This window comes from Chitinophagales bacterium, from assembly GCA_019694975.1.
GTDB lineage: Bacteria > Bacteroidota > Bacteroidia > Chitinophagales > UBA10324 > JACCZZ01.
In genome coordinates this window covers 288358-346028 of the sequence record JAIBAY010000004.1, presented here as the reverse complement: position 1 = coordinate 346028, position 57671 = coordinate 288358, and the positions used below count along the sequence as shown (strand labels likewise).

General features: G+C 46.3%; 46 protein-coding genes and 2 tRNA genes (2 of these 48 only partly in view). 30 read left to right on the top strand and 18 right to left on the bottom strand.

Annotated features, from left to right (window positions below):
- Nucleotides 1–1854, top strand: the 3' portion of a protein-coding gene (locus K1X61_10070; protein MBX7108981.1) for a methylmalonyl-CoA mutase family protein. It extends 1533 nt beyond the left edge of the window; the window shows 1854 of its 3387 coding nt (coding positions 1534–3387); the start codon falls outside the window, past its left edge; it ends in the stop codon at nucleotides 1852–1854.
- A gap of 8 nt (nucleotides 1855–1862) precedes the next feature.
- Here K1X61_10070 and K1X61_10065 read toward each other — a convergent pair whose 3' ends face one another.
- Nucleotides 1863–2834, bottom strand: a complete 972-nt coding sequence (locus K1X61_10065; protein MBX7108980.1) for a hypothetical protein — start codon at nucleotides 2832–2834, stop codon at nucleotides 1863–1865.
- Between the two features lie 146 nt (nucleotides 2835–2980).
- On the bottom strand, nucleotides 2981–4636 hold the full coding sequence (gene glgP / locus K1X61_10060; protein ID MBX7108979.1) for an alpha-glucan family phosphorylase: 1656 nt from the start codon (nucleotides 4634–4636) through the stop codon (nucleotides 2981–2983).
- Between the two features lie 312 nt (nucleotides 4637–4948).
- Here glgP and K1X61_10055 point away from each other — a divergent pair, with 312 nt between their 5' ends.
- Entirely contained in the window at nucleotides 4949–5884 is a 936-nt protein-coding gene (locus tag K1X61_10055) for a T9SS type A sorting domain-containing protein (protein ID MBX7108978.1), read from the top strand.
- Nucleotides 5885–5911: 27 nt separating this feature from the next.
- Here the strand turns inward: K1X61_10055 and K1X61_10050 are convergent, their stop codons facing one another.
- A complete protein-coding gene (locus K1X61_10050) occupies nucleotides 5912–6514 on the bottom strand; it encodes a hydrolase (protein MBX7108977.1) in 603 nt (200 codons plus the stop codon).
- A 135-nt stretch (nucleotides 6515–6649) separates the two neighbouring features.
- Between K1X61_10050 and K1X61_10045 the strand changes: the two genes are divergently transcribed.
- The 16 genes from K1X61_10045 (at nucleotide 6650) to K1X61_09970 (ending at nucleotide 30196) form a co-directional block, all read left to right on the top strand.
- Complete coding sequence (locus K1X61_10045) at nucleotides 6650–7849, top strand: amidohydrolase family protein (protein MBX7108976.1); 1200 nt, start codon at nucleotides 6650–6652, stop codon at nucleotides 7847–7849.
- Between the two features lie 272 nt (nucleotides 7850–8121).
- On the top strand, nucleotides 8122–8781 hold the full coding sequence (locus K1X61_10040) for a TetR/AcrR family transcriptional regulator (GenBank protein MBX7108975.1): 660 nt from the start codon (nucleotides 8122–8124) through the stop codon (nucleotides 8779–8781).
- Nucleotides 8778–10136, top strand: coding sequence for a TolC family protein (locus K1X61_10035; protein MBX7108974.1), 1359 nt, complete (start codon nucleotides 8778–8780; stop codon nucleotides 10134–10136). The genes K1X61_10040 and K1X61_10035 overlap by 4 nt, the downstream gene beginning before the upstream one ends.
- A 61-nt stretch (nucleotides 10137–10197) precedes the next feature.
- Nucleotides 10198–11316: an efflux RND transporter periplasmic adaptor subunit gene (locus tag K1X61_10030; GenBank protein ID MBX7108973.1), complete on the top strand. Its 1119-nt coding sequence runs from the start codon at nucleotides 10198–10200 to the stop codon at nucleotides 11314–11316.
- Nucleotides 11317–11387: 71 nt separating this feature from the next.
- On the top strand, nucleotides 11388–14819 hold the full coding sequence (locus tag K1X61_10025; protein MBX7108972.1) for an efflux RND transporter permease subunit: 3432 nt from the start codon (nucleotides 11388–11390) through the stop codon (nucleotides 14817–14819).
- Between the two features lie 291 nt (nucleotides 14820–15110).
- On the top strand, nucleotides 15111–18860 hold the full coding sequence (locus tag K1X61_10020; protein ID MBX7108971.1) for a T9SS type A sorting domain-containing protein: 3750 nt from the start codon (nucleotides 15111–15113) through the stop codon (nucleotides 18858–18860).
- Between the two features lie 338 nt (nucleotides 18861–19198).
- On the top strand, nucleotides 19199–19405 hold the full coding sequence (locus tag K1X61_10015) for a hypothetical protein (protein ID MBX7108970.1): 207 nt from the start codon (nucleotides 19199–19201) through the stop codon (nucleotides 19403–19405).
- Entirely contained in the window at nucleotides 19402–19830 is a 429-nt protein-coding gene (locus K1X61_10010) for a hypothetical protein (protein ID MBX7108969.1), read from the top strand. The genes K1X61_10015 and K1X61_10010 overlap by 4 nt, the downstream gene beginning before the upstream one ends.
- 141 nt (nucleotides 19831–19971) lie before the next feature.
- Nucleotides 19972–21006: a ferric reductase-like transmembrane domain-containing protein gene (locus K1X61_10005; protein MBX7108968.1), complete on the top strand. Its 1035-nt coding sequence runs from the start codon at nucleotides 19972–19974 to the stop codon at nucleotides 21004–21006.
- A gap of 34 nt (nucleotides 21007–21040) precedes the next feature.
- Complete coding sequence (locus K1X61_10000) at nucleotides 21041–21871, top strand: hypothetical protein (GenBank protein MBX7108967.1); 831 nt, start codon at nucleotides 21041–21043, stop codon at nucleotides 21869–21871.
- Nucleotides 21872–21972: 101 nt separating this feature from the next.
- Entirely contained in the window at nucleotides 21973–23118 is a 1146-nt protein-coding gene (locus tag K1X61_09995; protein ID MBX7108966.1) for an NAD(P)H-dependent oxidoreductase, read from the top strand.
- 11 nt (nucleotides 23119–23129) lie between these two features.
- Nucleotides 23130–23456: a nucleotide pyrophosphohydrolase gene (locus K1X61_09990; GenBank protein MBX7108965.1), complete on the top strand. Its 327-nt coding sequence runs from the start codon at nucleotides 23130–23132 to the stop codon at nucleotides 23454–23456.
- Nucleotides 23457–23713: 257 nt separating this feature from the next.
- Complete coding sequence (secA, locus tag K1X61_09985; GenBank protein MBX7108964.1) at nucleotides 23714–27049, top strand: preprotein translocase subunit SecA; 3336 nt, start codon at nucleotides 23714–23716, stop codon at nucleotides 27047–27049.
- 4 nt (nucleotides 27050–27053) lie between these two features.
- Nucleotides 27054–27710 carry a deoxyribose-phosphate aldolase gene (gene deoC / locus K1X61_09980; GenBank protein ID MBX7108963.1) on the top strand — a complete coding sequence of 219 codons (657 nt, stop codon included), beginning with the start codon at nucleotides 27054–27056 and terminating at the stop codon, nucleotides 27708–27710.
- Nucleotides 27711–28274: 564 nt separating this feature from the next.
- The gene (locus K1X61_09975; protein ID MBX7108962.1) at nucleotides 28275–28679 is read left to right on the top strand and encodes an SPOR domain-containing protein; all 405 of its coding nucleotides are present in this window, start codon (nucleotides 28275–28277) and stop codon (nucleotides 28677–28679) included.
- Between the two features lie 326 nt (nucleotides 28680–29005).
- Nucleotides 29006–30196: an amidohydrolase gene (locus tag K1X61_09970; GenBank protein ID MBX7108961.1), complete on the top strand. Its 1191-nt coding sequence runs from the start codon at nucleotides 29006–29008 to the stop codon at nucleotides 30194–30196.
- Between the two features lie 215 nt (nucleotides 30197–30411).
- Here the strand turns inward: K1X61_09970 and K1X61_09965 are convergent, their stop codons facing one another.
- Nucleotides 30412–32172, bottom strand: a complete 1761-nt coding sequence (locus K1X61_09965; protein MBX7108960.1) for an SLC13 family permease — start codon at nucleotides 32170–32172, stop codon at nucleotides 30412–30414.
- A 467-nt stretch (nucleotides 32173–32639) separates the two neighbouring features.
- On the opposite strand from K1X61_09965, the gene cysC reads away from it, so the two are divergent.
- Nucleotides 32640–33248 (top strand): adenylyl-sulfate kinase, encoded by a 609-nt coding sequence (gene cysC, locus K1X61_09960; GenBank protein MBX7108959.1) that lies wholly within the window; start codon nucleotides 32640–32642, stop codon nucleotides 33246–33248.
- A gap of 35 nt (nucleotides 33249–33283) precedes the next feature.
- Nucleotides 33284–34450, top strand: coding sequence for a sulfate adenylyltransferase (sat, locus tag K1X61_09955; protein MBX7108958.1), 1167 nt, complete (start codon nucleotides 33284–33286; stop codon nucleotides 34448–34450).
- A 304-nt stretch (nucleotides 34451–34754) separates the two neighbouring features.
- Here the strand turns inward: sat and corA are convergent, their stop codons facing one another.
- The 3 genes from corA to K1X61_09940 all read right to left on the bottom strand — a co-directional run bounded on the left by corA (nucleotide 34755) and on the right by K1X61_09940 (nucleotide 36685).
- A complete protein-coding gene (corA, locus tag K1X61_09950) occupies nucleotides 34755–35753 on the bottom strand; it encodes a magnesium/cobalt transporter CorA (protein ID MBX7108957.1) in 999 nt (332 codons plus the stop codon).
- 143 nt (nucleotides 35754–35896) lie between these two features.
- Entirely contained in the window at nucleotides 35897–36172 is a 276-nt protein-coding gene (locus K1X61_09945) for a hypothetical protein (GenBank protein MBX7108956.1), read from the bottom strand.
- A 72-nt stretch (nucleotides 36173–36244) separates the two neighbouring features.
- Complete coding sequence (locus K1X61_09940) at nucleotides 36245–36685, bottom strand: metal ABC transporter substrate-binding protein (GenBank protein ID MBX7108955.1); 441 nt, start codon at nucleotides 36683–36685, stop codon at nucleotides 36245–36247.
- A 370-nt stretch (nucleotides 36686–37055) separates the two neighbouring features.
- Here K1X61_09940 and K1X61_09935 point away from each other — a divergent pair, with 370 nt between their 5' ends.
- From K1X61_09935 to hutU, 4 genes are all read left to right on the top strand, one after another.
- Complete coding sequence (locus K1X61_09935; GenBank protein ID MBX7108954.1) at nucleotides 37056–38462, top strand: MBL fold metallo-hydrolase; 1407 nt, start codon at nucleotides 37056–37058, stop codon at nucleotides 38460–38462.
- 412 nt (nucleotides 38463–38874) lie between these two features.
- A complete protein-coding gene (locus tag K1X61_09930) occupies nucleotides 38875–39999 on the top strand; it encodes a hypothetical protein (GenBank protein MBX7108953.1) in 1125 nt (374 codons plus the stop codon).
- Nucleotides 40000–40114: 115 nt separating this feature from the next.
- On the top strand, nucleotides 40115–40636 hold the full coding sequence (locus tag K1X61_09925) for a histidine phosphatase family protein (protein ID MBX7108952.1): 522 nt from the start codon (nucleotides 40115–40117) through the stop codon (nucleotides 40634–40636).
- 91 nt (nucleotides 40637–40727) lie between these two features.
- Complete coding sequence (gene hutU, locus K1X61_09920) at nucleotides 40728–42407, top strand: urocanate hydratase (protein MBX7108951.1); 1680 nt, start codon at nucleotides 40728–40730, stop codon at nucleotides 42405–42407.
- Between the two features lie 198 nt (nucleotides 42408–42605).
- Here hutU and K1X61_09915 read toward each other — a convergent pair whose 3' ends face one another.
- The 3 genes from K1X61_09915 to K1X61_09905 form a co-directional block, all read right to left on the bottom strand.
- Complete coding sequence (locus tag K1X61_09915) at nucleotides 42606–42854, bottom strand: hypothetical protein (GenBank protein ID MBX7108950.1); 249 nt, start codon at nucleotides 42852–42854, stop codon at nucleotides 42606–42608.
- An 80-nt stretch (nucleotides 42855–42934) separates the two neighbouring features.
- Nucleotides 42935–43153 (bottom strand): addiction module protein, encoded by a 219-nt coding sequence (locus tag K1X61_09910; GenBank protein ID MBX7108949.1) that lies wholly within the window; start codon nucleotides 43151–43153, stop codon nucleotides 42935–42937.
- Between the two features lie 129 nt (nucleotides 43154–43282).
- Nucleotides 43283–44149 carry a hypothetical protein gene (locus K1X61_09905; GenBank protein ID MBX7108948.1) on the bottom strand — a complete coding sequence of 289 codons (867 nt, stop codon included), beginning with the start codon at nucleotides 44147–44149 and terminating at the stop codon, nucleotides 43283–43285.
- Nucleotides 44150–44333: 184 nt separating this feature from the next.
- On the opposite strand from K1X61_09905, the gene K1X61_09900 reads away from it, so the two are divergent.
- Complete coding sequence (locus K1X61_09900; GenBank protein ID MBX7108947.1) at nucleotides 44334–45251, top strand: SDR family oxidoreductase; 918 nt, start codon at nucleotides 44334–44336, stop codon at nucleotides 45249–45251.
- A 120-nt stretch (nucleotides 45252–45371) separates the two neighbouring features.
- On the opposite strand, the gene rny is transcribed toward K1X61_09900, so the two are convergent.
- The 4 genes from rny to pheT form a co-directional block, all read right to left on the bottom strand.
- Entirely contained in the window at nucleotides 45372–46946 is a 1575-nt protein-coding gene (gene rny, locus K1X61_09895; GenBank protein MBX7108946.1) for a ribonuclease Y, read from the bottom strand.
- Between the two features lie 264 nt (nucleotides 46947–47210).
- Entirely contained in the window at nucleotides 47211–47507 is a 297-nt protein-coding gene (locus tag K1X61_09890; protein MBX7108945.1) for a cell division protein ZapA, read from the bottom strand.
- Between the two features lie 34 nt (nucleotides 47508–47541).
- Nucleotides 47542–47838, bottom strand: coding sequence for a hypothetical protein (locus K1X61_09885; GenBank protein ID MBX7108944.1), 297 nt, complete (start codon nucleotides 47836–47838; stop codon nucleotides 47542–47544).
- 1 nt (nucleotide 47839) lies between these two features.
- Nucleotides 47840–50290, bottom strand: a complete 2451-nt coding sequence (gene pheT / locus K1X61_09880; protein ID MBX7108943.1) for a phenylalanine--tRNA ligase subunit beta — start codon at nucleotides 50288–50290, stop codon at nucleotides 47840–47842.
- Nucleotides 50291–50412: 122 nt separating this feature from the next.
- Between pheT and K1X61_09875 the strand changes: the two genes are divergently transcribed.
- The 5 genes from K1X61_09875 to K1X61_09855 all read left to right on the top strand — a co-directional run bounded on the left by K1X61_09875 (nucleotide 50413) and on the right by K1X61_09855 (nucleotide 52305).
- The gene (locus K1X61_09875) at nucleotides 50413–50826 is read left to right on the top strand and encodes a DUF2721 domain-containing protein (protein MBX7108942.1); all 414 of its coding nucleotides are present in this window, start codon (nucleotides 50413–50415) and stop codon (nucleotides 50824–50826) included.
- 48 nt (nucleotides 50827–50874) lie between these two features.
- A tRNA-Ser gene (locus K1X61_09870) sits at nucleotides 50875–50963 on the top strand.
- A 109-nt stretch (nucleotides 50964–51072) separates the two neighbouring features.
- A tRNA-Pro gene (locus tag K1X61_09865) sits at nucleotides 51073–51145 on the top strand.
- Between the two features lie 411 nt (nucleotides 51146–51556).
- Nucleotides 51557–51799 carry a MoaD/ThiS family protein gene (locus K1X61_09860; protein MBX7108941.1) on the top strand — a complete coding sequence of 81 codons (243 nt, stop codon included), beginning with the start codon at nucleotides 51557–51559 and terminating at the stop codon, nucleotides 51797–51799.
- A gap of 89 nt (nucleotides 51800–51888) precedes the next feature.
- On the top strand, nucleotides 51889–52305 hold the full coding sequence (locus K1X61_09855) for a molybdenum cofactor biosynthesis protein MoaE (protein ID MBX7108940.1): 417 nt from the start codon (nucleotides 51889–51891) through the stop codon (nucleotides 52303–52305).
- Nucleotides 52306–52317: 12 nt separating this feature from the next.
- Here the strand turns inward: K1X61_09855 and moaA are convergent, their stop codons facing one another.
- The 4 genes from moaA to K1X61_09835 form a co-directional block, all read right to left on the bottom strand.
- On the bottom strand, nucleotides 52318–53307 hold the full coding sequence (gene moaA, locus K1X61_09850; GenBank protein ID MBX7108939.1) for a GTP 3',8-cyclase MoaA: 990 nt from the start codon (nucleotides 53305–53307) through the stop codon (nucleotides 52318–52320).
- A 403-nt stretch (nucleotides 53308–53710) separates the two neighbouring features.
- Nucleotides 53711–55144 (bottom strand): chromosomal replication initiator protein DnaA, encoded by a 1434-nt coding sequence (gene dnaA / locus K1X61_09845; GenBank protein MBX7108938.1) that lies wholly within the window; start codon nucleotides 55142–55144, stop codon nucleotides 53711–53713.
- Nucleotides 55145–55620: 476 nt separating this feature from the next.
- The gene (locus K1X61_09840) at nucleotides 55621–57204 is read right to left on the bottom strand and encodes a methylmalonyl-CoA mutase (protein ID MBX7108937.1); all 1584 of its coding nucleotides are present in this window, start codon (nucleotides 57202–57204) and stop codon (nucleotides 55621–55623) included.
- A 131-nt stretch (nucleotides 57205–57335) separates the two neighbouring features.
- Nucleotides 57336–57671, bottom strand: partial view of a hypothetical protein gene (locus K1X61_09835; protein ID MBX7108936.1) — the 3' portion only. Its footprint extends 195 nt past the window's final position; the window shows 336 of its 531 coding nt (coding positions 196–531); its start codon lies off the right edge, out of view; the stop codon is at nucleotides 57336–57338.

The following is a 57671-nucleotide window of genomic DNA, read 5'->3' as shown; positions in this document are numbered from 1 at the left end:
AAAAACTACCGTGATGAATTTTATGTCTATAAAGTGCGCGGCAAAGACATCAAGGTAAAAACACACACCGAATCTCTTTCGCACACGCAAATTTCAAAAGTGGCGACGCCGAAATTTGAAGCCTGGGGAGAAATTCTGAAATGGGCTTTGAAAGAAAACTTCCCCGGGGAATTTCCATATACCGCCGGCATCTATCCTTTCAAACGCGAAGGCGAAGATCCGACTCGCATGTTTGCCGGTGAAGGCGGGCCGGAGCGCACCAACAAACGATTCCATTATGTTTCATTAGGCCTTCCCGCCAAAAGATTGTCCACGGCATTTGATTCGGTTACGCTCTACGGACAGGATCCTGAATACCGCCCGGATATCTATGGCAAAATCGGCAACAGCGGCGTTTCCATCTGCTGCCTCGATGATGCGAAGAAATTATACAGCGGTTTCAACCTTGCTGATCCCAAGACATCCGTGTCGATGACCATCAATGGCCCTGCTGCCATCATCACCGGCTTTTTTATGAACGCTGCCATCGATCAGCAATGTGAGTTGTACATTAAAGAACATGGGCTGACGGAAATGGTGAATGAAAAGATCGCGGAGATTTATAAACGGAAAGGAACAAAGCGTCCGGCTTACCAGGGCGCGTTGCCGGAAGGAAATAATGGCCTGGGACTGCTGCTGCTGGGTGTTACCGGCGACCAGGTATTGGAAGCAGACGTTTACAAAAAGATAAAGGAAAACACCCTCCACCAGGTTCGCGGAACGGTGCAGGCCGACATCCTGAAAGAAGACCAGGCACAGAACACCTGCATCTTCTCCACGGAGTTTTCATTGCGGCTGATGGGAGATGTGCAGGATTATTTCATCAAACATAAGGTGCGTAATTTCTACAGTGTTTCCATTTCAGGTTATCATATCGCAGAAGCGGGCGCTAATCCCATCACGCAACTGGCCTTTACGCTGGCCAACGGATTTACGTACGTGGAATATTATTTAAGTCGTGGTATGCACATCGACGACTTCGCACCTAACCTCTCCTTCTTCTTTTCCAATGGCATTGATCCTGAATATGCAGTAATTGGCAGAGTAGCCAGAAGAATATGGGCCAAAGCCATGAAGCTGAAGTATGGTGCGAATGAACGATCACAGATGCTGAAGTACCACATTCAAACCAGCGGCCGTTCATTGCATGCACAGGAAATTGATTTCAATGATATCCGCACCACGCTGCAGGCACTGTATGCTATTTATGACAATTGCAATTCGCTGCACACCAATGCTTATGATGAAGCGATTACCACGCCCACGGAAGGAAGCGTTCGCAGAGCCATGGCCATTCAGTTAATCATCAACCGTGAATTAGGATTAGCGAAAAATGAAAATCCGATGCAGGGATCTTTTATCACGGAAGAACTTACGGATCTTGTGGAAGAGGCAGTGCTTACCGAATTCGATCGTATCACGGAACGTGGTGGCGTGTTAGGCGCCATGGAAACCATGTATCAGCGCGGAAAAATTCAGGAAGAAAGCATGTACTATGAAACATTAAAACACAATGGCGAATATCCGATCATTGGGGTGAATACCTTCTTAAGCTCAAAAGGATCGCCAACCATTGTGCCTTCAGAAGTGATACGTGCCACCACGGAAGAAAAAGAATACCAGATCAGCATGCTGGCTGAACTGCACAGAACGCATAGCGATATTGCCGCTGAGTTGCTTTCAAAGTTGCAGTCCACCGCCATTCAGAATAAGAACATGTTTGAATCGCTGATGGAAGTAACCAAATACTGTTCGCTGGGACAGATTACGAATGCATTGTTTGAGGTGGGCGGGCAGTACCGGAGAAATATGTAAGACTGCAACTATTGACAATCCTGCGGCAGTCCCAACTCCTCCCGCATCGCACGGTCTGCATTGTTGTGATGCTTCCAGTAATCACTCATCATCGTTTTGTTCAGTGTTGCAGTGGTCGTCAGCAGTTTTCCGTCAAATCCCGGAAATGTTTCTTCCCAAGCGGTAATCCTGAAAGGAAAAACTTTTTCAAAATGAATATGTAACGTGTGTTGCTGCGTGGTGTATTCAATCGTGTAAATATTTTCGGTTCCGCCCTGCTGCAACGACAGCTTCGCTGTTTGCACTTCCAATGGAATATGCGTCATCCGTGTATATAAACTTCCCGGCAACAAACGATGCTCGCCTTCCGGTAGCTTTTCAGGTGCAATCCTGATAAGGTTCCACAACTCATCTTCCGGAATTCCATCTTCCAGGCTCATGGCTTTATCGCCTTCCTCTTCAAAATAAGAATACGATGCGACATGATATTTCTTCCCCTGTTTATTCATCTGCATATAGGTGATGCCGCACCATTCCTGCACACTCGCAGTCACTTTTACCGCATCAGGATAATTATGCAGGTCAACCGGTGAAAAGACAGACAGCATCATCGAATACGGATAAATACCCGTGTTGAATTTCTTAACCAGGTTAAGTTTCATCACCGGCAGGCGGTCAACTCCGGCCGCTTCCAGGCGATCCAGTTTTACTTGCTTTGAAGCGGAAAAGTCTTCTGTCACAAAAATGGTGATGGCATTGCCTTCATGTATCTCGCCGTAACGTGCCTGCTTCAGGTTGTAAGAACAGATTTCCGCCTTGCCACCGTACCAGTAATTCTTAAATGCATCCGTTAATACAAACGGCTCCTTCATGGTGGCAGGCACTTCATTTTTACCGCTTTCATTTTGCCTTGCACCGGCATCATCGCTGCAACTGTTTAATGTTGTGATGATGCTGAAAAAGTTGAGGGACACGAAAAGCAGAAACGTTGATCTGTACATAGCAACCGGTTTACTGAAGAGGAAAATCACTGCCTGAAAAGCGTTCAAATATACAAAGCAAAGGCCGTACTGCTGTGTTCTGCGGTACGGCCTTCGGGAAACAATATTCAATGTAAGCAGTGCCTGCGCTTTAGATGAGGAAAGCCCTACCCGTTATACAATTCATCGTAGTATTCATCGGCCATCCTGTTGGATTCAAACATGGGAAACACGCTGTGCATACTTTCCTTCATCATCTTGATCCATGCCGAAGGCTTTTTGTAGTACATCGGTATGATACGGTGTTCGAGTATTTCGTACAGATGTTCCATGTCCTGCATATCCTGTATGTGCACCGCAGCCTGCTGATCAGCCCATGGAATGATGAATGAATTTTCCTTGGTAGCATATTCCGGTATCCATCCGTCATCTGTTGAGAAGTTGATGGCGCCGTTCATGGCCGCCGTCATGCCGGAAGTTCCCGACGCCTCACGCGGAACACGCGGTGTATTCAGCCAGATGTCGGCACCTGCTTTCAGCTCGCGCGATAACCGCAGCTCATACCCGACCAGCACAGCCATGTTTTTATATTTTTTAGAAAGATGCACGAGGCTGTTGAACGTGGAGATGGCTCCGTAATCGGTAGGATAAGGTTTGCCCGCCCAGATAATCTGTACAGGCTGATCGGTGCGTGTCATCAGCTTATCAAACCTGTCAATGTCCTGCGTGATGAGATCGGGCCGCTTATAGCCCGCAAATCGTCTTGCCCATACAATGGTCAGTATATCCTGATCGAATATTTTTCCCGTCTGATCCGCTACGGTTTCAAACAACTTCGACTTCAGATATTTCTTCCGGTTCACGAGGTATTTGTAACGGTGCTTGCTCATGAAATCATACATCGTTGCGTCCACCCAATAGTGGCTGTTCTGCGAATTGGTGATGGCTATGATGGGGCAAACACCTTCATACTTCGACCACATGCCGCGGGATACTTTTCCGTGCAGCTGTGAAACACCATTGGCAAGCCGCGCAAAACGCAGCGCGCATAGAGAATGATCGAAAACGTCTCCTGTTGTTTTCGAAAGGGTCCGCGCTTCTTCCAGTGACAAGCCGCAGAAATATCCCAGCTTATGAAGGAGATAGATATCATGCTTCTCATTGCCCGCTTCTTCCGGCGTATGCGTGGTAAACACGAGGCGCTTTTTAACTTCATCGAGACTCTTGTATTTCTGGTAGAGGTAGAAAGCGGAAGAAAACCCATGTGCTTCATTGAGATGCACCACTTCAGCATTAAAGCTCAGGTAATCGAGCAGCTTGGCACCGCCAATACCCAACAGGATGAACTGCGCTATTTTAGCTGCAGTGTCCGGATCATACAAGTGATGACTGATGGATTGCGCCAGGTAATCATTCTCCGGTATATCCGTGGTCAGGAAAAACATTGGCACCGTATTAAAATAATGTGGCGCAAGATATTTGGCGGTTACCCAAACCGGGTGACTGTTGATTTCTATCGTGAAGCGTATGCCGGTATCTTCAAGAAAGGAGTAGTTCTTTTCCAGAAAGAGCGCATCCATCGACTGATCCTGTTTGCGGATCTGATCGTAGTAACCGTACTTCCAGAGAATGCCGATGCCAATCATGTTTTGCTGCAGCTCATAAGCACTTTTCATGTGTGATCCGGAAAGAAAACCCAAACCGCCCGAGTAGATTTTCAGGGCCTGGTCAACGGCGAACTCCATACTGAAGTAGGCCACACGCTTGCTGTATTTTTTGTTGTAGGTATATGGATGCTTGTATTTTGTTTCAAAGAGATTCATGTCTGTTTTTTTGATGAAGAATGAAGCAACGCTTTTTGCAAAGCGGGCGCTAAAATATCAGAAGAATTTGGTTTCTCCACGCCAACTGTAAGAATGACCTGCGAAAGCAACAGGAGAAATATGATGGAAATCAGGTTTGACTGCACACCAACTTATTTAATGTAAAAATTTTGCTGCGCGGAACAGGTGGCATCAATTTGCATGAAGCAACAAACCGCTTCATGATGTTCCCCTGAAAATGACAACCGCCTGACACAGGAATTAAAGCAGATTAACATACTTTACAGTATCTTTAGGAATCAATTCCGATGTATGAAAAAAATCCTGTGCACCATCGCATTGTTTTTATTTCCCGGCTTATCCTTTTCGCAGCCAGGCTTCTCATTTCCGCATACCGATGCCATCTGGGGACAGTTTAACGGAGTATATTATGGCACCCCTTTTGGCATCGATTATTACACAGGTGCAAGCTTCTCCTATGCTGCAAACGGCGATTCGCTGCTGAATGGTTTTACCTACATTAAGCTGTACAGCGCCGATGCCACTGGCAGCATCAATAATCTACCGCCAAGATTGATCCGTGAAGAAGGTGATAAGGTTTATTACTACCTCGCGGATATGGAAAGCGATACGTTGTTATATGATTTCTCACTTCAGCCCGGACAGACTGCACAGGTTTATTCCGACTACCCTGTCAATATGCTTTCGGTGGACAGTGTTGGGGAAATAATGATAGCCAGTCAGATCAGAAAGTGTATTTATTTCAGCGAACCTTCAGGTTATAGCGTGTTTGCCCAGGCAAACTACTTTGAAGATAACCATACTCCTGTAACCTGGATTGAAGGTATCGGGAGCAACGATGGCTTATTTTCACCCGGCGGTGGATGGAACATTGTGGATGGTATTGGTTTTCTCACCTGTTTTAAAGAACATGACACGCTGAAATATGGCATCGATTGCAACCTCGTATATACCGGCATCACGTCTCGGGAAAAAAACAATTCGTTTGCCGTTTATCCGAATCCTGCCACTGAGCGAATTTTCATAGAATGGAATATTGCTTCATCCATAGAAACAGAGCTGACGTTGTATTCTTCGGCAGGGGAGAAAGTACTGAGCCGGCATATCAGTGCAAACGGCAGCATGCAGCACATACTTGATCTGAGCGCATTTCCGAATGGACTTTACCTGCTACAGGTTACATCAGCCGATTCAATTTTATGTGCGAAACTTCAATTGGCCAGATAACAGGAAATTGAAATCACATAATGCTGATTACTTTACTGACGGCTGATGCACGATAATAAATGCAATCAAATCATCCAGGCTTATGCCTGCACGCACGGCCGCATCTGTAATGTCTTCCCGCGATACATTGGCGGCAAAACTTTTTTCCTTCAATCGCTTCTTAACACCTTTCAGTTCCATGGCTTCATATCCGTTGGGGCGCATCAGCGAATAGGCATGTATAAGTCCTGATAATTCATCAAACGCATACAGCATCTTATCCATTTTCGTTTCCGGCTCCACCCCAAAATATTTCGGGCCGTGCGAAGCGATGGCATGAATGATTGCAGGATCTGTCTTCCTGTGTTCCAGCTCTTCAATAATGCGGCGGCAGTGCTCATCAGGCCATTGGTCCCAGTCAGCATCGTGCAGCAAGCCGGCCGTTTCCCATGCCCATTGTTCCGCTTCATCCAGGTTTTCACGCTCAGCGGCCCACATCTTCATCAAGAATGCCACCTGCTGCATGTGCAGCTTAAGCCGGTCATTTTTTACCCATGCATTCAGTATTTCATTCGCCTCTTCGCGCGTAATGTTGCGCCCTTTATCTGCAGGATTTCCGAAAACTGTTCTTCCCAGCGAAAGTGTAGCCATAAAATAATGTATTGCAGCGTTGAAGTTAATAAGCTTCTGCATAATGAGGCACGCGAAAAATCGTCAGACATGTTTCTTTAAACCGATCGTTTGCAGATTTAAATAATCACTGCCGCTCAACGATTATTTTTGCACGTGCGAAAATTTTCTGCAAACCTCGTGCTCCCTGTTTCGGCTCCACCCATCATCAATGGCGTGGTGGTGACAGGCGATGACGGCACCATCCTTCACGTGGGCGAACGGGATGCATTCGATCTTTCCTCTATTGAAATAGCGGAAGGAATCATCTGCCCCGGATTTATCAATGCACATTGCCATGTCGAGCTCTCTTATATGCAAGACAAAATCGCGGCGGGAAGAGGCATTGCGCAATTTATTATCGACCTGATTGATTACCGCAACAGTTTCCCGGTTGAGCATGCAAATGACTTCGAAGCGCTGATATCATCAGCCGGCGAACTTGCGATGACGGAAATGCTTGCAAACGGCATTGTGGGTGTAGGCGATATATCCAACGACAGCTACACTTTTATCAGTAAAGCAAACAGCCCCTTACGCTTTCATACTTTTATCGAATGCTTCGGATTTTATCCTGAAAAGGCAGAAAAGTATTTCGAGTATTCGCTCAGTCTCTTTCATAAAGCAATGGCGCTGCACCTTGCAGCATCAGTTACGCCGCATGCACCCTACAGTGTGCCGCCGGAGCTGTTTCAAAAAATATTTTCTTTCCGCCACAATCATCCGCCACTCTTCAGCTATCATAACCAGGAATCTGATGCGGAGGCATCCTTCTTCAAAAACGGCACCGGCGGTTTCGAACAGGTGCTTCAGCATTTCAATATTCCGTCCACTGTATTTTTTCCTACCGGGAAAAACAGCCTGCAATCTGTAATAGATTACTTTCCGCAAGACCATAAAGTATTATTCGTGCATAATACAACGGCTGATGCAAATGACGTGGCAACGATTGCCGGTCAGCTGCCGGGCGCTTACTTTTGCTTCTGCCCGAATGCCAATCTTTATATTGAAAAACGGCTGCCGCACTTTCCGCTTTTTGCCGGCTACCCTGATCGCATTTGTATCGGAACAGACAGCTATGCATCGAATCATCAGCTCTCCATCCTCGAAGAAATCAAGACGATGCAAAAATATGATCCGTCATTAAGCACCGCCGAACTGATCAGGTGGAGCACACTCAATGGCGCAAGGTTTTTCGGCTGGGATCAGCAGCTGGGAAGTATTGAACCGGGAAAGAAACCCGGCCTGAACCTGCTGAGTCATGTCACGGCAGGATATAACCTTACCGAAAACACTGCCATCAATAAATTAATATAGCGGGCAAACATTTGCACCTCCTGCATTGTTATTCAGCCATTTGCAGACAACCCGGAACGCTTTCGATGTTTCTGCCCGTCTGTTTTTGCAGGGTTTTTTCAGTTTTTCACCTTCAAAATGAAACACCCGGAAAAATATTTTTTTTAAACAATATCTGCATTCCTGATTCGTCGACGGGATCGTGCCATTGGTCAACCAATTGTTCATAGCCATCTAAATTATAATGGAAACTTCGGAGATTAAAAATGTTTCCATAGTTTTGCCACCGATTTATGAGCCACCCCAGCAAAGACAGTCAGAGTAAGACCCGCGAACGCATTTTGCTGGCCGCGCAGGAGCTGTTTTACAGTTATGGTATCCGCAGCATCACCATGGATGACATTGCGCGGCATCTTTCCATTTCCAAGAAAACGATTTACCATTTCTTCAGCGACAAGCATGAGATTGTGCAGATGCTTTGCCGGCTTGACTGCGACCACAATGAGTCGCGGATGCAAAACATTGCAGAACATGCAGCCGATGCCATTGATGAAGTGCTGCAGTCAATGGATTTCCTCAGCGATATGTTATCGAAGATGAATCCGAATCTCATCTACGACCTGCAGAAATATCACCCCGAAAGCTGGAAAGAGTTCAATGCCTTCCGTGAGCGGCACTTACTGGGAACAGTGGAAGCCAATCTGAAAAAAGGCATCAAACAAGGGTTGTACCGTTCCGACATCAATATCAAGATCATTGCAAGACTCCGGGTGGAAGAAGTGCAGATGGGCCTGAACCCTGCATTGTTTTCACCTTCCAAATTTAATCTTCATGATGTGCAGCTCGCTTTGCTCGAGCACTTCCTTTTTGGCATTCTTACCATGCAGGGCATCAGGCTGCTGGCAAAATATAAAGCAGGAAAAAAATTAAAAAAACAAAAAGTAGTAGCATGAAAAAACTGTTTATTCCGGTATTGATCCTCGCGGGATTGGCCTTTAACGCCGGCGCACAAACCCAGTCAACTGACACCCTCCGGATGTCGTTGCGACAGGCGGTTGATTATGCATTAACGACGCAAACCAATGTAAAGAACGCAATGCTGGACGCCGAAATTTCGCGACGCCAGTCACAGGAATACACCGGTATCGCCTTGCCGCAGATCAACGGAACTTTCGACTTTGCGGATTATATTAAGCTGCCTACTTCGCTTATTCCCGCCGAATTTTTTGGAGGTGAACCCGGCACTTACCAACCTATTCAGTTTGGTACGCAATACAATGGAACAGCCAGCCTAAATGCTTCGCAGCTGGTGTTTGACGGGCGCTATTTTCTCGGGCTGAAAGCCACGAGGGCACTTGCCGAACTGAGTTCTAAAAATGTTGACCGTACCACAATTGAAACAACGGAAAGCGTGATGAAAGCTTACCTGACTGCATTGATAACAAAAGAACGGCTCTCACAACTGGAGGCCAACGCGGCAAGCCTTAAAAAAACGCTCGACAATACGAAAGCACTTTATCAAAGCGGCTTCGTTGAAAAGGTGGATGTAGACCGCATTACCGTTGGCTATAATAACCTGTTAACCGATAAAGATAAAGTTGAGAAGTTCAGCCAGGTCAGCATTAACCTCCTCAAGTTTCAGATGGGTATGGATGTGAATCAGATACTTCTCCTTTCCGATACACTTTATGAAGCAGATTTTGAAACAATACTGCAGAACACTGCAGCGGCCAATATCAATAACCGCGTTGAATACCAGATTCTCCAAACATCCTATTCCCTGGCCGAGATGAACATGAAACGCTATAAGGTGGGTTATCTTCCCAGCCTGTATGCTGTCGGCGGTTACAGTTACCAGGCACAGGTGAATGAATTTGACCTTATTCCTTCCAGCAAATGGTACAACACCGCATATGTCGGCTTCACCTTCAGCCTTCCCATCTTCGATGGTTTACAGAAAGCAAGACAGATTCAGCAGGGTAAACTTGAAATGATGAAAAGAGAAAACAACCTTAACAACTTTCAGAATGTAATGAAACTGGAAGTGTCTACATCAAAGTCGAACCTGGAGAATGCCATTGCCGCATTAGATGTGCAGCGCAGCAACCAGGAACTGGCAGGAGAAATTGTATCCATTTCGCGCAAAAAATTTGAATTGGGCGTTGGCAGCAGTTTGGAAGTGACGGATGCTGAAACTTCCTATAAAGATGCGCAGGCAAGCTACCTCTCCGCCTTATACGATGCATGGACAGCGAGAATTGAACTCGAGAAGGCATTAGGCACACTCGTAAGCAATTACGGAAAATAAGCACTTAAACGGATGACCCTTAACTAATTCAACCCTCATTTTTAAATTTCTTATACCCAATATGAAAAACCTGTTAATACTAATTGCTGTTGCCATCACCATCGTCTCGTTCAACTCCTGCTCTGACGGTGATAAAAAAGCAAAACTCGAAAACCTGAAGAACCAACATGCGGAAATTGAAAAGCAGATTAAAGAGCTGGAAGCTGAACTGCTGAAGGAATCAGGTCAGAAGCCGCTTGAAAAAGCAGTGCTCGTGGCGGTTACGGAAGCCGTTCAGCAACCTTTTTCGCATTATATTGAATTGCAGGGTAAAGTAGATGCCGAAGATAATGTGAACGTGACGCCGCAGATGCCGGGCACCATCCAGAATGTTTATGTGACAGCCGGACAACAGGTCACAAAAGGACAAGTACTTGCCGCACTCGATGCAGCAACCATCACGGCACAGATGGATGCGCTGAAGAAAAACCTGGAACTGGCCACTATTCTGTATGAAAAGCAGAAATCATTGTGGGAACAGAATATCGGCACCGAAGTGCAATACCTGACGGCAAAAAACCAGATGGAATCACTCGGCAAACAAATGGATGCCATGAAGGAACAATACCAGCTGACCAAACTGGTTTCTCCCATCAATGGCATCGTTGATAACGTCGATATCAAAGTGGGGCAGATAGCATCGCCGGGTTATGCAGGTATAAGGGTGGTGAATTTCAGTAACCTGAAGGTAAAAGGTGAAGTATCTGAGTCTTACGCTGCACAGATTCACCAGGGAGATAAAGTGAAGATCGCATTTCCTGACCTGAATATGGAAATTGATTCGAAGGTGAGCTACGCTTCTAAAGTGATCAATCCGCAATCGCGGACATTCACCGTGGAATCAAAACTTTCAGGAAAAGACACCTTCAGGCCCAATATGATTGCCCTGATGAAAATCCTGGATTATGAAAAACCGGCAGCATTTGTCGTACCGGTTAATCTCATTCAAAAATCAAAAGAAAGCGATTTTGTATATGTGGCGGCTGAAGAAAACGGGCGGAAAACCGCGAAACGCCAATCCGTTACCGTAGGGAATATTTACAACGGCCAGGCTGAAATCATCGCCGGCCTTCAGGCAGGCGATAAAGTAATCACCACAGGATACCAGGACATTGTTACCGGACAGGTAATACAATATTGATAACGATTGCCATTATCATGGTAAGCGTATCGCTCACAAAAGATTTTTAGCATCCCTTTAACGGATAAACGATGAAAGACAATTTAAAAGAATTTAAGCCCAGCAGCTGGGCCATTGATAACCGCACCACGATTTTTATTATCGTGCTGATCCTCACTTTTATGGGTATCAGGGCTTACAATAATCTGCCGAAGGAACTGTTTCCCGATGTAACTATGCCGACGATCTATGTCTCCACCATCTATCCGGGATCGGCGCCAACAGATATTGAAAACCTGATTACCAAGCCGCTGGAGAAAGAAATAGGCGCTATCAATGGCGTGAATAAGATCACCAGCAGTTCCGTGCAGGATTTCTCCTCCATACAGGTGGAATTCGTTTCAGGAACGGATCTCGCTGATGCGAATCAGAAGGTTAAGGATGCTGTGGACAAGGCTAAAAACAACCTGCCCAATGATCTTGATCCCACCTGGGGGCCCAATGTGGCAAAGGTGGAATTTTCACAGATTCCGATTATGCAGGTGAATGTCAGCGGCGACTATGATCTCGCCACGCTGAATAAGTACGCCGAGCTGTTGCAGGATAAGATTGAAACCTATCCGGAAATCAACAGGGTGGATATCATTGGCGCTCCGGAAAGGGAAATACAGATCAACGTGGACATGTACAAGATGCAGGCAGCGCAGCTTTCCATGTTTGACATCTATTCCGCCATTAGCAGCGAAAACCGGATTGTTTCCGGCGGCACTATTAAACTGGGTGATGTTCGCAGAAGTATCAGCGTAAGCGGCGAATTCAAAAATGTTGCACAAATAGAAAACCTCACCGTCAACAATAAAAAGAATGAACCCATCTACCTGAAAAGCATCGCCGAAATCAAAGACAGCTTCAAGGAACAGGAAAGCTTTGCGCGGCTCGACAATAAAAAAGTAATTACCCTGAATGTAATCAAAAAAAGCGGCGCCAACCTGATTGAAGCCTCCGATCATATTCATGAACTGGTGGATGAGGTGAAGGGCAAAGATGTTCCGACTGATATAGGATTAACCATAACCGGCGACACGTCCACCACCACGCGTACGCAGGTGGCCGACCTGATCAACACCATCATTATCGGTTTCATTCTCGTTACGCTTGTGCTGATGTTTTTTATGGGAGCCACAGATGCCATGTTTGTAGGATTGTCTGTTCCGCTTTCTATGTTTATCGCCTTCCTGGTTTTGAGCGCCATGGGCATGACCATGAACGTGATCGTGCTGTTCGGTTTCCTGCTGGGCCTTGGTATTGTGGTGGATGATGCAATTGTGGTGATTGAAAATACACACCGCATATTCGGCAATGGAAAGGTGCCCATAAAACTGGCGGCTAAAAATGCAGCCGGTGAAGTATTTGCGCCGGTACTGTCAGGGACCATGACCACGCTGGCGCCATTCTTTCCTTTACTGTTCTGGCCCGGTGTCATAGGTTCTTTCATGCATTCCCTGCCTGTTACGCTCATCCTCACGCTTACTGCATCGTTGCTGGTGGCCTACCTCATCAACCCTGTTTTTGCTTCTGCATTTATGCGGCCGCAGAAAGAAGGCGTGCGGCCCGACAGGAAAAGACAAATATTATGGTCCGGTATCATAGCACTGATGGGTTTCGTTATGGCCCTGGCCGGTGCAAAATTGCTCGGCAATGTGTTAATCGCATTAGTTATGGTTTTCTGGCTCTACCAACTGGTGCTGGTGCATTGGGTACGTGCTTTTCAAAAAAGAGGATGGCCGTCATTTCAGGCGCGTTATGCAAATTTCCTGCGCTGGACTTTGAAGCATCCCGTGATCTTATTCTCGGGTATCTTCGCCACGCTCCTGCTCGCTATCGCATTGCTTTTCATCAGCAAACCGGGGCTCGAGCAATTCCCGACCGGTGATCCTAATTTCCTGTATGCCTATGTCGTAATGCCTGCAGGCACTGATCAGGCCACCACTGATTCTGTTACAAAACTGGTGGAAAAGAAAATTTATAAAGTGCTGGGGGAAAATAATCCAATTGTAAAATCCGTGATCTCCAATGTGTCTATAGGTGCCAGTGAAGATCCGTTTGATCAAAGCGTAAGCACGAACAAGGGAAAGGTTTCCGTAGCGTTTATTGAGCCGGCCGACCGCAGAAACCGAAAGTCAGAGATCTATGCTGAAAAATTCCGTGAAGCATTGAAAGGTATTCCCGGCGCTCAGATAACTGTGGGCGCAGAACAAAACGGCCCGCCTCAAGGTAAGCCGATTAACATAGAAATTTCCGGTGACGACTTCAACAAGTTACTGGCAACCACCAATGGCATTAAACGGTACCTCGACTCACTGAACATACCGGGCATCGAAGAGTTGAAAACCGATCTGCAGGCCAATAAGCCGGAGATTACGATTGACCTCGACAGGGAAAGGATGAACCGCGAAGGCATCTCCACGCAAACCGTAGGTTTTGAAATACGCAATGCGATTTATGGTTGGGAAGCGAGTAAGTATAAGGAAGGCAATGATGATTATCCGATCGTAATACGCTATGACGAATCGCAACGCAAGAGCATCGATCAGCTCAAAGACCTGATCATTACGTTTATTGATCAGACCAATGGCCAGGTGCGACAGGTGCCACTGAGTGCTTTTGCTACTATTAAGTATTCCAGCACCTATACCGGCATTAAACGCATCGATCAGAAAAGGGTGGTAACACTCGGTTCAAATCTGTTGACGGGCTATGAAAGCCAGCAACCGGTCATCATGGCGAAAGTGACGGATGCATTGGAAAGTTACCCGCTGCCGGATGATGTTAGCATTGGATACACCGGTGCTAGCCAGGATATGGAAGAAACCATCAATTTTATGGGAATAGCCTGGATCATCTCCTTATTCCTGATCGTCATCATTCTCGTAGCGCAGTTTAATTCAGTTTCTAAACCGGCCATCATCTTTGCCGAAGTATTCTTCAGTATTATCGGCGTATTGCTCGGCTATGGTATTACCGGTATGAATTTCTCCGCAGTAATGACCGGTGTTGGCGTGGTTGCACTGCTGGGTATCGTTGTACGAAACGGAATCCTGCTCGTGGAATTTACCGATCTGCTGATTGAACAAGGCGTCGAATTAAAAGAAGCAGTGGTAGAGGCTGCCAAAATCCGGATGACACCGGTTGTGCTTACGGCCACTGCAACCATACTTGGGATGATTCCACTCGCAATAGGTCTGAATATTAACTTCTACGGCCTGTTTACTGAATTCAAACCCGATATCTGGCTGGGTGGCGAAAATGTAGTCTTCTGGGGACCGCTCGCCTGGACTATCGTCTTCGGTTTAAGTTACGCTACTTTTATCACGCTGCTGGTTGTACCGGTAATGTACCTGCTTAATGAACGCTTTAAAGCATGGGTTTTCTCCATGCTGAATATCCGTAAACAAAGCAAGAAAGTGAGCCACGCAAAGCAACCCATGCATGCTGTGCTTGATGGCGATCTGCATTCGCACTAATACATAATTGCATAAAATAAGGGAGGTTATTCCGGTCGGGATAACCTCTTTTTTTTGCCAGCACGCTGTAACTATTATTGTACTTCCAAAATCGCCGGCATAACGCTCTCATATGGCTGCTCTTCATCATCAGTCAACCGGAATTGCCGTCCCGTAAGATGCTAAGGAGGAGCAGGTTGGGGCTACGGTTGTTTTTTAGTTCCGGAATGGAGCACGTATATTTGCCACCCGCTTTGGTTTTTGAACATAAAATGTATAGCTGCCCTGTTTTGAAATAATACAGAACAATGCATGAAAACAAAAGCGGGCAGGCCTGTTAGATTCACATCGCTTTACCCCGACAATATCAATGTTTTGAAAAAGTTATACCTGATATCACTGATTATTCTTTTCTCCTCTACTGTATTCTCGCAGTGGGTGCCGCAGTCAACCGGCATCAACAACAACCTACGGGGTGTTTTTGTGCTGAATGAAACCACAGGTTTTGCGGTCGGTGAAGCATTCCCGCCTGGATTTGCGCCTATCCTGAAAACAACCGATGGCGGCGCTCACTGGGTTATGAAATCATCCGGCACCGCTTACCCTTTGCGTGATATCGCTTTCAACAATAATGTAAAAGGATTTGCCTGTGGATTATATGGCACCCTGTTGAAATCAACAGATGCCGGCGATACATGGGGAACAGTGGATATCAATACCGATGCAGGATTCAGGGCCATAGATTTCCCCACCAAAGAAGTTGGATATGTGGCAGGTGAAGCCGGTGTGTTTTTAAAGACGATTAACGTTGGCGTTAGCTGGGATTCTTTAAATGCCGGCGTTTCGCAGGACCTGCTCGATATTGAATTCCTGAACAACGATACTGGCTATGCTACCGGCAGTAATGGCTTTTCAAATGGTATCATTATCCGGACGCACGATGGCGGCGCAAGCTGGCAGACAGTTTATACATGCCCGCAGGCTATTCCCGCAATTGCTGTTACTGACGACAATACCATTTTTGCGGGCGGCGGAACGACACCTAATGGCGGCCATGAATTTATTATCCGCTCACTGGATGGAGGCAATACCTGGGAAGAAGTGTTCACCGGATCTTCCGGGCATTCCATCAGGCGCGGCACCTTCACCACTCCGATAGCAGGATGGTTTGTAGATGATGCAGGCGCTGTGATCAGAACAAAAAACGGCGGAAATACGTGGTCGGTGAGCAATGTAAGCACCATGGGACTGAATGGCGTTTTTTTTACGGCAAGTGACACCGGTTATGCTGTAGGTGCGCAGGGATCAATCTATAAATTTGTTCCCTGTTCGGAACCTTTAGTCCCGCTGGGTGAGATAACCGGCGCCTCAACCCTTTGCTTTGGCACAACCAATACCTATTCTGTAGCGCCTGTTAGTGGTGCCAATACTTATCAATGGCAGGTTCCTTCGGATGCTTCCATCATCTACAGTCAGGGTGATACCTTAATAGCTGTAACTTTTAGCAGCACATCCGGTAATGTAACAGTGATAGCCGGCGCAGACTGCGATACATCGATTGCTTCACTGGAGGTTAATGTTGTACCGCCATTGGCGGCCAGCAGTGCTATTACCGGTGCCGCTGATTTCTGTTATGGTGATACAGTTATGTATTCGGTTTCTTCAATACAGAATGCTTTGAGTTATGAATGGTCAGTGCCGTCTGATGCCCAGGTGATTACACAAACAGATACAATGATTATGGTCGCCATGGGTTCCACCTCCGGCATGGTGGCCATGAAAGCCGCTGATAATTGCGATACCATTTTAATTTCATTACCTGTTTTTGCCCACACTTCACTTCCTCCTATCAATTTGATAACAGGAGATACTGCAGTTTGCCTCAACGGGTTGTCATCGTACCAGGTACCTGCAGTAGCTGATGCAATATCATATGACTGGACCATTCCATCCGGTGCATCTATTGTCTTCTCAGCTGGAGATACTATGATTGTTGTACAGTTTGATTCCACTTCTGGCAACGTGGCCGTAACTGCAAACGGATATTGTGATTCTGTTTCTGCCATATTACCGGTAAATGTTGTTGGACAATACATTACACTTGACACGCTTGCCGGACCGGCAACAGCCTGCCAGGGACAACCTGTAACCTATGGTATCGCACCCGTTCCGGATGCAATCAGTTATGACTGGTCAGTGCCGGATGATGCAACTATTTTGTCGGGACAGGGCGACACATCCATCATTGTGTCGTTTGGCGCCTCTTCCGGCACTGTAAGCATTACAGCAGGCAAATCAGATTGTGATGCAGCAATCGCATCGCTCTTTGTAAATGTAACGCCATCACTGCAGGATCCGGAAGATGTGATCGGTGTTACCTCCCTCTGCAGCGGTGATTCCGCAGAGTTTATCGTCTCCTCTGTCACAGGTGCCGATTCCTACTCATGGCAACTGCCGGAAGGATGCTCCATCATTGCCAATATCGGCGATACGCTCATTGCTGTCATCTTCGGCGACTCTTCAGGTTATGTAACTTTTTCCGCGTCATCAGTTTGTGAGACAGTAACTTCTTCATTGTATGTTACTGTTCATCCCGGTGTTCCTCCAATCAAACCTATTATTGGTGATACCATCGTTTGCACCGGTGATACGGCAACCTATAACATCGCTTCAGTGGATGGAGTTGACTATTCATGGACGGTTCCGTTCGATGCAACGATCATTGCATCAGAAGGCGATACATCCATCACCGTTAAGTTCGGCACTTCCTCCGATGGCATACTGGTAATTGCCGGCAGCGCCTGCGCCTTGCAGGATACCTTGCTGCCAGTGCAGGTAGTTGCCTTTACAAGTTTGCCGGCAATTAACGGAGATACCCTCGTTTGCGGTGGCGATACCGCCACCTACACCATACCGGCAATGGAAGGCTTACATTATTCCTGGATCGTTCCGGATGATGCCACGATCATTTCCTCACAGGGCGATACGTTAATTACAGTCGAATTCGGCAATGCATCCGGTTCCATAACCGTTATCGGAGAAAGCGCCTGTACAGCACAGGATACGAGCCTTGACATTATTGTTCATTCGTTTCCACCCGTTCACCCCATCGAAGGTGATACCGTTGTCTGTATTGGGGCAAGTGCAACATACTCCATCGCATCTGCAGAAGGAGTGGAATATGTATGGACCGTTCCATCCGGTGCGCAGATTGTTTCCTCGCAGGGGGATACATCCATTACCGTGCAGTTTGGTGACACCGGCGGAGAGATCAAGGTAACGGCCATCAATACGTGCAGCACACAGGATACTACCCTCACCGTCATCGTAGTGTCCGATCTTCCGATACAACCCATTAACGGCCCGGCAATAATTTGCACCGGCGATACAGCAACATACAGCATCGGCGCCGTGGCAGGCTTTAATCACACCTGGACTGTACCTGCTGACGCTGTGATCATTTCTTCATCAGGCGATACATCTATTACCGTAATATTTGGAAGCACTTCAGATGTTGTCTCCGTTACTTCAACCGGCGCCTGCATCACACAAGACACCAGCCTGTCAGTTACCGTGGTGGAATATCCTCCCGTACCCATCATTTCCTTTGTCGACAACAACCTTGTCTCCAGTGCACCGGCCGGCAACCAATGGTACTTTTTTGGATCAGTAATACCCGGTGCAACAGGGCAGACCTATACACCAATACAGAACGGAACGTATAGCGTAATCGTCACCTATCCGCCCGGCTGTGCCACCGAATCAGATACTTTTGAAGTAATCTCCGTCAGTGCTGTCATACCTTCAATATTGAACACTGCTGTTATCTCCCCAAATCCGTTTGAATCTTTCACGACGCTGAGCCTCATCAATAATTACCACCTGCACAACTGTTCCTTGGTGATACAGGATATACAGGGAAAAATCGTGGCAACAATGGATCACCTGTCAGGCAGTTCCGTCAGGATCTTCCGCGATGCATTGCCCGAAGGAATTTATTATTTCCGGTTGACCGATGAGCAACAAATGCTGATCACGACAGGCAAGCTGATCATTCAATAATTCTATTTGCTGTCAAAGACATCGCTTCTTAGCGGTTATATTGCTTTGTTTAACGAATAAGTATGCCGCGTTGTATTTCGCTTATTGACGCAACCTTCCGGGCAAACAGCATGATTGCTTTTGGGATACAGCTGGCTTTTCCGCATTTTGTATTGTTAAAAAGTTAAGCAGCTTCTATTTCACTTGCCTGCCTGTGTCAGGTTTTCCGGTTTCAATGCACGAGAATTATAAATCAACCTGGCAGCTCCAAATCGCAGCCATCGCATGATTTTGTAAATGATGCATCCGCTTTGTATTGTTTGTTAAGATTATTGCTAATTTTCACATCATCAAAAGTTATGATGCAGGTTCTTATGATAATCGTGGCATTCTACCTGGCAGCCGGACTAATAATCGCCCTGTTGTTTGTATTCAGCTGGGTGGAACAATTAGATGAACAGGCTAAAGGTGCACCACTCAGTTTTCGGCTCTTATTGATTCCTGCCAGCACCATGCTGTGGCCTTATTTGCTGATGCGACACCTTAATAAAAAGCAATCATCATGATTGCACCACTCAGGAAAAGACATTTCCGCATCTGGCTGGTGATAGGTGCCATATTACCTTTCCTCACCATCAGTGCCTATCTGATGGCACCACAATTTCCCCGTGATGATTTTTATGAACAGCGCCTCACTTTTCCTGAATTGCTCCGGTCGCAGGTGAGTGAACGGTATGTATTCAATATCAAAAAAAATTATGCCGGCGGCACTATGCTGGAGATAGTGCATATTTCAAAATACAATCCTGCATCCGAACTGGTCACCATCAGTTACCATGTAAATTATGGAAAGGAGACTATGCGCAAGACCCTCGGAATGATGGGTGGTCAGACCACCTACCTGTTCAACCTGAAGGAAATCGTTCCGCCTTTCACCGTCACAGTTACCGATACGCTTAATCATGCATTATTGGCTGAAATTGATTTTTGATGACTACGATTCAGGATAATACGCTTTCAAATAGTGGTGAATATTCGCTCAGCTATTTTATTATCAGATCATTCATCCGCCCGCGATTTTGCACTTTACAATTCAGCGATAATCATTCAAAAAAAACTGTAAAGCGAAGCCATGAGTGAATCTTATAAAAGCATTTTATGGAACCGGCAAAAACGAATCTATGATGCCGTACTATGGAGTTTTATTGCATTATACTTCATACTGTTCATCACATTCAATTATAATTTTTTTCCTGCCATCACGGTTGAAACTGTCATCATCCGCGCTACCGGCACCCTCGCCCTGCTTTTACTGCATATCATCTTATCAATCGGACCGCTCGCAAGAATCGATAAGCGTTTCCTCATCCTGCTTTATAACAGACGACATTTAGGCGTATCCATGTTCCTGATCGCCCTCGTACATGGCATTTTCAGTTTGCTGCAATTTCATTCGCTTGGTAATGTAAATCCATTTATTTCCCTGTTTACCTCCAATACGCATTATGGTTCGTTCATCAACTTTCCATTCCAGGTGCTGGGATTTCTCGCCCTGCTGATACTGATGCTGATGGCAGCCACCAGTCACGATTTCTGGTTAAAGAATCTGTCGCCCCGCATCTGGAAATCATTACACATGATGGTATACGTTGCTTATGCCTTACTGTTGATGCATGTGATGCTTGGCGTGATGCAACTGGAGCAGAATTTCAACTTTCTTTTATTGCTGTTGTTTGGCATGTGCTGGCTTACCGGCCTGCATTTTTTCGCAGGTTATGCCGAAATTAGGAAAGACGCACAAACGCCATCGCATTCAGACGGAGATTACCTTTTCGCCTGCCACATAAACGAAATACCTGAATCGCGTGCCAGAATAATAAGCGCCAATGGCGAACGAATTGCCGTATTTAAATACGACGGAAAACTTTCCGCCATATCCAATGTCTGTAAACATCAGATGGGCCCTTTGGGCGAAGGAAGAATCGTGGATGGTTGCATCACCTGTCCATGGCATGGCTATCAGTATCAGCCCCAGGATGGCTGCTCTCCTCCGCCATTTAAAGAAAAAGTGGCTACATATGATGTGAAACTCGTGGATGGTAATGTCTATGTCAACCCGCAGGCACATCCTGAAGGCACTTATGTTGAACCGGTGATAATTACATAGCAGATGGATCTGACACTCCTCAAACCTGACACATATGCTTTTTAAAAAGCCTCCTGAACCCGAAGAGTTTTACATTGGCTATCATGCACGATCGCCTGTTGAATACAAAAAATTCATCCGGCTGGTAATTTTTGCATTACTCGTTGTCATGTACTTTACCATCTCTTTCACTGTCACCAATCAGCGCGGCTTTTCCGCAGGTATTTATCAAAAAGATAAATTAACGGAATTACAGGGCGTGCTGGTCGCTGATCCGTTTCCGGCTATCAGGACTTTTTATGGAAAAGACCTGTATGGCAATCCCACCGTCAAGACGATTCCGCTGGTGAATTATGGAAAGTTTGGCGCCGATCCTATTATACAAAATGTAGCTGCCGGCAATAATGGCCAACTGGCTGATCTCTGGGTTAAACTGCGGGGCAAACTGATTTACCGCAAAGGTGTTGCTTTGCTTGAACTGGCTGAAAAAGAAAAATCCATATTGCAGGTTCGACAGGCGACAAAGCAAGAACGCAATGATGTTTCAGCACCTGTTATTACGGTCATGGATTCAGTCACTTTGCAAGGTCAGATTATTGATCCCAAATGTTATTTCGGCGTCATGAAACCCGGCGAAGGCAAACCGCATAGCGATTGCGCCATCCGCTGCATTGCCGGTGGCATTCAGCCAATGCTGATGATCCGGAACAGAAAAGGCGAAGAAAGCTTTTTCATCCTGCGCGACACAGCCGGGCGTGCTTTAAATAACGAGATCCTTTCTTTCGTGGGATTCCCCGTACTGGTGAAGGGTAACCTTACCAAAGTGGATGACTGGTGGGTTTTACACTCAGATCCATCCACACAAATCGCTTTGCTGCATCAATAGATTATGGCTTCCTTTTCCCGACAATTAGTGGAAGGAAAAAGTAACTTCACCTGATTCATTTTAATAGTTGTTTTGCCAATAACTTCGCTTAACTGACTGCCATGAATTATATCGATGTTTTGTCTCTTGCCGATCTTCCGCCGGAATCTCAAAAAGTTGTTTCCATCGGAGTTACCAAAATTGCCTTGTTTCATTTCGATGGAAAAATAACCGCCATGGCCAGTGCCTGCCTGCACAAAGGCGGCCCGCTTGCATTGGGCAAGGTGGAAAAAAAATACGACGGCCTGTATGTCACTTGTCCCTGGCATGGCTGGGAATACAATATCAAAACAGGCGGTGCACCTCCGGGATATCATGATCAGCAGGCAGTGTATGAGGTAAAAATTGAGCAGGACAGAATTTATCTCAGTGAGCACCCTGTGATAAAAGCGAAGCATGCCGAACATCCTGAACAAAAACTGCTGGAAGACCTGGAGAAGCTGCACTATCAGACAACGCCGGATTCCTGTAACGTGCTGGCCATTTCCACCACCAATCTGAACAATGGTATTCCACGCTATTCAACCTCTGAAGCAGCGCTGGAAAAAGCATTGCATTATGCGGCTGAAGAGTATGGGGCCGCGGTGAAGATGATAAGGCTGCGCGACCTGGAGTTCCGGCATTGCGAAGGATACTATTCTCAGCATCAGAATGCCTGCACCTGGCCCTGCTCAATTTCTGAAATGCACGTCAAGGACGGAATGAATGAGGTATACCGCGCCATGATCTTATGGGCCGATGTGGTGCTGATTGGCACTCCTATCCGCTGGGGAAGCGCTTCTTCCCTCTATTATAAAATGGTGGAAAGGCTCAACTGTGTGCAAAATCAGATCACCTTGAAGAACAGGGTGCTCATTAAAGACAAAGTGGCTTCGCTGATTATTACCGGCGGTCAGGATAATATACAGGCTGTTGCCGCGCAGATGATGGTCTTTCTCACTGATATCGGATTCATGTTCCCTCCTTTCAGCTTCGTTGGCTGGAGCCGGGGTTGGACTGCGGAAGATATGGACCGTAACATTCAGCTGTTTGCGAAATCGAAATACATCGACCGCACCGTGAAAGAAATGATTGATAACAGCATCCGGCTTTCGAGGCAGGTGAAACATGAGCCCACGCAAAACATGCAAGCACCGCTGCCGCGCATCAGCGAATCCCCTTCGGCAATGGAGCAGGCCATGAAAAACACTACCGGTTTTCCTTCATAAAAAATTTTGTCATGCTCCTTTCCGATGCACAGCAACAGGTTGATCAATGGATTAAATCAACCGGTGTACGTTACTTCAATGAACTCACCAATATGGCCATGCTTACCGAAGAGGTAGGCGAGGTGGCACGCATCATGGCAAGGCAATACGGTGAACAATCATTTAAGTCCTCCGACATGGAAAAAGACCTTGCCGATGAATTGGCTGATGTCCTTTTTGTCCTGATTTGTATTGCCAATCAAACCGGCATAAATCTCACCGAAGCCTTTCAGAAAAACCTGGCAAAAAAATCAACCCGTGATGAGCACCGGCACAGGGAAAATGAGAAATTAAAATAAAACCAACGTTAGTTCCTGCCAACTTGTCTAAGTCGGCGGTTCGGAATATATTTTGTCAAGCCTCTGTTTCATTTTTGATTCCGCTTCGTCGGATTTTTTAAAGTAACTTTGTCCTCCTTTTTTATCGCTTGCTGATTCTTTCGTGATTCCTGCAAAAAAGGTTTGTTTCAGATTTATTTTAACTGCTGAAACCAATACTTCGCAAGTACTGCAATTGATGGTCAGGCGTGACGGGTTGACATTAAATTAGAATTATCATGTTTGGCTTCATTACGAAATTATTAGGTGGCAATAAGTCGGATAAAGACGTCCGTGCTATTGAACCCATTGTTGAACAGATTAAAGAAGAGTATGCAAAACTGGAATCGCTTTCCCATGATGCATTACGCAGTAAAACCAATGCCTTCCGGGAACGCATCCGTGCGCACATTGCTGAAATCGACGGAGAGATCAATGCGCTGAAAGAAAAAGCAGAGACCGACGAGGTTTCCTTTGATGAGAAAGAAGAGCTCTACAAGCAGATTGACGGGCTGGAAAAAGACCGTGATCAGAAGCTGGAAGATATACTCAATGAAATTCTGCCGGAAGCATTCGCGGTGATGAAAGAAACCGCGCGCCGTTTTACCGAAAATACGACCATTACGGTTACCGCCACCGATCTCGACCGTGAACTGGCAGCCAAAAAAGATTTTATTACGATAGCCGATGATAAGGCGGTTTACAGCAATACCTGGCTCGTTCGCGGATTGCCTGTTACCTGGAAAATGGTGCATTACGATGTACAGCTTATCGGCGGTATTGTGCTGCACCAGGGAAAAATATCGGAGATGGCAACCGGCGAAGGAAAAACGCTGGTATCTACGCTGCCCTCTTATCTGAATGCGCTCAGCGGGCTCGGGGTTCATCTTGTTACGGTGAACGATTATCTCTCCCGCCGCGACTGCGAATGGAATGGCCCGCTGTTCCAGTTTTTGGGAATAACCGTTGATTGTATTGATAACTATCCGCCCCACTCGGAGGATCGCCGCGCAGCATACAATTGCGATATCACCTACGGCACCAACAACGAATTCGGTTTCGATTACCTCCGCGATAACATGTCGCGTGCGAAAGAAGAACTTGTGCAACGCAAACTGCATTATGCAATGGTGGATGAGGTGGATTCTGTTTTGATTGATGATGCACGTACGCCGCTGATCATTTCCGGTCCTATACCAAAAGGTGAAGACCAGCAATTTCAGCAGATGAAGCCGCGCATACTCAAGCTCGTGGAGTCGCAGAAGCGCGCGGTGAACCAGTTTCTGAATGATGCAAAAAAAATGATTGAGGCCGGCAAGGCCGGACCTACTGAAGGCGGCCTCGCCTTGCTGCGGGCACACCGCGGACTGCCAAAATATGGCAACCTCATCCGCTATATGAGCGAAGAAGGCATCAAGGCCATCATGCTGAAATCGGAGAGCTACCACTTGTCCGACAATCAGAAGGAGATGCCCAAAGCGGATGCGGAATTGTTTTTCACGATAGATGAGAAAAATAACCAGGTAGATCTTACCGAGAAAGGCATTGAATTATTGACGGAAGCGGGAGAAGACAAAAGCTTTTTTGTGATTCCGGATGTAGGTGCCATGATTGCCGATATCGAGAAATCAACCGCTTCGCAGGAAGAAAAATTATTGAAGAAGGATCAGCTGATGCAGGACTTCGCCATCAAGAGCGAACGCATCCACACGTTGCAACAGTTGCTGAAGGCCTATACGCTTTTCGAAAAAGACAATGAATATGTGGTGATGGATGGCAAGGTGAAGATTGTGGATGAGCAAACAGGACGTATCCTCGAAGGCCGTCGTTATTCGGATGGCCTGCACCAGGCCATCGAAGCCAAAGAAAATGTGAAGGTGGAAGCCGCCACGCAGACATTCGCCACGGTTACGCTGCAGAATTATTTCCGCATGTATCATAAATTAAGTGGTATGACCGGTACTGCGGAAACCGAAGCCGGTGAATTCTGGTCTATTTACAAACTGGATGTGGTGGTGATTCCCACCAACGTGGAGATGATCCGTAAAGATGAACAGGACCTCGTTTACAAAACCAAGCGTGAGAAATATAATGCCGTGATTGATGAGATCATGAAGCTCAGCAAAGCAGGCAGGCCGGTGCTCGTGGGTACCACCAATGTGGAGGTTTCCGAACTGCTTTCCCGCATGCTGAAATTCAAAAACGTCAAACACAATGTCTTAAATGCCAAGCAACATCAGCGGGAAGCCGAGATCGTTGCGGAAGCCGGCCTGCCCGGCGCTGTTACCATTGCTACCAATATGGCCGGTCGTGGTACGGATATTAAACTTGGCCCGGGTGTTAAAGAAGCCGGCGGCCTCGCCATTATAGGTACCGAGCGCCATGAAGCCCGCCGTGTCGACAGGCAGCTGCGCGGGCGCGCGGGACGACAGGGCGATCCGGGAACAACACAGTTTTTTGTTTCGCTGGAAGACGACCTGATGCGTTTGTTTGGCAGCGACCGTATTGCCGGTTTCATGGACCGGTTTGGATACAAGGAAGGTGAAGTGATTCAACATTCGATGATCACAAAATCTATTGAGCGGGCGCAGAAAAAAGTGGAAGAAAACAACTTCGGCATCCGCAAACGCCTGCTCGAGTATGATGATGTGATGAATGCACAGCGTGAAGTGATTTACAAGAAGCGCCGGCATGCATTGTTTGGAGAACGCCTGTCATACGACCTCAACAACATGGTGTTTGATCTTTGTGAAGAACTTACCGTGCAACACCAGGACGCCAGCGATTTTGAAGCCTTTAAGTTTGATGTGATACGATTCCTTTCCACCGATACACAGATAACGGCGGAAGATTTCAAGGGGAAAAAGGCAGCCGATTTAGCACAACGTTTATATGAAGAAGTAACGGAAGTCTATAAGCGTAAGATGCAGCACCTGGCAGACACCATCAGCCCGGTGATCAAAGATGTATATGTGAACCGAGGCGAAACCATTGAAAACATCGTGGTGCCGTTTACCGATGGAATCCGTGGCATGCAGATCGTCACCAACCTGAAAAAGGCGTACGAATCCGGCAGCCGCGAAGTAATCAAATCGTTTGAACGCGCCATCACACTTTCATTCATTGATGATGCGTGGAAAGAAAACCTGCGACAACTGGATGACCTGAAACAATCCGTTCAGAACGCCGTGTATGAACAGAAAGACCCGTTACTGATCTATAAGTTCGAGGCCTTTGAGCTGTTTAAAAAGATGATGGGAGAAATCAACCGTGAAGTGGTATCCTTCCTCTTTAAGGCAGGCTTGCCCAATCAGCCGGCGCAACAGGTGAACCAGGCAAGGGTGCAGGAAAAAACGGATTATAGCAGGATGCGTGAAGGACGCGGAGCCATGGGTAGTGTGCCACCACCTTCCGGCAATATTAATGGCAATGTAAACGGAAATGGTGAAGAGGATAACGCTCAGCAACCAAGAAAATTAGAACCCATACGTGTGGGTGCAAAAACCGGAAGAAATGATCCTTGCCCTTGTGGCAGCGGAAAAAAATATAAAAACTGTCATGGAAAAGAAGCGTGAAGGAATTGATATCGCCGTTAAAATAGACCACACTTTATTAAAACCTGAAACAACCCTGCAACAGATCAAACAGCTTTGCAGCGAAGCCGTTGAACATCAGTTTGCAACCGTGTGTGTGCCGCCTTACTATGTGCGTAATGCATTTACCATGCTTGAAAATGAGCAGGTGAAAATTGCTACCGTGATTGGATTTCCTTTTGGTTATTCCAGCGCGTACATCAAAGTGGAAGAGGCGAAACGGGCTATGGAAGATGGCGCGCACGAACTGGACGTGGTCATGAATCTCGGTGCTTTTTATTCCGGCAACGATAAAGATGTATTGAAAGAACTGCAAAGCATCACGCAGCTGGCGCACCTGCGCGGCAAAGTGGTGAAGCTGATTATTGAAGCAGGGTTATTGTCTGAAAGTGATCTCAAACGCGCCTGTGCGCTGGCCGTAAAGGCAGAAGTGGATTATGTAAAAACATCTACCGGCTTTGTCGGCCAGGGAGCCACCGTGGAGATGATCGAAACCATGCGCAGGCTGCTTCCTAAAAAAATAAAGATCAAGGCATCGGGCGGTATTAAAACAAAAGAACAATTGCTCCGGCTTATAGAAGCCGGCGCCGATCGTATCGGCACTTCATCTGCCATGCAGATATTGGAGAAAGCGGAGGTTTGAAGTTTTAACCCGGATACGACATGCATTATTTGTTCAGCAAAACTGCATGTGGCGGCTCACTTTTTCGGCAGCTGTCTCATATCAGGCAATCCATGTGGTCATGCCGGATTTATTTCGGCATCTGTCAATAAATGGAAGAGATCCTGATCCTGATCAATCGGGACAGCATGACTCCAGGTATTTTGAGATAGCTTCCAGTCATTATTCAGTTAAAACAATATCTACCCAACGCAGTCACCTTCCCCAAAGTCATTTTGCGGGAAACTCCTGCACCTTACCCAATGATTAACCATTTGTTTCAGGGTAGACGCTTATTGTCAGTCGGAGCAACTGCGCTGTTGTAAGCAGGTTCCACCTGAAAGACAAGCCGTCTTTTTTCATGATTACATAAATAATTAAGTACGACTCCTTTCCACAAGCCACCCTTCTTCTATTAACGAAAATTTGTTTCTTTACTGAACACAATGCAGTTATAGCGGTCAGATGAATTTTTCTTTTCTACAGCACTCTTTGTTCAATGCTAAACAAAAGCAGATCTGCCGGTTTCGAAAAATAAATGACCGCATGAAGCATCACATAAAATGCTTCGCGGTTGCACTCATTATTTTTCTGCCGGCCTGTTTACATGCGCAAACAGGCAACATTATCTTGGTTGAAGATTCCGGTGTTCAAAAAGTTTTGAAACTCTATCAAAACTTTGCAACAGAAAAGCGGGCAGTGAATGGATTCCGGGTACAGTTGGCTTCCAACAGCAACCGAACGGTGGTGATGAATATGAAAAGTTTGTTCACGCAGGAATATCCGGAGGTAAGTTCTTACCTCACCTACCAGCAGCCGCAATTCAAATTACGGGTGGGTGATTTTGAAAGGCGCGATGATGCCGGTCATTTCGTTGAACAGATCAGGGGCAGCTTTCCAAATGCATTTGTTGTTCCTGATAAGATTATGGTGAAGGGAATTCCGTGGTGACAAATGCTACAACAATCACATTGCTCGCGCGTGAATGCACATCAACATACAGGTCGGCGATGAAGCACACTATAGCTTCATTTCCCCGTTGTATTAAAAAATGAACTGTATGTCCGAGGTTGACCTCCTCGCCAACCTTTTCATTGAAAGACTGAAAGTGCTTGCAATTAGCTCGTCGAGGTCGCCGGCCTTTAACATAATGGCATTTGTGCGCCGGTGCGGTTACAAATCCAGACCCGCATGCGAAAAATATTTTTCTCAATTATTCTATGCTGCATTCACGAGGCCGTTTAATTCACCAACTTTGCCGGTGATTTCACCTGTCCATGATCAGCATTGAAACAATTAAACACCTTGCGAAAGACCTGAAGCAGGAAGTGATTGACATGCGCCGTCACCTGCATGCACATCCTGAATTGTCGTTCCAGGAAAAAGAAACCTCTGCCTACATTTCTTCCAGACTCAACTCATGGAATATTGAGCACATAAAAGGCGTTGCGGGAACCGGCATTGTAGCATTGATCAAAGGCAAAAATCCTGATAAGAGAGTGATTGCCCTGCGCGCCGATATGGATGCTTTGCCGATCACGGAAAAAAATGAAGTGGATTACCGTTCTCAAAATACGGGCGTTATGCATGCCTGCGGACATGATGTTCATAGTGCATCTTTGCTGGGCACCGCCGGCATATTGTCATCGCTGAGCAAGGAATGGGAAGGAACCGTCAAACTCATCTTTCAGCCGGGAGAAGAGAAATTACCCGGCGGCGCATCACTCATGATCAGGGAAGGGGTGCTGGAAAACCCGGTTCCGCATCTCATACTGGCCCAACATGTTTTCACGCAGTTGCCCGTGGGTAAGGCCGGCTTTTGCCCGGGAAAATACATGGCTTCCGGCGACGAACTGTATGTAACGGTAAAGGGAAAAGGCGGCCATGCCGCGGTGCCGGCCGGTGTAATTAATCCGCTGTACCTTTCGGCGAAACTATTGTTGCAGCTGGAGGAACTTGCGCAAAAGTTAGCGGCGTCGGCCATTCCTACGGTACTTGCTTTTGGCCGGATTACCGGTGCAGGTGCAACGAATGTCATTCCTGATGAAGTGAAAATTGAAGGCACTTTCAGAACCATGGATGAAGGCTGGCGCAGCGAAGCACATGAGTTAATCAGGAAAACAGTTGAAAATTATTCAACCGTTGCAGGCAATTGTGCCGAATTAGAAATCCGCCGCGGATATCCCTGCCTGGTTAATGACGAAGCGGTTACCGGCTTTGCAGCAGCAGTTGCAAAAGACTATCTCGGTGAAGGAAACTCGGTGCAACTTCCCACCTGGATGGCGTCTGAAGACTTTGCTTTTTTCGCGCAGCAAATACCCGCCTGCTTTTACAGAATCGGCACTGGAAACGCCTCCAAAAATATTGTTTCACCGGTTCATACACCTACATTTTCGATTGATGAAGATGCATTAGAGATTTCCACCGGACTGATGTCGTGGATCACCCTGCAAATGCTGCAACAGTGAGGCGGCAGCCAATATCCATTTCCCTGCTTTAGGATTCCGTGTATGGCTGTTACCTGTCAATAGGCATCAAACGGCCTGCTTCACCCAAAAGTAATTCATTACAGCTGCCAGGCGAAGTGAATGGTGGTTCTGTCATCTGCTGATGCAGATAAATAAACTATGCTCTGCATCGCAGCCGATACAGTCAGCAAATTTTGCCAAATCTATCCTGACGGCTACAGTTCCAGCGGCCAGAATACCGGAATCAACACCAGCAATATAGCCATAAGAATAACCGTCAGCAGCCCACCCACCTTAATGAAATCGGCAAACTTGTATTTGCCCGGACCATACACCAGTATGCAGGAAGGTTCAAAGGGAGTTATGAGTGATATGGATGCAGCGAGCATTACCGTTATGGCAAAGGTGCGTGGGTTGGCCCCCAATGCATGTGCTGTTTCCAGTGCAACCGGTAACACCACTAATGCCGCTGCGGCATTAGACATAGGTTGTGTTAGCAGCACCGTGAGTACCATAAAACCACCCACGATGCCCAGGGTGCCCAGGTTTTCAAAAATACTGACAATACCTTCCGCCAGGAATTTATCGGCACCGGTTTTAGTCATGGCCGTCCCAAATGCACTCATACCGGCAATAAGGATAAGCAATCGCCAGTCGATGTTTTCATAGGCCTTCTGCAGATTGATTCCTTTGAAGAGTATGGTCAGAATAGCCGCAATTAAGAAGGCAATCGACAAAGGCATCAGTTCAAATGACCCTACAACAATGGCGGCGAGGAAGAAGCCCAGTGTCAGAAATCCGCGACGTTGTTTTTTTACATTCGTTTTATGTTCCACCAGTGTAATCAGGTTATGATCGCCCGAGAATCCATTCATGCGCTGACCTGAACCCTGCACCAGCAACAGGTCACCAATTTCCAGCTTGATATCTTCAATCTGCTCAAACAGGTTTTCGCCTGCACGGTGAATGGCAATGGGCACTATGCCGTACTTCTGCCGAATACCGGTTTCCCTGATTTGCGTACCCACAAATTCAGAACGCGGAGGAATCAATACTTCCAGCAACCGGAGGTCACTTCCTTTTTGGTAAAAATCCCGCGCGTCTGGCAGCAATTCCAGGCCAATGGTGTTTTTGATTTTTATCAGGTTTTGCGCTTTACCTTCCACCAGCAAGACATCTCCTTTTTCGAGCGTGGCAAAATTGCCCGGGTGAAACTTTTCTTTCCCCCTCACAATTCCCAGCACCGTAAAGCCTGATTGTGCGAGCGTTGATTTGCTCACCGGCTGTCCTACCAGGGGCGAATCTTTCATAATCACCAGTTCACTCAGGTAATCCCGCAGCTGGTAATCCTCCTGCAGGTCCTGCAACTGGCTGCTGGGTAGCAGGCGCCGTCCGATTGTAATCATATATAAAATGGTTACCACCAGCAGAATCATGCCAACCAGGCTGAATTCAAACATGCTGATGGGCTGCATATCGAGGTTTTTCAGGTAGGCGCTCACCGCCACATTGGTGGAAGTGCCGATCAGTGTACAGGTTCCGCCAATGATAGAGGCAAAAGCAACCGGCATGAGAAACTTGGATGGGCTGAAGCCCGATTTCCTGGAAATGCTTATTACCGGGTTAATCATAAGTGCAGTGGCCGTAGTATTATTCATGAAAGCCGAGATGCCACCGGTCAGCGTAATCAGGTACAATAGAATCCTGTTAGGATTAGACTTGGCCATCTTAAGCATATAGTTAGCCGCGGCATCCAGCACGCCATTTTCCTGGATGGCCGTGGTAATAACAAAGATGGCGGCAAGGATCAGCATGAAATCACTGCTGAATCCGGCAAAGGCTTCTTTGGTGGTGAGTATGCCCGACAGTACCAGCACAACGAGCAATATGCAGGTGACAATGTCAACCGATATTTTCTCGAGTGAAAAAAGGATTACGGCAAATAAAAGAAGGAAGAGTACAATTGCAATTTCCATAAGTTATGGTTGTTGAGGGTGAAACAGGGCGCTAATCTATATATTCTACAATATTAGTAGTACTATCTTTTTAGTAGATTATTAATCCGGCAGCCGATCAGCGTCAAATTTCCCAGCGGATGCCATAGCGATTACCCTTCTATACAATTGTTAATCAGCACTTTAAAAGCTGTAACTCGCTTCCTGGCAGGTTGAAATATTTTTTTGCATGCGTCCGGTTTAACAATTAATCCATGGAAGTTCCCATACGGCTGCTTCCAACCATATCTTCTGCTGCTGAATTCGCCCGGCTAACAGTCAATATTGCACGGTAAAACTGCCCATCAAACCCTGTTTAACTATGCCGGTGGCTTCAAATAAAGGCGCTGGCTAATATGAAACTTATAAGATTTCCTATCGTATTCTAACCCGTTTTGTTATCTTTGCGCCTTCATTTTTTAACCCTTCATTAAATCAACCAGATAACCATGGCAGAAGTTAAGTACATCATTCCCCACGGCCACACTATTACCAAAGAAAACCGCCAGGCCCTGAAAGGTCATAAATCCTGCATCCTTTGGTACACAGGGCTCTCAGGATCGGGCAAATCCACGATTGCCAATAAAGTGGAAGAAAAGATGTTTGATATGGGATTACATACCTATATCCTGGATGGCGACAATGTGCGTATGGGCCTTAACAAAGGACTTACTTTCAGCGATGATGACCGTAAAGAAAATATCCGCCGGATTGGAGAAGTATCTAAATTATTTGTAGACGCCGGTATCATTGTAGGTACGGCATTCATTTCCCCCTTCCGCAGCGACCGTGAAATGGCACGCAGCATCATGCAGGAAGGTGAGTTTATTGAAGTGTTTGTAAACACACCACTTGATGTCTGCGAGCAACGCGACCCCAAAGGCCTTTATAAAAAAGCCAGGGCAGGCGAAATCAAATTTTTCACGGGCATTGACTCACCCTATGAAGCACCGGAAAAACCTGAAATTGAAATCCTTTCTGCCGGCAGAACCGTAGATGATTGCGCCGATGAAGTTATTGCCTGGCTGCGCGAAAAAAATTATATCCCTGCTGAATAACCTGCTCATTTTAACCTTTTAAATCCAATACAGTAATGAATCAACCTCATGGCGGAGTGCTCGTCAACCGCATTGCAACGGGAGCCCGCAAAACAGAATTAGAAAAGAAAGCAGCATCTCTCTTTCAATTAATCATCGAAGACCGTTATGCAGCCGATATTGAAATGATTGCCAATGGTGCCTTCAGCCCGCTTACCGGCTTTATGAACAAGGCCGATGCCGAAGGTACTATTGAAAAGATGACGCTCAGCAACGGATTACTTTGGGGAATACCCATATTGCTTCCTTCGGGCAATCAGCACGACAACATCAGCATCGGTGCTGAAATTGCATTGATTGAAAAGAGTTCAGGCAATGTATTGGCGATAATGAAGGTGGAAGAGAAATTCGAGCTGGATCTGATGAACCTCGCGCAAAAATGTTTCAAGACTACGGAAGATAAACATCCCGGCGTAAGTGCAGTACTGAGCGGAGGCAACAGGTTTATCTCCGGTCCGCTGGAGATGATCAACCGCCCCACCCGTCACGATCAGATCGACAATAAATATTTCATGGATCCTTCCGAGACACGCGCTGAATTTGAAAAACGGAAATGGAAAACGGTTGTCGCTTTTCAAACGAGGAATCCTATTCACCGTGCACATGAATACCTGATCAAATGCGCCCAGGAAATTGTGGACGGAGCGCTTATTCATCCCATCGTTGGCGAAACAAAACCGGACGACATTCCCGCACCGGTTCGGATGCGTTGCTATGAAGCATTGATCAACGGATATTTCAATCCGGATAACACTATGGTAAGCGCATTGCCGACTGCCATGCGTTACGCCGGACCGCGCGAAGCCATCAACCACACGCTGATCCGTAAAAATTATGGCTGTACCCACATGATTGTGGGCCGCGACCACGCAGGCGTAGGAACGTATTATGGAACCTATGAAGCACAGGAAATGATGGACAGTGTTGCTGACCGTACCGGCATGACGATCCTGAAATTTGAAAATACCTTCTTCTGTAAGGAAACAGAAGGCATGGCTTCCAGCAAAACTGCTCCGAAGAATGCTACACAGGTTTCGCTCAGCGGCACAAAAGTGCGTGAAATGCTGTCGAACGGGGAACGCCCACCGGCAGAATTCTCCCGTGCCGAGGTAGCCGACATTCTTATCGAATGGGCAACAGCGAAAGCAGGTGTTACTGCCTAAGCCAACCATCCTGACTTACAATTAGAATTACATCCCGGCCTCAGGCCGGGATTTTTTTTGCAGGCTGCTATTATCATTTCCACTTGCAGCAAACGATGCTCATCCTACTATCAGTCAAGACCAATTCAAAAATGTCTGCCTGTTGCGTGATTGATCTGCAACAATGTCACGATAATACAATAGGATTAAGCCGGATGCTCTAATGTACCGGCTGAATACTTTTATCTTATACCGACAAAATGAACATGAAATAAACAGTGCTCATAGCCTTATAGCAGCAACTATCCCGAGTTGAATAATATGGCTACAGCCACCTGTTCCGCCTGAATATCCATAAGGTCAGCAACGATGACAGTAGCATGAGTACCAACGCAAAGAGATAGCCATACTTCCAGTGCAGCTCGGGTAAAATATCGAAGTTCATGCCGTAAACGGAAGCCACGAGTGTTGGCGGTAGAAAAACCACTGACGCTACGGTAAAGAGTTTGATGATCTTGTTTTGTTCAATATTGATCAAACCGAGAAAGGTATCCTGTAAATATTCCAGCCTGTCGAAACTGAAAGTGGTGTGGTCCATCAGCGAATTCACATCCTTAATCATCATACGCAGCCGTTCATAGCAGTCTTTCGGAAAATGATCGCTGCGCAGCATGGCAGAGATCATGCGCTGCTTGTCAATCATGTTCTGACGGAGCAACATCGTCATTTCCTGCAACTGCGTCGCGCGTATCAGGATTTCCTTGTCAGCCTTCTGTTCTGCACCCATGAATTTGCCGATACGGGAAATTTCTTTCGCGATATTCTCCAGCAGGTCGGCATCAAAGTCAATCCTGTTTTCGAAGATGGACAGCATCACATGATAGCCGGACGGAAATGATTTGGGCGCCGCCAGCACCTTCCTGGATATTTCCGTAAAGGACCTGAACTCATTAGTGCGGTGCGTGATCAGATAATTATTCTTAAGAATGAAGGAAGCCGGATCACTGATGTAGGTGTCGCCCTGCTGCAACAGAAAGTTGGAATTGGCAACTATGATCTTATTGGTTTCATGATACCGTGAACTGCTCTCTATCTCTTCCTGTTCCTGTTTCTCACTGAGGTTTATGCCGAATTTATTGCTGATGTATCGTGTCTCCAGTTCATCGAGCCGGTTCAGATCCACCCACACCACGCTTAACGGATCAATCTGCGGCAAGGTCCGCAAATCCGATTCCCGTGCAATTTTATCGTGCTGCCTGTAATAAATATTGATCATTGCTTCACTGTTGCGAGAGTAAATTACGACATAAATCTTTTTTTGCAAGGCGCGAACCGTTCACCGGCACAATAGAAATCTGCGGCTTAACATCCTGCTCATGCAACACTGATCCATCTTCCATCACCCGGCTCATCATTCAGCCTTGGTGGTTCAGCGGTTACTCATTGTTTTCAAACGTTGCCCCCTGATCATTTTATACAACGATGCGAGCAGAAAAATGGTACCGAGCACTGCCACAATGGATGATCCGGCCGGAAAATCGTAATGGCAGTGATGCCAAAGCCCATGAAAGCCGCGAAGGCAACGCCAAGCGATGAAATCTGTCCGAGTGCAAGGTCAACGAAGACGATTCCTCTTCCTACCACATGCACACCGAGGTACGACAGCAACGCACCGGTGATAGCTGCTACCACAAACGCCTGCACCATGAATGGCAACTGAAACATTTCAAACATCTGATTCATGTTTTAACTGCTATAAAGCATTACCCAACATTTTTATTTGAAAAGAGTGTTGGATTAGCTGATTCAAGCCTGCTACTTCAGCGCATTCACCAGTTGACCGGTATTGTAATCAAACAAATCAAAGTAATTTTTCACCGTATCAAATGCTCCTGTTGATGTGGCCAGCGTCAGCACTTTAACGCCTGTTTGTTTGGCTACAACATCGGAAGAAGAAGTGGTAAAATACGGTGATGAAATAATCACCTTAATATGATTTGACTGCACTTCATTAATCACTTTCACCAGTTGTGATGGTGTAGGCGGAATGCCCGGCTTAGGCTCCATAAAATCAACGATCTTCAGGCCGAACCTGTTCTCAAAATAGCACCGCTCATTATGGTAGGCAATCAGTTTTGCATCCTTGTAAGGCGCCATCGCCGACAGCCATTGTTTCATCTTGCTATCCAGCTTTGCATTGAATGCGGCGAGGTTGCTCTCAAAATATGCTTTGTCTGCCGGCGATACACGCTCCAACCCATTGTTGCCTGGAAAGTCAGCTGCTGGTAAAATGTATGATTGGGCACAAGCCAGCTCAGCGAGAGCCCTTCATCATTCAACCATTTTTCCCCGAAATAATTAACGAAAGCATTTGGTACATCGATAAACGGCAATGCATGCGGATGCACGGTATTGATGCGGCCCAGTGTCTGCCTGAATTTTCCGGCCTTCAGCTGCAGTTTGGCAGGAAGTTATAGCGTGCTGCAGATAAAGTTCATATCAGATGATCAGGCGCCGGGTGAAAGATCCGTGATCCATATCATTTCTTTTAGTGATGTTAATTCATCAACTTCACACGGTAAGCTGATGCTTTATTTTCATCACATCCACCAACAGCAACCCTGTTATGCAAATTAAATTCTGTGGCGCCGCCCGCACGGTAACCGGAAGTTCCCACCTGCTCCAGCTCAATGATGGTTACAGGATACTGCTTGATTGCGGCATGTTTCAGGGCAACGAAAATTATGTAGACAACTTCAACGCTGCTTTTGAATTTGACCCGAAAGACATAGACATTCTGTTGCTTTCGCATGCGCATATTGACCACAGCGGACGCATCCCCAAACTGGTAAAAGAAGGTTTTCGCGGAAAGATCGTCTGCACGGCTGCCACAAAAGATCTCTGCGAGATTATGCTGCGCGACAGTGCGCACATACAGGAGAGCGATGCCAAATATGTCAATAAGAAACGTGCCAAGCGGAACCTTCCGCCCATCAGTCCGCTGTACAGCCAGGAAGATGCAGAAAAAGCGATGCAACAATTTGTTACCGTAAACTATGAGACACCGTTCAGCGCAGGTAAAGGCGTCAAGGCTTATTTCCGTGACAACGGACACATCATTGGCAGTGGCAGCATCCTGCTGACGATGAATGATGGCGGGACAGAAAGGAAAATCGGTTTTACCGGTGATATTGGCAGGCCCAACCGCCCCATTCTCAAAGATCCGATCCGCATGGAAGATGTGGACTACCTGATCAGTGAATCAACTTATGGCGGACGCTTTCACGAAAGTTACCCGGACGATAAAGAATATTTTCTGAGCGTGATATTAGATACCTGTATCAAGAGGAAAGGCAAACTCATTATCCCCGCATTCAGCATAGGCAGAACACAGGAACTGGTATTCATGATGGATCAGTTGCACAAAGAAGGACGGCTGCCGCACCTGCCGGTATATGTTGACAGCCCGCTCTCCACCAATGCCACCGAAATCTACCGGCGGCATACAGAATGTTTTGATGAATTTATCAGCCGATACCTGCTGACGGATGCGAATCCTTTCGGATTTAATGATCTTAAATACATTACTGATGCAGAGGAATCAAAAGCACTGAATCTACTGCCGGAACCATGCATCATCATCTCCGCTTCAGGCATGGCGGAAGCGGGCCGCATTGTGCATCACATAAAAAATAATATGGAAGATGCCAGGAACACCATCCTGATTGTAGGATACTGTGCCGAACAATCGCTCGGCTGGAAGATCCGCAAAGGCATTTCGCCCATCCGGTTGTTTGGTGAAGAAAAGACACTGAGAGCGAAGGTGGAAATCATGGATTCATTCAGCGCACATGGCGACCACAATGAGCTCCTGCAGTTTCTTGATAACCTCAACCGCAACAGATTAAAGAAATTATTCCTGGTGCATGGTGACTTTGAAGCACAGCTTGCATTGAAAAAAGGATTGGAGAAGAATGGATTTCAGTTTATTTCCATGCCTGAAAAAGGAGAAGTAAAAGAACTGGCATTTTAACTCCACATCACCTGCAGTCACGGCATGCTTTACCTGCAATACTGTATGCAAAATGTACCGGACGGGTCATCATCGCCGCAACAGAGCACAACTACCGGAATAATCTGTGCATTATTCGCTACACCAGGTAACTGTGAAAAAACGATGGTAACAATCATGTTACTGTACTGTAGCGGACAGGTGCATTTCCGGGTCAGCACAACGTGAAATAATTTCAACAGAATGGCATCATTAGCTCGTCTGAAACTGCAAGTCATCTGCATCATCGTAACCCGCTGATTTTTTTGTTACATCCTTCTGTTTCTTCAATAACTGTTCTATATTCAATGCTGCTTTTAAACACCTTTATTGATTTTTGATGATGCAGTCATTCAGCCTGCAGCTTTTTCTCTTTACTGAAAAATATAATGCCATGAAAACGCTTACCTGTTTTTTTTGCCTCACACTCACAATTGGCTATCCTTATCTTTCAAACGCTCAGTCATCCGGATGTATTAGCGGTAATTGCGTCGACGGATTAGGTACCTATGTTTTTTCCGACGGGGCTGAATACACCGGTCAATGGGTGGGCGGACAGCGCACCGGCATCGGCAGCTATGATTGGGCTGATGGCGCTTTTTACTATGGCTACTTCCTCAATGGAAAACTGGAAGGAAACGGCATTTACCTGGGTAACGACCAGGCAAAAACAACCTATGTCGGTGTTTTTCATGACGGAAAATTTTCAGAGAGCAGGGATTTTGGAACGTCGGGCTGTCTTATCGGAAATTGCTATGAAGGCGTCGGCGTTTACCTGTGGACGAACGACGACATTTATATAGGCGAATGGCATAGCGGCAACCGGTCGGGTTATGGCAGGTTTGACTGGGCGGATGGCTCTTTTTATACAGGATATTTTAAGGATGGATTGTTAGATGGAAGAGGATACTATAAGAAATTGGACAATACCGAAATGGACGGTTATTTTGAAAATAATGTGTTTGTCCGGAAAGCATCAGAAAGCGGATCAGCTTATTCCACGCAGCAAACACAGCCACAGTCGGGAGCAAACTATACTGCAGTAGCTTATGATGATGTCTGTTCGCTGATTGGCGCCGTGATCAATAGCTTCCCTGATGATTTTAAATCAGTTACCGGCAGTGTCAATGATGATTACCTGGCGTTGTATCCCTGGCATTCCAGTGTTTATCTGCGGGGTAGCCTGGAATCCGGATTGTATAGCGGATTAAGTAATAAAAATATAGCGGCACTATGGTTCAACGACCTATACACATTTACCGATTCCAGAAAGGCTTTCGATGCATACAATGACCTGTTGAAGAGTTTCAGTAATTGCCCGCCTGCCTGCTGCAAATTCAGGAAATCGGAATACAATGTTGAAAATTCCAGGTACTCCACTTATTATGAAGTAAGTGAGGTGACCTTTGGATACATGAATGATTATAAGGATATGAAGATCTCGATTGAACTCAGTTACAGTGAAAGTTTAAAAAGCTGGTCAATCGGTTTAGAAGTTACAAACACAGCAACCTTTTAATTTCTTTCATCTTAGTGGCGTATATGATCAAAGCTCCTTCTTCCGGCATCTTGCCTGCCAATCGTCAATATATACTGCCACTGCGTTACATTCATTTCCGTCCATTATACAGCGCATGATAAAATTTGGATTTCAGATGCTGCTGTGGCCTGTATGCCTGCTGTTTTGCCTGCTTGCTTCCTGCTCCACACAAAACATTTACATTGTCAGGCATGCGGAAAAAGACACCCTGCAAAAAAACGACCCGCCGCTAACACCGGCAGGTTTGCAACGGGCACAGGACCTCGCCATGTTGTTAAGACATCAACCCGTAACGGCAGTTTATTCCACCAACTTTGCACGTACGTTAGCAACAGCAGAGCCAACAGCAGCCGAACATCACCTGGCCATTACGTTATACGACTCCATTCCTCAGCTGACCGGCCTGCTTTCCGGTAAAAAAAACAAAGTGGTACTGGTTACCGGGCACAGCAATACCATCATCCCGATTGCCGCAGCGCTGGGAACGACACCAAATAAAACAGCGATAGATGATGCGGATTACGACAACCTCTTCATCGTACGGCAACATCACTTTTTATGGCTGAACAGCCTTAAACTCCGTGAAACCACTTACGGGAATCCCACACTCCCGTAATAATAAACGCGCAGGATATTACCTGTGAAATAGACTGACCATCCCTTTTTATCATTGCATTATCCCCTTACTTTTGCATCAAATCCATTCTATGTCAATGCTCACGTCCACTGCGCAACCACGAGTACTTAAATCAACGCACGGAACCACCTTAAGCTGCAAAGGCTGGGTGCAGGAAGCCGCCTTCCGCATGTTGCATAACAACCTTGATCCTGAAGTGGCAGAACGCCCGGATGAACTGATTGTGTATGGCGGACTCGGCAAGGCAGCCCGCAACTGGCCGGCATTTGAACTGATTGTAAAAGCACTCAAAGATCTGAATGAAGATGAAACCTTATTGATACAATCCGGCAAACCCGTTGGCATACTGCCAACCCATAAAGATGCACCGCGTGTAGTCATTTCCAATTCCATGCTTGTTCCGAAATGGGCAACATGGGAACATTTCCGCGAACTGGATGCAAAAGGGCTGATGATGTACGGGCAAATGACGGCAGGCTCGTGGATTTACATCGGATCGCAGGGAATTGTGCAAGGCACCTATGAGACATACTTGTCTTTAGCCGATAAGCATTTTGGCGGTATACTGAAAGGAAAACTGAATGTGACGGCAGGACTTGGCGGCATGGGTGGCGCTCAGCCTTTGGCTATCACCATGAATGAAGGTGTTTGCCTCGCAGCAGAGATGGAAGAGTGGCGCATGCAGAAAAGAGTGGAAACACGGTACCTCGATAAATATTCGCATGATATTGATGAGGCGATTGACTGGGCACTGGATGCCAAATCGAAAGGTGAGGCAATTTCAATCGGTGTTTGCTGCAACGCGGTGGACTTGCTGCAACGAATGATTGATCGAAACATCACACCGGATACTTTAACCGATCAGACTTCAGCACATGATGAACTGATCGGGTATTTCCCCGAAGGGCTGACCGTTCAACAGGCAAAAGTTTTACGCGAAACAGCTCCGGAGGAATACAGCCGGCGTTCGCTCGATACGATGGCAAGACATGTACGGCAGATGCTGGAACTGCAAAAGCAAGGTGCCATCACCTTCGATTATGGCAACAACCTGCGCGGTCAGGCGCATGACAAACGCGGTGTAGAAAATGCATTTGATTTTCCCGGTTTTGTTCCTGCATATATTCGTCCGTTGTTTTGTGAAGGAAAAGGCCCGTTCCGTTGGGCTGCCTTAAGTGGTGATCCGAATGACATTGCTGTAACAGATGCAGTGCTGATGGAATTGTTTCCGGAAAACAAAGGATTGTTGCGCTGGCTGAAGATGGCGAAAGAAAAAATTGCATTCCAGGGTTTACCGGCCCGCATCTGCTGGCTGGGCATGGGAGACCGTGAAAAAGCAGGGCTTGCCTTCAATGAACTGGTGCGTACCGGAAAAGTGAAAGCACCTATCGTGATCGGTCGCGACCATCTCGATACCGGCAGTGTTGCTTCTCCCAACCGCGAAACCGAAGCGATGATGGATGGCAGCGATGCAGTTGCCGACTGGCCGATCCTGAATGCACTCATCAATACGGCGGGCGGCGCAAGCTGGGTTTCCGTGCATCATGGCGGTGGCGTGGGCATGGGTTATTCCATTCATGCAGGCATGGTGATTGTTGCCGATGGCACAGACGATGCTGCACGCCGCCTGAAACGCGTGTTAAACAACGATCCAGCGATGGGCGTTATCCGTCATGCTGATGCAGGATATGATATTGCGAAGGATACGGCACGAAAATTCAGGCTGGACCTGGCAGAACGGCTGAAGTAAGAACTGCTTTCTTTCAATGAATCCCGGCATCACAAAACAACAAACACTCTATCGGTCATATTCCCAGGTCATATAAAAAATAATATTGGTCTTCAAAATGTACTGTCTCGTAGTTCGCTAAAGTTGTTTTAATTCACAACATCATGTTTAATGACTATTCTTATTATGAATTCAATATCATACCATTCATTTCTCACTTCAACTATGTTGGATTTCTGCTGCTTGCCAGAATGCCTTTCTGCGGGCAAACCAACTTTCAGGATTTCGACTCGTATGATAAATACTTATCACCATAATGTTCTTCCTTTCAATAATAAAGTGAACGCCAAATGGAAACCTCTTGATGAAAGCAATTCTTACATCATCATATCTTATCTCCAATCCAAGAGGGCCTTTTTGAATTGTTGAAAAAGCGGCGTCCAGGCTCAACTCTAATTCACTGCTCAAACCAGCTCGTTGTTCTTCATATCATATCATCGCATCCAATCAATCCAGTTCAGCAAATACTGAAATAAGTAAATTATACTTCACAGCCGGGAGTCAATTCTTTTTCGAACTTCATCCCACGATGATGCTGATACTTCTCCTTTGCGTATTGCTTCAATTCTTCTCCTGCTTTCTATTATTTGGGATTCGGGAATACCGATATCTTTTGGATGAATGCTATCCCAAATTTTCTCCACCAAAAGAATTTTTTCAGCAGCACTCCACTGAAAAATCGCATCAATTGAAGTTGACTTTTGCATGCGATTGTCATTTAAAAGCCTTTTTAAAAGAGCATAGTATAACTAATAATTAGATTGATAACTTTTTTGATGATTGTCTGAGTCATACAACCTGCAGCTACGGCACAATTCAACTAACAATACTGTTACTTATTCAAATCCGGGCATCACAAAATAAAATATGCTCCACCAGTCAGATTCGCGGGTCATATATAATTTAAAAGGTCCTTCAAATGTTTGCATTTCACCCTGCTCAGTCAAGGCGTCATACTTCGCCATACCTTCCGCATGGCCGATTCCCTGCAACTGCTCATCCTCCTTCAATTCAAACCTGACTTCAGATACATGGTATCTGCAGGTATGAAAACCGGTGTAAGCATCAAAAATATGCTGCACCTTATTCAGCAATGTGCTGCGGCTCAGGATTTCAGTATCCGGTTGAATAAACGCTGTTCCCAGTGTATAAGCCAGCGATTCCGCATGGCGGTCGAACCATGCTTTCAGAAATTCCATCATGCGATCGTGTATCTCCTGCTCGTGATCGGGATGAAAATCTTCATACGTAAAATGGCGGATCATACCGGGCAGGGACGCGCCTTCATCCGTTTCATGCTCGAACAATTCTCCGGTGATGAAAGTGTATTGAAAGCGTTCGTCGCGTGGACGGATAAAGTCAATGATCATAGCATGCTCTTCCAGTAACTGCTGCAGCCGCTTCCATTCAGTGGCAAATGCATTATCATCCAGCTCCGCTGATTTTCTGAACTGCGGTGCACCGAGCCGCGCCGCTACTTTGACCGTCTTGTTAACTGATTGTGCGTAATGCTCTTCATAAGCTATTACATTCCTGAGAAATTGATTGGCGATTTCCGGCGGAATATCGCTCAACTCACCGGGTGCACCGCCAAACTGAGCGATAATTTTCATCCGGAGCAATTCATTTTCTTCGCGCAGTTGTGCTTCGCGATCATTGCCGGAATCACCTGCTAAGCCTGAGGAGGCATTGTTGTCATTCATGATAGTTGAATTAATAGTGATAAAATATATAAACAGTAAACAAAGGTAATAATTGTCTTTGATGTGAACAGGTCATCAAGGCGCGATCACCGGCCATTCAGGATTTCTTAATCTGTGGCACCATCAGGAAAAGTAACGGAAAACCTTCTTTACTTTGCCACATCGTAAGATTCATCACACTCTCATGAATGTCCTCATCACCGGCGGCGCCGGATATATCGGAACCGAACTGGTTTTCGAGCTTTCTCAAAAGCCAGATATTGATCAGATTGTGGTGTATGATAACCTCAGCCGCGGCAACTACAATTTATTCCTTGGTAAAGGGCCGAGGCAGAAAAACGTGAAGTTTATACATGGCGATATCCTTGACTCCCGCTCCATGCGGAAAGTGCTGAAGGGAATTGATGTGGTTTATCACCTTGCGGCAAAAGTAACCACCCCCTTTGCCAATATTGATTCCCACTTCTTCGAACAAATCAATCACTGGGGCACGGCGGAACTGGTATATGCCATTGAAGAAAGCGACATCAGCAAATTCATTTTCACCAGCAGTGCATCTATCTACGGCAGCACCACCGTTCCGGCTACGGAGGCCACACCACCTAATGCCAATAGTTTTTACGGTGTTTCCAAGCAGCGGGCGGAAGAACATGTTAAACGACTGTTCGAGAGTGTGCCGACCCTGATACTGCGTTGTGGCAATGTTTATGGCTACAGCAAATCCATGCGTTTTGATGCGGTGATTAACCGGTTTATGTTTGATGCCAACTTTGGTCACCGGATAACGATTAACGGAAGCGGCAATCAGTCACGGTCATTTATACATATCAATAAGGTGACTAAGATGCTAGCCGGCATGTTGTATGAGGAGGTACCATCGGGCATTTATAATCTTTCCGACAAGAACCTGGAGATTGTTGACCTGATTGATGTTTTAAAAAGGATTTATCCGGAACTGGAATACCTTTTTATCAACCAGCACATCACGATGCAGGAATTAAAAGTAGAACCCAACAGCCTTTTATACCGTTACTTACCGCTTCCGGTATCTTCACTGGAAGATGAACTGCTGGAATTCAAAGAAAGGTTTTCATTCCGGTAGAGACGCCATGCTTTGCGTCTGAAAATATCATTCACAGCATGATCATTCAACACCCTGGATATTGGGATTAAACAACATCATCAATATTGAAATGGCGATAAGACGCGAAACATCGCGTCACTATTTGGCAAAACTTACCGCACGCTTTTCACGGATGACGGTTACTTTGATCTGCCCCGGATACGTCATATCATTCTGAATCTTCTGCGAGAGGGAAAATGATAATTCCTCCGCTTGTTTGTCGGTGATTTTCTCTGCCTCTACAATCACCCGTAATTCACGGCCGGCCTGAATCGCGTAGGCCTTTTCCACGCCGTCATAACTGATGGCAAGGTTTTCCAGTTCTTTTAAGCGTTGCAGGTATTGCTGCAACATCTCCCTTCTTGCGCCGGGCCTTGCACCCGAAATGGCATCGCATGCCTGAACGATGGGAGAAATTACATAGGCCATTTCCACTTCGTCATGATGTGCGCCGATCGCATTGATGATGGCAGGATGTTCATTATATCTTTCCGCCAGCTTCATCCCCAGCAGTGCATGACTTAATTCACTTTCTTCGTCAGGCACCTTTCCAATATCATGCAGCAGTCCGGCGCGTTTAGCCAGCTTTGGATTGAGTCCCAATTCAGCGGCCATGATGGCGCAGAGATTGGCCACCTCCTTTGAATGCATTAACAGGTTCTGACCATAGGAAGAACGAAAACGCATACGGCCAACCATCCTGATGAGTTCAGGATGCAAACCGTGAATACCGAGTTCAACTACGGTGCGTTCACCGGTTTCCACGATATGCTCTTCCAGTTGTTTACGGGTTTTCTCCACCGACTCTTCAATACGTGCAGGATGAATTCTGCCATCTGTTACGAGGCGTTGCAGTGCAAGACGCGCAATCTCACGCCGAACGGGATCAAAGCCCGAAATGACAATGGTTTCCGGGGTGTCGTCCACAATAATTTCAACGCCTGTTGCGGCTTCCAGTGCACGGATATTTCTTCCTTCCCGGCCGATGATCTGCCCTTTGATATCATCGCTGTCGATATGAAATACAGAGACGGAGTTCTCGATGGCATGCTCTGCCGCCACACGCTGAATGGTTTGAATCACCACCTTCTTAGCTTCCTTATTCGCCTTGATTTTTGCTTCGTCAACGATTTCCTTTATGTATGACATCGCCTGCGTGCGGGCTGTATCCTTCAGGTTTTCTATCAGTTGTTCCCGCGCTTCTGATTCCGTCAGTTTCGCAATTTTTTCCAGCTTCTGAATATGCTCTTCCTGCACTTTGTCGAGCTCGGTTTTCTTAACGGCAATCAATTCCAGTTGCCGGTTGAGGTTCACCTTGATGGTATCCACCTCCTGCTCCTTGCGTTGCAGGCCTTCCAGCTTCTGATTAATTGATTGTTCTTTGGAGCGGAGCCGCAGGTCGTTTTGCTCGGCAGCTTTGGCTTTGTGAATAGATTCACGTTCAAACTCCGTTTTAGCGCGCAGCATCTCTTCCTTTGCTTCAAGCAGTTTACTCTGTTTCAGGGTTTCTGCCTGCGCTTTTGCTTCAGCGATTAAGATTTCAGCCTCCTGTTCTGCCTGTTCGCGTGCTCTCTTCGATGATTTACCAAAAGTGAGTTTGCCGATGAGCAGGCCGATGCCGAGCATGATCACAGCAACGACAGCAATAGCTATATAAAGAATTTGGGAGTCCATTGATCGGATTTTTTACTTTTAACAACATGAATCAGTCTTTCTGGGTAATGGAAACCGGTTAAAAGAATATTAACAAACCGGGTGAATTCATACAAAAATAAAAATTTTTAAATTGTATGTTCATATACAGGCTTATTAAGCTATCCTGCGCGATGATCTGCTTCTGTCATATTCCATTTTCACTGCCTTAAAATACGGACCCTGCGGCATTCAAGGCATTGCTTCCTGATTGCAGCGCAGATGGGGAACATCATACCCGCGTTTTCAGCTTCGTTTCAGGCCGTCCATTAACAATTGACTGGCATGGGAGAGCTTCTCCTGCAAGGCCAGCTTCATTGCCGAATCATCCTCCTGCAGTTTCATTATTTCAACCATATTCATCAGTGAGCTCATGGCGAGGTAATCCAGCTTTTCCTGGCCGGAGAACCGCAGCTGAAATTCGCTGTATTTATGGTTTATCAGCTGCTCTGCCTGACGCACCACCGGTTCATCTTCACTGCGGACTTTCAATGGATACATCCTGTCGCCGATGGTAACATTGATACTGATGATGTCTGACATGACGCTTCATGTTTAGTGAAATGAAAGCAATCCACTATCCTTCCGCGGATAACCGGGCAATGCATTTATCAATCTCACGGAGGTAATCGTTAATTTTCTTCTTCGCTTCTTTGGCATCTCCGCCGGGCAACTGTATTGATTCCAAAACTTTTTGTGATGACCGCTCCTCTTCCAGCCGGCGGATATATTCAGATTTTTCTTTCAGCTGCTGCCGAAGTTCCCTGATCTGCTCATCTTTTACCAGGTTGTCAGCAGCGAGTTTATCCGTCTTATCCAACAGCCGGTTGATTTTTACAATCAGTTCTTCGCCCTGTTTCAGCAGGTTATTCATATCAATTGCGGATGTTTGCGTTCAACTGCGACTGGAATGCCTGCACCATGCCGGAGACTACCGTATCAACGTCGCCATCGGTGAGTGTCTTTTGTTCATCCAGAAAAACAAAACTCACGGCATACGATTTCTTGCCTTTCCCCAGTTTCTCATCAGCGTACACATCGAAGAGGTTCACATTTTTCAGCAAACCACCAGCGTTTTTGTAAGCGATCTGTTCTATCTCACTGTACTGTATATGGCTGTCAATGACCAGCGCCAGGTCACGGCGAACAGCAGGAAACTTTGGTAACGGCGAATATTTCAGTGTTTGCTTTGAAAGGCGAAGCAATGCAGCAGCATCCAATTCGGCATAAAAGACATCTCTTTTAATATCGAATGCCGTGGCAATCTTTTCATCTACCTTTCCGAAGGTTGCCACCACCACCTTGCCGGTTTCGTATTGTATGGCATATTCCCAGGGACTGCCGGCAGCATCCACGATGGATTTTTTTTGTATCCCGCATTTATGCAGCAGCATGTCAACCATGCCTTTGAGAAAAAAATAGTCAGTGCGCCGTTGCTCCTGTACCCAGGATTCAGGTGACTGCTGACCTGTAATCATCAGTATCAGCGATTCGGATTCAACATAGCCATTTTCCCTTTTCACATAAGTCTTTCCAAACTCAAACAACCGCAGGTCAACCTGCTTGCGGTTATGGTTGTACCGTATTACTTCCAGCCCGGGAAAGAGCATCGACGTACGCATGGAATCGAGGCCGGTGTTGGAGTAGCTCAACAGGCTGACAACGCCAGATTTGGAATCCGGGAAAAAGGATGCATGATATTTTGAATTGGAAATGGAATTGTTCATCATCTCGCGAAAGCCGGAGCCTGCCAGCAATTGCGACAGCTCTTCGGTAAATCGTTCTCTGCCTTCGGTGGCAGAAAAGCTGATGGATGAACGCAATGCATCCGGTAAGGGAATTTTATCATATCCATAAATGCGCAACACTTCTTCCACCACATCTTCGCTTCGATGCACATCTGTTTTAAATCCCGGAACAGCTACGGTGAATCCGCTATCATCAGCAGAGAGTATGCTGAAAGAAAGTGCTTCGAGGATTTTTTTAACTGCTGCCTGCGGTACTTCCGTACCGGCAATGCGGTTTAACTTTTCCCAGGTAACTGTAATCTTTTCCTTTAATACAGGGTGAGGATAAACATCTGTGATTTCAGCACTGATGCAGCCGCCGGACAGCTCCGCGATGAGCAAAGCAGCGCGTTTTAACGCATAGATATTTCCATCAGGGTCTACTCCCTTCTCAAAGCGTGATGCGGCGTCAGTCCTCAGGTTATGATAGGTGGCTGTTCGCCGGATCCATTTTGGATTCCAGCAAGCGGCCTCCAGGAAAACAGCTGTCGTTGTATCCTTTACACCAGAATGCAGTCCTCCATAAACACCGGCCATACACATAGGTATTGGTTCCTGATGGTCATTTATTCCTGCATAACATACCATCAGATCAATGGGCCGGAGTTTAATTTCTTTATCATCCAGTGTTCGGAACGGTGTGCCCGCCGGCAAAGTGCGTACAATAATATGTTGCCCTTTCACCTCAGCAGCATCATAGGCATGCAGTGGCTGCCCGCATTCGTACATAACAAAATTGGTGATGTCGACAATGTTATTAATCGGCCGGAGGCCAATGGCCTTTAACTTATTTTGCAGCCATGCAGGTGATGGCCCGACGCGGATGCCCGTGATTGTCAAACCGGAAAAGCGCGGGCAGGCCTCCGTATTTTCAACAGTAACGCTTATGGTAAGGGATTGATCCGAAACAGCAAAATCTTCAACAGAAGGTATTTTTAACGGCACTGATTGATCCTTTTCAATAGTCAGTTGTGCGGCGAGATCACGGGCGACACCAATGTGCGAAGTTGCATCTCCACGGTTTGGTGTTAAGCCAATCTGTATGATCTCATCAGTGATCACTTGCAGAAACGACTGAGCCGGGGTGCCAACCGGAGCAGTGTCATCAAGTACCATAATGCCTTCATGATTTGCACTCAAGCCGATTTCATCTTCAGCGCAAATCATTCCCTCAGAAGCAACGCCCCGGATTTTTGCTTTTTTGATTTTGAAAGGCTCGCCTGCAAACGGATGTAACAGTGTTCCTGCCGTAGCAACAATTACCTTTTGCCCGGGCCTTACATTGGCGGCGCCGCAAACAATCTGCAGCTTGTTTTCGGTGCCAACATCTACCTGCGTAACAGATAATTTATCTGCATCAGGGTGCTTTTCCACGGAAATAACCTGACCGATCGTCAACCCTGCCAATCCTCCTTTCACCGACTCAAATACTTCAATGCTTTCCACTTCCAGCCCCGTCTGCGTGAGGCGTTCTCCAGCCTCTTCTGCAGACAGGTCAGTATCGAGGTAATCTTTCAGCCAGTTATAAGAAATAATCATACTCTTTATTTGCGCAGTAAAAATAAGAGAAGTTTAGGAAGGTCTGCTTTGATTGTTACCCACCTGAAATCATAGTCATCAATGTGCCCTTCTTTCCGATCTTTACGGCAAATAATCACTGTATGGAAATTACGCTCACCACGCCCGCTATTCTTTTTCCGACCGTTTCATTGTTGCTGATTGCTTATACTACCCGCTTCCTGGCTATTGCCAACCTGATCCGGGGATTGAAATTGAAATACCAGACAGAAAAGACACCTAACCTGATCAGTCAGATCAACAACCTCCGTATACGACTGACTTTAATACGTAATATGCAGGCCTTTGGCATTGCGGCCTTGTTCTTTACCACCTTTTCCATCGCGCTCTTGTTCTTTAATGAAAAAATGTATGGCAGCTATACCTTCGGTTTCGCACTATTACTGTTATTGATTTCGCTTGGTGTTTCATTTCGCGAAATTCTGATGTCGGGTGGCGCACTGAAATTCGAGCTCCATGAGATGGAAGAGGTGCTCCGGCAGGAGGAAGAAAAGTAATGAATTCCATTAGCCACTTAATTTTTTTACTTTTGCAACCCTTTAACAGGAGAGGTGCCTGAGTGGCCGAAAGGGCCGGTTTGCTAAACCGTTGTACCCTGCAAAGGGTACCGAGGGTTCGAATCCCTCCCTCTCCGCAGTGGCAGGTCAGGAGATCGTTCTTTTCGGGGTGTTGTACAGTTGGCAATTTGTCCCGACTGGTCGGGAAGGCCGCAGGTTAAATAGGTATTAAGCGTTTTTCTTTTTCGGGGTGTAGTACAGTTGGCAGTATGCCTGCTTTGGGAGCAGGAGGCCGCAGGTTCGAGTCCTGCCACCCCGACGTAATACCGGAAAGGGTTTCAGCGAAAGTTGCAACCCTTTTTCTTTTTTACTCCAGTTCGTCTGGATCTACATTCGCTTCCTGTTAAACACTTGGAGATAGCATCCAATAAATCAGCATCGTCTTCTGAACCGATATCGGGCAAGTTGAAAAAGTGACTTATTCAAAATTGATTGTAAGCAATAAGGCTGATTAAAAATCCGCATCTCAAAACTCCGATTGCAAATCATACTAAAAGGAAAAACAAAATGTTGGCAGACATGAACAGGAACAAATATTTTTGAAAACATATCAGCAGCAAACATGCTCCATTTTGCAAAGCAGATAGTTGCGATTACACCAGGAAAAAGGTGCTTAATTTGCTCTCTGATCAGTGGATCAGTTTAACCGTACCCGTTAACATGAAAGAAAATGACCGTTAGCATCATGGCTTTTGGCATCGTCAGGGAAATATTCGGAAGCTCTTCCATTGTGATGGATGTGCATGATGGTTGCAGTGTGCAAACACTGAAACAAGACCTGCAAAGTAAATTTCCCGGATTGGCGGATCTGTCTTCTTTCCTGATTGCTGTTAACAATCACTATGCAACGGGAGAGCAACAGTTGGTTCCGGAAGATGAAATCGCCGTGATACCACCGGTGAGTGGAGGATGAACAAATGGTTGCAAACGATTAAAGCCGGCAGGAAGTACTGCTGATGATTATTGCTGACTTCGGTTGCAGGATCTTACGGAATTGATAACATGATAAATATTCAGCTTACAGACCAACCCCTTCAACTGTCGTCCTGCATGGATTGGGCGATGGATCCGGCATGCGGAGCTATTGATGCTTTTATCGGAACAGTGCGGACAAGCACGATGGAAAAAAAAGTGTTGCGCCTTGAATTTGAAGCTTATGAAAGCATGGCATTGGCAGAAATGAAGAAAATAGCGGAAGAAGTGCTTCAGCAATTCAATGTACTAAAGATACTGATTCATCACCGCACCGGCACATTACAGACCGGAGAAATTCCGGTCATAATTATGGTGGCTGCTCCAAACCGCGATGCTGCATTTGACGGCTGCCGCTATGCGATAGATACGCTGAAAAAAACGGTGCCGATCTGGAAGAAAGAAATTTTTGAAGATGGCGAAATCTGGGTGGCCGCTCATCCATAGTTTATTTTCTCATCAACCTCCAATAGTCGCCATCGACTCATGCACCTGCATCTTATCATTGCGCTGTAGTTCAGCTGTTTTTCCATCAGGAGCGCGATGGCGGATCGCATGCATCAAAGCCGCTTCCAATGCTTCATCTGATGAGGTTTGACGTATCATCTGCTTAACATCCAATACTCCATGATCATACAGGCAGGTCTTCAGCATGCCCTGCGGTGTAATGCGTAAGCGGTTGCAGGTGCCGCAGAAGGTGCGGGAGTACGCGGCGATGACGCCTACCTTTCCACGATGGCCGGGTATGTGATAGTTATATGAAGTAGAAAAAGGTCCATCCTCCGCTTTGATGATGGAAGGAAATTTACCGGTGATTAAGGCCATGATGCGCTGATAATTCCACGGCAATGAATCAGCATGAAATCCTCCGCCATTGAATGGCATTTCTTCAATGAATCGTACACTCACCGGCAAATCTTTGGTGAGTTCCGTCAATGGAATAATATCCTGCACATTCTTTTCTCCCATCACCACGGCATTCAGTTTGACATTGATGCCATGTTCAAGCAATGCTTCCAATGTTTGCAAAACGCCGGGCAGTTCATCACGTCTGGTGATGGCGAAAAAGCGATTGCGGTCCAATGTGTCTAAGCTCAGGTTGACAGATTGCACGCCCATCTTCTTGAGTTCAGGAACCAATGGCGCAGTCAGAACACCGTTGGTGGTGAGCGTAAGCTCCCGCAGTCCATTAATTTTTGAAATGGACCATAACAATTTCATGATATCAGTTCGTACAAATGGCTCACCGCCTGTAATTCTAATTTTCTCCACGCCCATTCTAACCATCAGGGAACACAGTCGAAGCATCTCTTCAAACGTCAGCAGCTCCTTTCTTGCCAGCCAGTCAATTCCTTCTTCGGGCATACAATAAAAACAGCGCAGGTTACAACGGTCAGTTACCGCCAGCCGAAGGTAGTTGATGATTCTGCCGTGATTGTCTATCAACATGAATGGTCTGTTGTTTTACCTGCTGAATTTGCGTTCAGGAAGATTCAGATGATTGGTGAAAGTAACAGTAATTCACCGGTTCGTACCGTAACTTATGCAGCATAATGCATGTCAGTGCGTTGTAACTTATAAGCGAAAAAAAGGCTGCCTCCATGGAAGAAGACAGCCCTGACACAAGGTCAATCCAAGTGGAACAAAACCGTTAACTTATCGTTACCGGAGCTGTCCATGCCTGATTTTCAGATTGCATGAATACCTCCTTTTTCTTTGATGAAATTTAAAAGTATAAAAAAGAGATAATTCCAAGAAATAAATAGTCCTGCACTGAAGATTCATGACAGCACGTATGCAAATAAAACAGCCGCGAATTTCTTCGCGGCTGTTATTTTTCAAGACGGGCTGATTATGAAATGCTCAGCTGAATCTTTTTCTCAATGTCACCAACTGCTTCTTTAAATTCTTTATCGGTATCCATCAGGTCGCGGACGGCCTGGCAGGAATGTATGACGGTGCTGTGGTCGCGGCCGCCGAAATGACGGCCGATTACCTTCAATGAATTCTTGGTAAAACTTTTTGCCAGGTACATGGATAACTGCCTTGCCTGCACCACGGCACGCTTCCGTGTTTTTTCTTTCAGCTTATCCATCGGCACGCTGAAATACTCGCAAACGGCTTTCTGGATGAAATCAATAGATACTTCGCGGGAAATGCTTTTGACGAAATTCTTGATGATCTTCTTTGCAGTTTCGAGATCAATATCTTTCTTATTCAGGGATGACTGCGCCAGCAATGAAATCAGGGCGCCTTCCAGTTCACGAACATTTGAGCTTACATTATACGCCACAAACTCAACCACATCATGCGGCAGTTCAATGCCGTCGGCATACATTTTCTTTTCCAAAATCGCCATGCGTGTTTCAAAATCAGGAACACTGATGTCGGTAGTGAGCCCCATCTTAAACCGGGAGAGCAACCGTTCTTCGATGCCTTCCAGGTCGCGGGGCGAACGGTCGGAAGAGAGAATGATTTGCTTTCCGGACTGGTGCAGGTGATTAAAGATGTGGAAGAAAATATCCTGTGTGCGGTCTTTATTGGCAAAGAACTGAATATCATCTACCATCAGCACATCAATCATCTGGTAGAAATGAATGAATTCATTCACCGCATTATTCTTCAGGTAATCAATGAACTGGTTGGTGAATTTTTCAGACGGTACGTATAATACCGTCTTATCGCTGAAATTCATCTTCACCTGGTTGCCGATCGCATGCAGCAAATGTGTTTTACCCAAACCAACGCCGCCATGCACGACCAAAGGATTGAAGGAAGTACCACCGGGTTTGTTAGCCACCGCAAAACCAGCTGATCTTGCCAACCGGTTACAATCACCTTCCACAAACGTGTCGAATGTATAATTCACATTGAGCTGTGAATCGATCTGCACCTTTTTCAAACCCGGAATCACAAAAGGATTCTTGATCTGATTACCCAGTACCATGGGCGCCAGCAGGTCCTGGTTCTTGCTGTTGCCGGTATTATTGGTAGGAAGATTAACCGTATAAGGCGCATTGCTGCCGGAATTACCATCCATCACAATCTGGTATTCGAGGCGGGCATCTTTATCAAGTTCGCGTTTTAATGTTTTGCGGAGCAGGGTTACATAATGCTCTTCCAGCCACTCATAAAAAAACTGGCTGGGTACCTGTATTGTTAAAACATTCTTTTCAAGCTTAATCGGTTTAATGGGTTCAAACCAGGTTTTATAGCTCTGGAGGTTGACATTATCTTTGATAATCTTCAGGCAATTTTTCCAAACATCCTCAGCAGTTCTGCTCATACGGGTTACTAATTTTTTATAGTTGGTGTTAAGAATTCAAATCTGTTCCAATGTATCTATTTCCAGCGGGAATAGTGCACAAAAATGCGCGAAAAAAAATTGCAAAAAAATAACCTTCACCTCTTGACTTTTTCCTGAAGATTACAATCTGCAATCTGTGTGTGGAAAAAAAAATCAATTTCATTCAAACGCACGTCAGTTGCGAATATCGTGTCGATCATGATTATTGTTACAGAGAGAAATGATGTACTGTCAATGCTTTCAGCGCGATACATCATGGTATTTTTTCCTGCGCTCCAGTGATCAATTATTTTTCAAATGAAAAATACGGATTAATGCACTACCGGTCGTTTTCAAAACAAGAAAGTTGCAATGTTCTTCCGCGCAGTCAAGACAGTCCAATCAAAGCAGCTTTAACAGCTTACTGATTCACTGTGCAACCCATGCGATGCACTGCTTTCTTCATCCGTTGTTTTTTACACACGGTATTCACCGTACACTTTACGAAGCGTATCGGCAATTTCTCCCAGCGTGGCATACTGCTCCACGGCTTCGATCACAACGGGCATCACATTCACCGCTTCGCGTGCATGTTGTTCCAGCTTTTGCAATAATGTCTTTACGGCATCATTATCGCGTGCTGATTTTAATGCTTTCAGTTTCTCTATCTGCACCTGCCTGATAGCATCATCCACGCGGAGTATGCCGGTATGATCTTTTTCCTGCGTTGTAAATTTGTTAACACCAACAATCACCTTGCTGCCTTCCTCAATCTGTTGCTGATACCTGTAGGCAGCACGCGCAATTTCATCCTGCAGGAAGCCTTCTTCAATTGCCCTGACAGACCCGCCCATTGCATCAATCTGCTCCACGTATTTCCAGGCAGCGGCCTCCATTTCATCCGTTAACTGCTCCACGAAAAATGATCCTCCTAGCGGATCCACCGTCTGCGTGATACCGCTTTCATATGCAATCACCTGCTGCGAACGTAAAGCCAGGCCGGCAGCAGTTTCCGTAGGAAGGCTTAACGCTTCATCATAACCATTCGTGTGTAACGATTGCGTGCCGCCCAGCGCTGCAGCCATAGCCTGTATCGTCACCCGCACTATATTATTCATGGGTTGCTGTGCCGTGAGTGTGGAGCCTCCTGTTTGTGTATGGAAGCGCAGCATCTGTGCCCTTGGATCTGTTGCTCCGAGATCACTGGTGATTTTCGCCCACATTCTTCTGGCAGCCCTGAACTTGGCCACTTCTTCAAAGAGGTTATTGTGCGCATTGAAGAAGAAAGAAATTCTCCTGGCGAATACATTAATATCCAGTCCGCGGTCAAGCGCCGCCTTCAGGTAGGATTTGCCATTTGATAAGGTGAATGCGATTTCCTGTACGGCCGTGGATCCTGCTTCGCGGATGTGATACCCTGAAACGGAGATCGTATTCCAGGCCGGTAACTCCTTGCTGCAGTACTCGAAGATATCCGTGATCAGCCGCATAGACGGCTGCGGCGGATAAATGTATGTGCCGCGTGCAGCATACTCTTTCAGGATATCATTTTGTACGGTACCGGAAATTTTTTTGAGATCAGCACCTTGTCTTTTTGCAAGCGCAATGTACATGGCCAGCAGGATATAGGCTGTTGCATTGATGGTCATAGACGTGGTGATGCCCTGCAGCGGTATACCGGCAAATAATGTTTCCATGTCTTTTAATGAATCAATGGCCACGCCTACCTTGCCAACTTCACCATCCGACATTTCATGGTCTGAATCATAGCCTATCTGCGTGGGCAGATCAAATGCCACCGATAATCCGGTTGTGCCCTGCTGCAGCAAATAATGATACCGCTTGTTCGACTCTTCCGCCGTTGAAAAGCCGGCATACTGCCGCATCGTCCATAATTTATCACGGTACATGCTGCCGTGGACGCCGCGCGTAAACGGGAATTCACCCGGCTCTTCTTGCTGAGCATGCATCAGCTCTTTATAAACACGTTTGATTTCAATACCTGCATCGGTGGTGTAAGATCCGTCTGCTGCTTTTACAGTTGACCTGGAAGATTCCATGGTGTGTTATGGGTTGTAACTGCTAAGATAAGGAAGGTTGGTTTGGCAGCATGACCACTGCAGTAAAACAATCATGCTTCAGCTGCCTGTTGATGACACTTCATCATGTTGCCAGAGCCCGTATCTCTGTTTCAAAAGATCTTCTTCACTTCCGTCTTTAACGTGTCGAGGGCCTTTTGTGTCGGCATCACTTTTTCGTTATTGATAAAATATTCAATAATTGCGCGGCTCAGGTCTTTGCCGGTGGCGGTTTCAGGAAGATCAGCCGACACATGATTGATGATGCTAATAATTTCTTCCTTCACCTGAACAATCATCATCCACACCGGTGATGAAACGTAGATCTGTTGTGATAGGTTATGTTCAAATTCCAGGCGTATATTGGAAATGAGCGACAATTGCAGGTCGCGTGCACTCATGCCAGGCTTATTTACACGGGAAATGATATTGGTGGGTGTAATTCTTTC

Bases quoted from the DNA above. Each gene is read 5' to 3' on its own strand.
- K1X61_09875 (MBX7108942.1), top strand. From the start codon at position 50,413: ATGGAAATTACGCTCACCACGCCCGCTATTCTTTTTCCGACCGTTTCA.
- K1X61_09855 (MBX7108940.1), top strand. From the start codon at position 51,889: ATGATAAATATTCAGCTTACAGACCAACCCCTTCAACTGTCGTCCTGC.
- moaA (MBX7108939.1), bottom strand. From the start codon at position 53,307: ATGTTGATAGACAATCACGGCAGAATCATCAACTACCTTCGGCTGGCG.
- K1X61_09885 (MBX7108944.1), bottom strand. From the start codon at position 47,838: ATGAATAACCTGCTGAAACAGGGCGAAGAACTGATTGTAAAAATCAAC.
- K1X61_10010 (MBX7108969.1), top strand. From the start codon at position 19,402: ATGATTGCACCACTCAGGAAAAGACATTTCCGCATCTGGCTGGTGATA.
- K1X61_09860 (MBX7108941.1), top strand. From the start codon at position 51,557: ATGACCGTTAGCATCATGGCTTTTGGCATCGTCAGGGAAATATTCGGA.
- K1X61_09840 (MBX7108937.1), bottom strand. From the start codon at position 57,204: ATGGAATCTTCCAGGTCAACTGTAAAAGCAGCAGACGGATCTTACACC.
- K1X61_09965 (MBX7108960.1), bottom strand. From the start codon at position 32,172: ATGGAAATTGCAATTGTACTCTTCCTTCTTTTATTTGCCGTAATCCTT.
- K1X61_10020 (MBX7108971.1), top strand. From the start codon at position 15,111: ATGAAAACAAAAGCGGGCAGGCCTGTTAGATTCACATCGCTTTACCCC.
- K1X61_10015 (MBX7108970.1), top strand. From the start codon at position 19,199: ATGATGCAGGTTCTTATGATAATCGTGGCATTCTACCTGGCAGCCGGA.
- cysC (MBX7108959.1), top strand. From the start codon at position 32,640: ATGGCAGAAGTTAAGTACATCATTCCCCACGGCCACACTATTACCAAA.
- K1X61_09945 (MBX7108956.1), bottom strand. From the start codon at position 36,172: ATGAATCAGATGTTTGAAATGTTTCAGTTGCCATTCATGGTGCAGGCG.
- K1X61_10040 (MBX7108975.1), top strand. From the start codon at position 8,122: ATGAGCCACCCCAGCAAAGACAGTCAGAGTAAGACCCGCGAACGCATT.
- K1X61_09900 (MBX7108947.1), top strand. From the start codon at position 44,334: ATGAATGTCCTCATCACCGGCGGCGCCGGATATATCGGAACCGAACTG.
- rny (MBX7108946.1), bottom strand. From the start codon at position 46,946: ATGGACTCCCAAATTCTTTATATAGCTATTGCTGTCGTTGCTGTGATC.
- K1X61_10025 (MBX7108972.1), top strand. From the start codon at position 11,388: ATGAAAGACAATTTAAAAGAATTTAAGCCCAGCAGCTGGGCCATTGAT.
- sat (MBX7108958.1), top strand. From the start codon at position 33,284: ATGAATCAACCTCATGGCGGAGTGCTCGTCAACCGCATTGCAACGGGA.
- K1X61_09925 (MBX7108952.1), top strand. From the start codon at position 40,115: ATGATAAAATTTGGATTTCAGATGCTGCTGTGGCCTGTATGCCTGCTG.
- K1X61_09995 (MBX7108966.1), top strand. From the start codon at position 21,973: ATGAATTATATCGATGTTTTGTCTCTTGCCGATCTTCCGCCGGAATCT.
- K1X61_10065 (MBX7108980.1), bottom strand. From the start codon at position 2,834: ATGTACAGATCAACGTTTCTGCTTTTCGTGTCCCTCAACTTTTTCAGC.
- K1X61_10000 (MBX7108967.1), top strand. From the start codon at position 21,041: ATGCTTTTTAAAAAGCCTCCTGAACCCGAAGAGTTTTACATTGGCTAT.
- dnaA (MBX7108938.1), bottom strand. From the start codon at position 55,144: ATGAGCAGAACTGCTGAGGATGTTTGGAAAAATTGCCTGAAGATTATC.
- glgP (MBX7108979.1), bottom strand. From the start codon at position 4,636: ATGAATCTCTTTGAAACAAAATACAAGCATCCATATACCTACAACAAA.
- K1X61_09970 (MBX7108961.1), top strand. From the start codon at position 29,006: ATGATCAGCATTGAAACAATTAAACACCTTGCGAAAGACCTGAAGCAG.
- K1X61_09890 (MBX7108945.1), bottom strand. From the start codon at position 47,507: ATGTCAGACATCATCAGTATCAATGTTACCATCGGCGACAGGATGTAT.
- K1X61_09930 (MBX7108953.1), top strand. From the start codon at position 38,875: ATGAAAACGCTTACCTGTTTTTTTTGCCTCACACTCACAATTGGCTAT.
- K1X61_10055 (MBX7108978.1), top strand. From the start codon at position 4,949: ATGAAAAAAATCCTGTGCACCATCGCATTGTTTTTATTTCCCGGCTTA.
- pheT (MBX7108943.1), bottom strand. From the start codon at position 50,290: ATGATTATTTCTTATAACTGGCTGAAAGATTACCTCGATACTGACCTG.
- K1X61_09935 (MBX7108954.1), top strand. From the start codon at position 37,056: ATGCAAATTAAATTCTGTGGCGCCGCCCGCACGGTAACCGGAAGTTCC.
- K1X61_09975 (MBX7108962.1), top strand. From the start codon at position 28,275: ATGAAGCATCACATAAAATGCTTCGCGGTTGCACTCATTATTTTTCTG.
- K1X61_09990 (MBX7108965.1), top strand. From the start codon at position 23,130: ATGCTCCTTTCCGATGCACAGCAACAGGTTGATCAATGGATTAAATCA.
- K1X61_10030 (MBX7108973.1), top strand. From the start codon at position 10,198: ATGAAAAACCTGTTAATACTAATTGCTGTTGCCATCACCATCGTCTCG.
- K1X61_09905 (MBX7108948.1), bottom strand. From the start codon at position 44,149: ATGAATGACAACAATGCCTCCTCAGGCTTAGCAGGTGATTCCGGCAAT.
- secA (MBX7108964.1), top strand. From the start codon at position 23,714: ATGTTTGGCTTCATTACGAAATTATTAGGTGGCAATAAGTCGGATAAA.
- K1X61_10050 (MBX7108977.1), bottom strand. From the start codon at position 6,514: ATGGCTACACTTTCGCTGGGAAGAACAGTTTTCGGAAATCCTGCAGAT.
- hutU (MBX7108951.1), top strand. From the start codon at position 40,728: ATGTCAATGCTCACGTCCACTGCGCAACCACGAGTACTTAAATCAACG.
- K1X61_10005 (MBX7108968.1), top strand. From the start codon at position 19,972: ATGAGTGAATCTTATAAAAGCATTTTATGGAACCGGCAAAAACGAATC.
- K1X61_10035 (MBX7108974.1), top strand. From the start codon at position 8,778: ATGAAAAAACTGTTTATTCCGGTATTGATCCTCGCGGGATTGGCCTTT.
- K1X61_09910 (MBX7108949.1), bottom strand. From the start codon at position 43,153: ATGCAAAAGTCAACTTCAATTGATGCGATTTTTCAGTGGAGTGCTGCT.